Source organism: Siccirubricoccus soli (assembly GCF_024178315.1).
GTDB lineage: Bacteria > Pseudomonadota > Alphaproteobacteria > Acetobacterales > Acetobacteraceae > Siccirubricoccus > Siccirubricoccus soli.
This window is the reverse complement of the sequence record NZ_JAMZIK010000071.1, coordinates 56327-111428: the sequence shown is the minus strand read 5'-3', so window position 1 is coordinate 111428 and position 55102 is coordinate 56327. Positions and strand designations below refer to the sequence as shown.

The 55102-nt window shown below is 71.5% G+C and carries 52 protein-coding genes (2 of these 52 cut by a window edge); 27 read left to right on the top strand and 25 right to left on the bottom strand.

Features of this window, described 5'->3' with window-relative positions:
- Positions 1–422, top strand: the final stretch of a protein-coding gene (locus NJ376_RS12580; RefSeq protein ID WP_252953611.1) for a Bug family tripartite tricarboxylate transporter substrate binding protein. It extends 538 nt beyond the left edge of the window; only the last 422 of its 960 coding nucleotides appear in the window; its start codon lies beyond the left edge, outside the window; its stop codon occupies positions 420–422.
- Positions 423–461: 39 nt separating this feature from the next.
- Here NJ376_RS12580 and NJ376_RS12575 read toward each other — a convergent pair whose 3' ends face one another.
- Entirely contained in the window at positions 462–1238 is a 777-nt protein-coding gene (locus tag NJ376_RS12575; protein WP_252953610.1) for an enoyl-CoA hydratase, read from the bottom strand.
- Between the two features lie 59 nt (positions 1239–1297).
- On the opposite strand from NJ376_RS12575, the gene NJ376_RS12570 reads away from it, so the two are divergent.
- The 3 genes from NJ376_RS12570 (at position 1298) to NJ376_RS12560 (ending at position 4452) form a co-directional block, all read left to right on the top strand.
- Entirely contained in the window at positions 1298–2482 is a 1185-nt protein-coding gene (locus NJ376_RS12570; RefSeq protein WP_252953609.1) for a CaiB/BaiF CoA transferase family protein, read from the top strand.
- A 213-nt stretch (positions 2483–2695) separates the two neighbouring features.
- Complete coding sequence (locus NJ376_RS12565; protein WP_252953608.1) at positions 2696–3274, top strand: Uma2 family endonuclease; 579 nt, start codon at positions 2696–2698, stop codon at positions 3272–3274.
- Positions 3274–4452: a mandelate racemase/muconate lactonizing enzyme family protein gene (locus NJ376_RS12560; RefSeq protein WP_252953607.1), complete on the top strand. Its 1179-nt coding sequence runs from the start codon at positions 3274–3276 to the stop codon at positions 4450–4452. The genes NJ376_RS12565 and NJ376_RS12560 overlap by 1 nt, the downstream gene beginning before the upstream one ends.
- Before the next feature lie 24 nt (positions 4453–4476).
- Here NJ376_RS12560 and NJ376_RS12555 read toward each other — a convergent pair whose 3' ends face one another.
- The 3 genes from NJ376_RS12555 to NJ376_RS12545 are packed head-to-tail and all read right to left on the bottom strand — an operon-like array spanning position 4477 to position 6784.
- Positions 4477–5223 (bottom strand): FkbM family methyltransferase, encoded by a 747-nt coding sequence (locus tag NJ376_RS12555; protein ID WP_252953606.1) that lies wholly within the window; start codon positions 5221–5223, stop codon positions 4477–4479.
- Positions 5220–6125 (bottom strand): VOC family protein, encoded by a 906-nt coding sequence (locus NJ376_RS12550; RefSeq protein WP_252953605.1) that lies wholly within the window; start codon positions 6123–6125, stop codon positions 5220–5222. The genes NJ376_RS12555 and NJ376_RS12550 overlap by 4 nt, the downstream gene beginning before the upstream one ends.
- Positions 6122–6784 (bottom strand): glutathione S-transferase family protein, encoded by a 663-nt coding sequence (locus tag NJ376_RS12545; protein WP_252953604.1) that lies wholly within the window; start codon positions 6782–6784, stop codon positions 6122–6124. Before NJ376_RS12545 ends, NJ376_RS12550 begins: the two co-directional genes overlap by 4 nt.
- 117 nt (positions 6785–6901) lie before the next feature.
- Here NJ376_RS12545 and NJ376_RS12540 point away from each other — a divergent pair, with 117 nt between their 5' ends.
- Positions 6902–8230, top strand: coding sequence for an aspartate aminotransferase family protein (locus NJ376_RS12540; RefSeq protein ID WP_252953603.1), 1329 nt, complete (start codon positions 6902–6904; stop codon positions 8228–8230).
- 170 nt (positions 8231–8400) lie between these two features.
- On the opposite strand, the gene NJ376_RS12535 is transcribed toward NJ376_RS12540, so the two are convergent.
- Positions 8401–8835 (bottom strand): hypothetical protein, encoded by a 435-nt coding sequence (locus NJ376_RS12535; protein ID WP_252953602.1) that lies wholly within the window; start codon positions 8833–8835, stop codon positions 8401–8403.
- Positions 8836–9044: 209 nt separating this feature from the next.
- On the opposite strand from NJ376_RS12535, the gene NJ376_RS12530 reads away from it, so the two are divergent.
- Positions 9045–10019, top strand: coding sequence for a CobW family GTP-binding protein (locus tag NJ376_RS12530; RefSeq protein ID WP_252953601.1), 975 nt, complete (start codon positions 9045–9047; stop codon positions 10017–10019).
- A 25-nt stretch (positions 10020–10044) separates the two neighbouring features.
- On the opposite strand, the gene NJ376_RS12525 is transcribed toward NJ376_RS12530, so the two are convergent.
- Both NJ376_RS12525 and NJ376_RS12520 read right to left on the bottom strand, forming a co-directional pair.
- Positions 10045–11049, bottom strand: a complete 1005-nt coding sequence (locus NJ376_RS12525; protein ID WP_252953600.1) for a phosphatase PAP2 family protein — start codon at positions 11047–11049, stop codon at positions 10045–10047.
- A gap of 286 nt (positions 11050–11335) precedes the next feature.
- Entirely contained in the window at positions 11336–13111 is a 1776-nt protein-coding gene (locus tag NJ376_RS12520) for an adenylate/guanylate cyclase domain-containing protein (protein ID WP_252953599.1), read from the bottom strand.
- Between the two features lie 131 nt (positions 13112–13242).
- On the opposite strand from NJ376_RS12520, the gene NJ376_RS12515 reads away from it, so the two are divergent.
- From NJ376_RS12515 to NJ376_RS12500, 4 genes are all read left to right on the top strand, one after another.
- The gene (locus NJ376_RS12515) at positions 13243–14697 is read left to right on the top strand and encodes a S8 family serine peptidase (protein ID WP_252953598.1); all 1455 of its coding nucleotides are present in this window, start codon (positions 13243–13245) and stop codon (positions 14695–14697) included.
- Positions 14698–14710: 13 nt separating this feature from the next.
- Positions 14711–15751 carry a WD40 repeat domain-containing protein gene (locus tag NJ376_RS12510; protein ID WP_252953597.1) on the top strand — a complete coding sequence of 347 codons (1041 nt, stop codon included), beginning with the start codon at positions 14711–14713 and terminating at the stop codon, positions 15749–15751.
- Positions 15752–15842: 91 nt separating this feature from the next.
- A complete protein-coding gene (locus NJ376_RS12505; RefSeq protein WP_252953596.1) occupies positions 15843–17240 on the top strand; it encodes an aminotransferase in 1398 nt (465 codons plus the stop codon).
- Positions 17240–18073: an aldo/keto reductase gene (locus NJ376_RS12500; RefSeq protein ID WP_252953595.1), complete on the top strand. Its 834-nt coding sequence runs from the start codon at positions 17240–17242 to the stop codon at positions 18071–18073. The genes NJ376_RS12505 and NJ376_RS12500 overlap by 1 nt, the downstream gene beginning before the upstream one ends.
- 96 nt (positions 18074–18169) lie before the next feature.
- Here NJ376_RS12500 and NJ376_RS12495 read toward each other — a convergent pair whose 3' ends face one another.
- The gene (locus NJ376_RS12495) at positions 18170–19147 is read right to left on the bottom strand and encodes a Bug family tripartite tricarboxylate transporter substrate binding protein (protein ID WP_252953594.1); all 978 of its coding nucleotides are present in this window, start codon (positions 19145–19147) and stop codon (positions 18170–18172) included.
- A gap of 72 nt (positions 19148–19219) precedes the next feature.
- Here NJ376_RS12495 and NJ376_RS12490 point away from each other — a divergent pair, with 72 nt between their 5' ends.
- The gene (locus NJ376_RS12490; RefSeq protein WP_252953593.1) at positions 19220–19612 is read left to right on the top strand and encodes a hypothetical protein; all 393 of its coding nucleotides are present in this window, start codon (positions 19220–19222) and stop codon (positions 19610–19612) included.
- A gap of 3 nt (positions 19613–19615) precedes the next feature.
- Here NJ376_RS12490 and NJ376_RS12485 read toward each other — a convergent pair whose 3' ends face one another.
- Together NJ376_RS12485 and NJ376_RS12480 are read right to left on the bottom strand one after the other, a co-directional pair.
- On the bottom strand, positions 19616–21013 hold the full coding sequence (locus tag NJ376_RS12485; protein WP_252953592.1) for a hypothetical protein: 1398 nt from the start codon (positions 21011–21013) through the stop codon (positions 19616–19618).
- 12 nt (positions 21014–21025) lie between these two features.
- On the bottom strand, positions 21026–22690 hold the full coding sequence (locus NJ376_RS12480; protein WP_252953591.1) for an NAD(P)/FAD-dependent oxidoreductase: 1665 nt from the start codon (positions 22688–22690) through the stop codon (positions 21026–21028).
- A 66-nt stretch (positions 22691–22756) separates the two neighbouring features.
- Here NJ376_RS12480 and NJ376_RS12475 point away from each other — a divergent pair, with 66 nt between their 5' ends.
- Positions 22757–23722: an aldo/keto reductase gene (locus NJ376_RS12475; protein WP_252953590.1), complete on the top strand. Its 966-nt coding sequence runs from the start codon at positions 22757–22759 to the stop codon at positions 23720–23722.
- On the top strand, positions 23719–24597 hold the full coding sequence (locus NJ376_RS12470; protein WP_252953589.1) for a DMT family transporter: 879 nt from the start codon (positions 23719–23721) through the stop codon (positions 24595–24597). The genes NJ376_RS12475 and NJ376_RS12470 overlap by 4 nt, the downstream gene beginning before the upstream one ends.
- A 367-nt stretch (positions 24598–24964) precedes the next feature.
- On the opposite strand, the gene NJ376_RS12465 is transcribed toward NJ376_RS12470, so the two are convergent.
- Entirely contained in the window at positions 24965–26071 is a 1107-nt protein-coding gene (locus NJ376_RS12465) for a Bug family tripartite tricarboxylate transporter substrate binding protein (protein WP_252953588.1), read from the bottom strand.
- Positions 26072–26218: 147 nt separating this feature from the next.
- Between NJ376_RS12465 and NJ376_RS12460 the strand changes: the two genes are divergently transcribed.
- Positions 26219–26839, top strand: coding sequence for a glutathione S-transferase family protein (locus NJ376_RS12460; RefSeq protein ID WP_252953587.1), 621 nt, complete (start codon positions 26219–26221; stop codon positions 26837–26839).
- Between the two features lie 64 nt (positions 26840–26903).
- On the opposite strand, the gene NJ376_RS12455 is transcribed toward NJ376_RS12460, so the two are convergent.
- The 5 genes from NJ376_RS12455 to NJ376_RS12435 all read right to left on the bottom strand — a co-directional run bounded on the left by NJ376_RS12455 (position 26904) and on the right by NJ376_RS12435 (position 32651).
- Positions 26904–27269, bottom strand: a complete 366-nt coding sequence (locus NJ376_RS12455; protein WP_252953586.1) for a nuclear transport factor 2 family protein — start codon at positions 27267–27269, stop codon at positions 26904–26906.
- Positions 27270–27359: 90 nt separating this feature from the next.
- Positions 27360–28868, bottom strand: a complete 1509-nt coding sequence (locus NJ376_RS12450) for an amidohydrolase family protein (protein WP_252953585.1) — start codon at positions 28866–28868, stop codon at positions 27360–27362.
- Between the two features lie 181 nt (positions 28869–29049).
- Positions 29050–29274 carry a hypothetical protein gene (locus NJ376_RS12445; RefSeq protein ID WP_252953584.1) on the bottom strand — a complete coding sequence of 75 codons (225 nt, stop codon included), beginning with the start codon at positions 29272–29274 and terminating at the stop codon, positions 29050–29052.
- Positions 29275–29608: 334 nt separating this feature from the next.
- Positions 29609–32191, bottom strand: a complete 2583-nt coding sequence (secD, locus tag NJ376_RS12440; protein ID WP_252953583.1) for a protein translocase subunit SecD — start codon at positions 32189–32191, stop codon at positions 29609–29611.
- A 250-nt stretch (positions 32192–32441) separates the two neighbouring features.
- Positions 32442–32651, bottom strand: a complete 210-nt coding sequence (locus NJ376_RS12435) for a hypothetical protein (RefSeq protein ID WP_252953582.1) — start codon at positions 32649–32651, stop codon at positions 32442–32444.
- Between the two features lie 148 nt (positions 32652–32799).
- Between NJ376_RS12435 and NJ376_RS12430 the strand changes: the two genes are divergently transcribed.
- The 3 genes from NJ376_RS12430 (at position 32800) to NJ376_RS12420 (ending at position 35453) form a co-directional block, all read left to right on the top strand.
- On the top strand, positions 32800–33732 hold the full coding sequence (locus NJ376_RS12430) for a Gfo/Idh/MocA family protein (protein WP_252953581.1): 933 nt from the start codon (positions 32800–32802) through the stop codon (positions 33730–33732).
- 448 nt (positions 33733–34180) lie between these two features.
- Positions 34181–34651: a MarR family winged helix-turn-helix transcriptional regulator gene (locus NJ376_RS12425; protein ID WP_252953580.1), complete on the top strand. Its 471-nt coding sequence runs from the start codon at positions 34181–34183 to the stop codon at positions 34649–34651.
- Positions 34644–35453, top strand: coding sequence for an SDR family NAD(P)-dependent oxidoreductase (locus NJ376_RS12420; protein ID WP_252953579.1), 810 nt, complete (start codon positions 34644–34646; stop codon positions 35451–35453). Before NJ376_RS12425 ends, NJ376_RS12420 begins: the two co-directional genes overlap by 8 nt.
- A 314-nt stretch (positions 35454–35767) precedes the next feature.
- On the opposite strand, the gene lpxB is transcribed toward NJ376_RS12420, so the two are convergent.
- The 6 genes from lpxB to NJ376_RS28985 all read right to left on the bottom strand — a co-directional run bounded on the left by lpxB (position 35768) and on the right by NJ376_RS28985 (position 41940).
- Positions 35768–36874, bottom strand: coding sequence for a lipid-A-disaccharide synthase (gene lpxB, locus NJ376_RS12415; RefSeq protein ID WP_252953617.1), 1107 nt, complete (start codon positions 36872–36874; stop codon positions 35768–35770).
- Between the two features lie 229 nt (positions 36875–37103).
- Complete coding sequence (locus NJ376_RS12410; protein ID WP_252953578.1) at positions 37104–37982, bottom strand: carbon-nitrogen hydrolase family protein; 879 nt, start codon at positions 37980–37982, stop codon at positions 37104–37106.
- On the bottom strand, positions 37979–38578 hold the full coding sequence (locus tag NJ376_RS12405; protein WP_252953577.1) for a GNAT family N-acetyltransferase: 600 nt from the start codon (positions 38576–38578) through the stop codon (positions 37979–37981). The genes NJ376_RS12410 and NJ376_RS12405 overlap by 4 nt, the downstream gene beginning before the upstream one ends.
- A 376-nt stretch (positions 38579–38954) precedes the next feature.
- On the bottom strand, positions 38955–39773 hold the full coding sequence (locus tag NJ376_RS12400; RefSeq protein ID WP_252953576.1) for an MBL fold metallo-hydrolase: 819 nt from the start codon (positions 39771–39773) through the stop codon (positions 38955–38957).
- Positions 39773–40513 (bottom strand): DsbA family protein, encoded by a 741-nt coding sequence (locus NJ376_RS12395; RefSeq protein WP_252953575.1) that lies wholly within the window; start codon positions 40511–40513, stop codon positions 39773–39775. The genes NJ376_RS12400 and NJ376_RS12395 overlap by 1 nt, the downstream gene beginning before the upstream one ends.
- Positions 40510–41940, bottom strand: a complete 1431-nt coding sequence (locus tag NJ376_RS28985; RefSeq protein ID WP_305879979.1) for a M48 family metalloprotease — start codon at positions 41938–41940, stop codon at positions 40510–40512. The genes NJ376_RS12395 and NJ376_RS28985 overlap by 4 nt, the downstream gene beginning before the upstream one ends.
- Here NJ376_RS28985 and NJ376_RS12380 point away from each other — a divergent pair.
- From NJ376_RS12380 to NJ376_RS12370, 3 genes are all read left to right on the top strand, one after another.
- Positions 41939–43399 carry a gamma-glutamyltransferase gene (locus NJ376_RS12380; RefSeq protein ID WP_252953574.1) on the top strand — a complete coding sequence of 487 codons (1461 nt, stop codon included), beginning with the start codon at positions 41939–41941 and terminating at the stop codon, positions 43397–43399. The two genes, NJ376_RS28985 and NJ376_RS12380, sit on opposite strands and share 2 nt — an antisense overlap.
- Before the next feature lie 1276 nt (positions 43400–44675).
- Positions 44676–45842: a pyridoxal phosphate-dependent aminotransferase gene (locus NJ376_RS12375; protein ID WP_252953573.1), complete on the top strand. Its 1167-nt coding sequence runs from the start codon at positions 44676–44678 to the stop codon at positions 45840–45842.
- A 270-nt stretch (positions 45843–46112) separates the two neighbouring features.
- Entirely contained in the window at positions 46113–46988 is an 876-nt protein-coding gene (locus tag NJ376_RS12370) for a phosphonopyruvate hydrolase (RefSeq protein WP_252953572.1), read from the top strand.
- Positions 46989–47004: 16 nt separating this feature from the next.
- Here the strand turns inward: NJ376_RS12370 and NJ376_RS12365 are convergent, their stop codons facing one another.
- On the bottom strand, positions 47005–47364 hold the full coding sequence (locus NJ376_RS12365) for an antibiotic biosynthesis monooxygenase family protein (RefSeq protein WP_370288214.1): 360 nt from the start codon (positions 47362–47364) through the stop codon (positions 47005–47007).
- A gap of 142 nt (positions 47365–47506) precedes the next feature.
- Between NJ376_RS12365 and NJ376_RS12360 the strand changes: the two genes are divergently transcribed.
- Together NJ376_RS12360 and NJ376_RS12355 are read left to right on the top strand one after the other, a co-directional pair.
- Positions 47507–48214, top strand: coding sequence for an ArsR/SmtB family transcription factor (locus tag NJ376_RS12360; protein WP_252953571.1), 708 nt, complete (start codon positions 47507–47509; stop codon positions 48212–48214).
- Positions 48211–49458, top strand: coding sequence for an MFS transporter (locus NJ376_RS12355; RefSeq protein ID WP_252953570.1), 1248 nt, complete (start codon positions 48211–48213; stop codon positions 49456–49458). Before NJ376_RS12360 ends, NJ376_RS12355 begins: the two co-directional genes overlap by 4 nt.
- A gap of 96 nt (positions 49459–49554) precedes the next feature.
- On the opposite strand, the gene NJ376_RS12350 is transcribed toward NJ376_RS12355, so the two are convergent.
- Entirely contained in the window at positions 49555–49962 is a 408-nt protein-coding gene (locus NJ376_RS12350; RefSeq protein ID WP_252953569.1) for a cupin domain-containing protein, read from the bottom strand.
- A gap of 118 nt (positions 49963–50080) precedes the next feature.
- Between NJ376_RS12350 and NJ376_RS12345 the strand changes: the two genes are divergently transcribed.
- From NJ376_RS12345 to NJ376_RS12325, 5 genes are all read left to right on the top strand, one after another.
- The gene (locus NJ376_RS12345; protein WP_252953568.1) at positions 50081–50293 is read left to right on the top strand and encodes a hypothetical protein; all 213 of its coding nucleotides are present in this window, start codon (positions 50081–50083) and stop codon (positions 50291–50293) included.
- A 72-nt stretch (positions 50294–50365) separates the two neighbouring features.
- The gene (gene otsB, locus NJ376_RS12340; protein ID WP_370288212.1) at positions 50366–51148 is read left to right on the top strand and encodes a trehalose-phosphatase; all 783 of its coding nucleotides are present in this window, start codon (positions 50366–50368) and stop codon (positions 51146–51148) included.
- Positions 51145–52503 (top strand): alpha,alpha-trehalose-phosphate synthase (UDP-forming), encoded by a 1359-nt coding sequence (locus NJ376_RS12335; protein ID WP_252953566.1) that lies wholly within the window; start codon positions 51145–51147, stop codon positions 52501–52503. The genes otsB and NJ376_RS12335 overlap by 4 nt, the downstream gene beginning before the upstream one ends.
- A 176-nt stretch (positions 52504–52679) precedes the next feature.
- Complete coding sequence (locus tag NJ376_RS12330; RefSeq protein WP_252953565.1) at positions 52680–52910, top strand: hypothetical protein; 231 nt, start codon at positions 52680–52682, stop codon at positions 52908–52910.
- 216 nt (positions 52911–53126) lie between these two features.
- The gene (locus NJ376_RS12325; RefSeq protein WP_252953564.1) at positions 53127–53891 is read left to right on the top strand and encodes a hypothetical protein; all 765 of its coding nucleotides are present in this window, start codon (positions 53127–53129) and stop codon (positions 53889–53891) included.
- Positions 53892–54016: 125 nt separating this feature from the next.
- Here the strand turns inward: NJ376_RS12325 and NJ376_RS12320 are convergent, their stop codons facing one another.
- Positions 54017–55102: the 3' portion of a CaiB/BaiF CoA transferase family protein gene (locus NJ376_RS12320; RefSeq protein WP_252953563.1), read on the bottom strand. Its footprint extends 54 nt past the window's final position; 1086 of the gene's 1140 nt are visible here — the last part of the coding sequence; its start codon lies beyond the right edge, outside the window — the gene reads right to left on this strand; its stop codon occupies positions 54017–54019.

Sequence of the window (55102 nt, the reverse complement as noted above, 5' to 3'; positions counted from 1 at the left end):
AGTATCGCGGCGGCACGCCGGCGCTGCTCGACATCATCTCCGGCAATGCGGACCTGTATTTCAGCCTGCTGCCGGAATCCCTGCCGCATATCCGGGAGGGGCGGCTGCGGGCCATCGCCTTCACCACGGAGGAGCGGAACCCGGCCCTGCCGGCGGTGCCGACGGCGCAGGAGACGCTGCCGGGCTTCACCGGCGATGTCGGCTACGGGGTGGTGATGGCCGCCGGCACCTCCCCCGCCTGGGTCGCCTTCTGGAATGCCGAGATCAACAAGGTGATGCATCGGCCGGAGCTGCGGGCCTGGATGGAGGGGCTGCACTGGATCCTGGTGAATGGCTCGCCCGAGGCCTACCGCGAGGCGCTGATGGAGGAGCGGCGGATCTGGGGCGCCGTCATCGCCGCCGCCCGGATCAGCGGAAGCTGACTCGCTGCGAGGCGGCGCCGTGCGCCGCCTCCAGGCGCATCAGGTCCCCGTCCACGCCATCGGCTGCTTCGCCAGGAAGCGCTCGACGGCCATGCGGAAATCGTTGCTGGTGAAGCACATGGTCACCAGATCGTCGCCCTCCACCTGGCGGGCGGCCAGTCGCAGGCGGCGCATCGCCTCCTTCGTCGCGCGCATGGTCAAGGGCGCATGGCCGGCAATGGTCTTCGCCAGCTCCGCCGCCCGCGCCTGCAGCGCCGCAGGGTCCGGCAGGATCTCGGAGACCAGGCCCATCGCCTTCGCCTCCTCCGCCTCCACCAGCCGCGCGGTATAGACCAGGTCCAGCACCCTGGCCGGGCCGATCAGCGCCGCCAGCCGCCCGTAATTCGCCATGGAAAGGCAGTTGCCCAGCGTCTTGGCGATCGGGAAGCCGAAACGGGCATTCGCGGCGCAGATCCGCAGGTCGCACACCGCGGCGATCGCCGCACCGCCGCCGGTCGCGGCGCCGGCGATGGCGGCGATGGTCGGCTTCGGGCATTCCTCCAGCGCCACCAGGACGCGGTCGATCCGCTCCTCATAGGCCAGCGCATCCTCCGGCGTCCGGAACTCGCGGAACTGGGAGATGTCGGTGCCGGCGGCGAAGGCCTTCTCCCCCGCCCCGGTGATGACGAGGACCTTCAGCGCCTTGTCCTCCCCGGCGCCAAGCGCGATTTCCCGCAGCCTTTCATACATCGGGAAGGTCAGGGCGTTGCGGGCCTGCGGGCGGTTCAGGGTGATCGTCCCGATCCCGTCCCGGATCTCGTACAGCAGCTCGTCCACTCTCTTGCCCTCCCGGCCATCCGCGGGGAAGTTAGCTGGTGAAGGAAAGGGCTCCAACCATGCCGAATTCTGGCCTCCCCCTCGCGCGCTTCACCGTCCTCGACCTCACCCGGGTCCGGTCTGGCCCAACCTGCGTGCGGCAGCTCGCCGATTGGGGCGCCAATGTCATCAAGATCGAGGCGCCGGCGGAGGTGGAGGTCGGCAGCGGCATGGGCGGCGACCGGCACGGGCCGGATTTCCAGCACGTGCACCGCAACAAGCGCGGCATCACCCTGAACCTGAAGAATCCGGACGGCCTCGCCCTGTTCAAGCGCATGGTCGCCAAGGCCGATGTGGTGGTGGAGAATTACCGCCCCGACGTGAAGGACCGGCTGGGTATCAATTTCGAGGCGCTGTCGGCCATCAACCCGCGCATCATCCTCGGCTCCATCAGCGGCTTCGGCCAGACCGGCCCCTATGCCCGCCGCCCGGGCTTCGACCAGATCGCCCAGGGGATGGGCGGGCTGATGAGCGTGACCGGCCTGCCCGGTCAGGGCCCGGTGCGGGTCGGCATCCCGGTCGCGGACCTCACCGCCGGGCTCTACACCGCCATCGGCATCCTGGTGGCGCTGCTGGAGCGGGAGCAGACCGGCCGCGGCCGCTGGGTGCATACCAGCCTGCTGGAGGCCATGGTGGCGATGATGGACTTCCAGGCCACCCGCTGGACCATGAAGCACGAGGTGCCGAAGCAGGCCGGCAACGACCACCCGACGACGGTGCCGACCGGGCTGTTCCGTACCAAGGACGGCATCATGAACCTGGCCGGCGGCGGGCAGGATATGTGGAACCGCATCGTCGCCACGCTTGGCATCGAGGAGCAGGCCAAGGATCCGGCCTTCGCCACGGACAAGTCCCGCGCCCAGAACCGCGAGAAGACCAACGCCCTGCTGCAATCGGTGCTGGAGACCGACACCACGGCGAACTGGATCGAGAAGCTGAACAAGGCCGGCGTGCCGAGCGGCCCCATCTATGCGATGGACGAGGTCTTCGCCGACCCGCAGGTGCAGCATCTGGGCCTGGAATGGGCGGTGCCGCATCCGATGTTCGGCGAGGTGAAGCTGGTGCGGGCGCCGATGAACATCGAGGGTGTGGCCTCACCCCGCCGCCCGACGCCGGAGCGCGGCGAGCACACCGCCGAGGTGCTGGCGGAATTCGGCATCTCGGCCGAGGAGCTGGCGGCGCTGAAGGCGAAGGGAGCCGTCTGAGTTCCCCATGACGTTGCTGCGCAACGCCATGGGGACCCCGGATGTCGCTCGAAGCCTGCGGCTTCGCACAGCCTGGCGCGGCAAAGCCGCGCCAGGGCATCAGGCGGCGCGGGTTGGACTGGGGCGCGCCCGGCTCGGCGGTGGTCGGGCGGCCGGGGGCGGCGACAGGCAGGCCCCTGAACTGCTAGCATAGGGCCCGCGACGGAGGCGGCGATGGACGGTCTCTTGGAACGGGCCCCCTGGGTGAAGCGGCACAAGCTGGATGTCCGTGACTACCACCGCATGGGCGAGGCCGGCATCTTCGCCGAGGGCACGCGGGTCGAGCTGATCGAGGGGGAGATTGTCGACATGGCCCCGATCGGCAGCGAACACACCGGCACCGTCACCAGCCTGACCGAGGCGATCTACGCGACAATCGCAGGACGCGCCACGGTTGCGGTGCAGTCGCCGTTGCGCCTTTCCGAATTCAGCGAGCCGGAGCCCGACCTGCTCCTGCTGAAGCCCCGCGCGGATCGCTACCGCAGCGAGCACCCCACCGCCGCCGACGTCCTCCTCCTCATCGAGGTCGCCAATACCAGCCTGCGCTATGACCGCGATGTGAAGCTGCCGCTCTATGCGAAGCACGGCGTCCCGGAAGTCTGGATCGTCAACCTCACCGAGGGCCTGATCGAAGTGTATCGCGACCCGAAGGACGAAGCCTGGCTCACCACCCGCCGCGTCATGCCGGGCGAGACCGTGGAGCCCGCGGCCCTGCCGGGCCTCCGCCTCGCCGTCGATGCGGTGCTGGGCTGATGCGCATCCTCTCTGTCCGCGATGGCGTCGTCCCGATCGCCTCCGACATCGCCAATGCCTATATCGATTTCTCCAAGATGACCGCCTCGGTCGTCGCGGTGACGGTGGCGGATGGCGCCGGCCGGGAGGTGACGGGCTATGGCTTCAACTCCAATGGCCGCTACGCCCAGCCCGGCCTGCTGAAGGAACGCTTCATCCCCCGCCTGCTGGAGACCCCGCCCGCCGCGCTGGAACATGCGGATGGCGGGCTGGAGCCGGCCGGCGCCTGGGCGGCGATGATGCGGAACGAGAAGCCCGGCGGCCATGGCGAGCGCAGCGTCGCCGTCGGCGTGCTGGACATGGCGCTGTGGGATGCCGCGGCGAAGCTGGCGGGCAAGCCGCTCTGGAAGCTGCTGGCGGATCGCTACCGCGGCGGCGAGGCGGATGAGACCGCCTGGATCTATGCCGCCGGCGGCTACTACTACCCCGGCAAGGGCAATGCCGCGCTGGTCGAGGAAATGCAGCGCTACCTCGATCTCGGCTACAGCGTGGTGAAGATGAAGATCGGCGGCGCGCCCGGCACGCCGCTGCGCGAGGCGCTGAAGGAGGACGTCTCGCGCATCGAGGCGGTGCTGAAGCTGCTCGGCGGCAACGGCTCGCGGCTCTGCGTCGATGTCAATGGCCGCTTCGGCCTGCATGCGGCGCTGGCCTATGGGGCGGCGCTCGAGCCCTACCGGTTGCGCTGGTACGAGGAGCCGCTGGACCCGCTGGACTACGCGACGCATGCGACGCTGGCCGAGCACTACCCTGGCCCGCTGGCGACGGGCGAGAACCTCTTCTCCATGCAGGATGCGCGCAACCTCATCCGCCATGGCGGGTTGCGGCCGGACCGCGACATCCTGCAATTCGACCCCGCCCTCTCCTATGGGCTGGTCGAATACCTGCGCACCCTTTCGATGCTGGAGCAGCATGGCTGGTCGGCCCGCCGTTGCGTGCCGCATGGCGGGCACCAATTCGCGCTCAACATCGCGGTCGGCCTCGGCCTTGGCGGCAATGAGAGCTATCCGGAAGTCTTCGCCCCCTTCGGCGGCTTCGCGGATGCCACCCCGGTGCAGGACAGCCGCATCCGCCTGCCGGATGTCCCGGGCATCGGCTTCGAGGCGAAGGCCAATCTCTGGGCGGTGCTGAAGGATCTCTGATCCGCAGCGACGCAGGGCAGGGGATCACGCCGTCAGCCGTGCCGGCTCCAGGCTCGCATAGAGGTCGCCGCTATTGGCCTCTACCGGCAGGGCGGCGAGCCAGGCCGCCATGGCCTCGGCGCCGGTCGGCGCGGCATGGACGAAGGACATGCTCTCACCGAGGCAGGCATTGAAGGCGCGGTAGCCCAGGGCCTGGAGGCGCGCCAGGCAGTCCCGCGCCATGCCGCGCTGGATGGTGGTGAACTCAGCCGAAAGCGTGCGGGGCGGCCGGCCCAGCCCGACAAGCGCCTCCGCCTCATAGCCCTCGACATCCAGCTTGATGAAATCCGGCGCGCCATGCGCGGCGGCCAGCGCGTCCAGCGTCGTCACAGGCAGGCGCAATTCCCTGTCCCAGCGCTGGCCTTCCCAGCCCGGCGCGCCATCGGCGGCGGCAATGAAGGCCTCGCTCGCCGTCGCCACGGTGGGGTTGGCGGTGTTGAGGCGCAGCATCGCCTCCCCCGGCGCTGCGCCGACCAGCGCCGCGACCAGCGCCACGCCCGGGTCGCGGTGGAACAGCAGCCGCAGCAGCCGGGCCAGGCGCGGCTGCGGCTCTACCGCCACGGCTCGCGCACCCAGGCGGCGGAAGCTCGCCGTCCGGTCCCCGACATGAGCGCCGATGTCGAAGCCCAGCTCCCCGGGCCCGAGGAAGCGGGCGTGGAAGGCGTCCAGCGCCGCCGCCCGGCCGGGGGCGTAGTAGATGCGCAGGCTGCGGCCGAGTGCCGCCGCGCTCATGCGGCGAAGACCAGCGCCGCTCCGCCGGCGTGCTCGGGCGGCACCATCAGCCCTTCGCCCCACAACCCGGAGGCCGGCACCGCCGGGATCCCCTCCGCCGCCAGCAGGGCCCGCACCGCAGCATTGCCGTCGTCCGTGCGCACCACGAAGCCGGCGATGCAGGGCAGGGCAGGGGGGGCGACGCCCGGCAGCACCTGTGGCAGCGCTGCCGGTTCCAGCACCCGCAGCGTCGTCTCCAGCACCGGCGCCTGCGGCCCCGCCGCCCCGGCCGCGCCGGGCAGGCGCAGCAGGAAGCCGCCCGCCGGGTCCGGCGCCAGCGGCAGCCCGGCAAGACGGGAGAGCCGCGCCGCCGTCTCCGCCGCCGGGTCATGCGCCAGGATCACGCTCTCCAGCGCCACCGCGCCGTTGCGGTGGCCCATCCAGCGCGCATCCCAGACCAGCTCGGCCGTCACGTGGCGGATGAGCTGCAGCCGCCCCTCCGGCGCATCCGGCAGGGGCAGCCGGGCGAAGCGGGCGGTCGGCCCCCCCGCCTCCACCGGCCGCTCGAGATAGGCGATGCCCGGAATCGCCACCCCGCCGCGGCGCAGGCGCTCCAGGTTCCCCGCCTCATCCTGCATGGCCAGCGCGATGATATGCGCCCCGGCATAGCGCGCGACGAAGCCATCCACCCCATTGGCGAAGCGCGTCGGGTCCAGGATGGCGATCAGCTCGATATAGCCGTGCTTCAGGAAGGCGCAGCGATTGCCGCTGCCGAACAGCTCCACCTCGCCGCCCGGGTGCCGCCTGCCGCTCTGCTGCGCCATGGGGGAGAGAGCGAAGCCGAGCCGCTCATAGGCCGCCACCAGCGGTCCGAGATCGCGCGCCGCGACTCCCACATGGTCCAGGGCGACGGCGTGGCTCATGCCGGGGTCTCGTAATGCGGGATCAGCCAGGCATCCGGCTCCTGCAGCGCCGCCTCATACCATGCCACCATCAGCGGGTGTGCCCGCACCGCCGCGACATAGTCCAGGCTGTCCTCCGCCAGCTCCGGCTGCCAGGTGAGGAAGCGCGTCGCCACCGGGGCGTACATCGCATCCACCAGGCCGAATTCGGCGCCGCCCAGGAAGGGGCCGCCGGATTTCGCCCGCGCCTCCCGCCAGATCGCCTCGATCCGGGCGATATCGGCCAGCGCCTCCGGCGTCCGCCCCTGGCCCGGGAAGCGCCTGCCGAGGTTCATCGGCATGGCCTGGCGCAGCCCGCGGAAGCCCGCATGCATCTCCGCCGCGATGGCGCGGCAATGGGCCCGGAGCGCCCGGTCGGCCGGCCAGAGCCCCGGCGCCAGCTCGGCGCAGTATTCGCCGATGGCGAGGCTGTCCCACACCTTCGCCCCGCGATGCTCCAGATAGGGCAGGAGGCCAGAGGGGCTGGCCGCGGCGACGGCCGGGGTGGAACCCGGGCCCTTGCCAGCGATCGGGATCACCACCTCCTCCACCTCCAGCCCGGCCAGCCGCACCGCCAGCCAGCCGCGCAGGCTCCAGGAGGAGTAGCGCTTGTTGCCGATATAGAGGGTGCCTTCGGCCATGGTCCTGTCCCCTGTCCTGGCCCGGTATTTGCCATGCCCGGCGCCCCCAAGGAACCACCGAGGCTTGCTTGCCGCCCGGCCTTGGGCTTGTGTGCCTCAGCCCTGGAGACCGCTGTGATGAACGAAAGCAGCCTGCCCCGCCCGAACAACCTCGACGCCTTCTGGATGCCCTTCTCGGACAACCGGTATTTCAAGGCCAATCCGCGCATGATCGGCCGGGCCGAGGGCATGTCCTACTACACGCCGGAGGGGCGCGAGATCCTGGACGGCACGGCGGGTCTCTGGTGCTGCAATGCCGGCCATGGCCGGCGGGAGATCAAGGAGGCGATCCAGAAGCAGGCTGCCATCCTGGACTACGCGCCCACCTTCCAGCTCGGCCATCCCATCGCCTTCGAGGCCGCCGCGCGCATCGCCGAGATGACGCCGGAGGGGATGGACAAGGTCTTCTTCACCAATAGCGGCTCCGAAAGCGCCGACACCGCGCTGAAGATCGCGCTCGCCTACCACAAGGCCCGTGGCGAGAGCAGCCGGGTGCGGCTGATCGGGCGGGAGCGGGGCTATCACGGCGTCGGCTTCGGCGGCATGTCGGTGGGCGGCATCGGCGGCAACCGCAAGCAATTCGGCGCCCTGCTGCCCTATGTGGACCACCTGCCCCACACCCATGGCCTGAAGGAGAACCTCTTCGCCAAGGGCCAGCCGGAGCAGGGCGCGCATCTGGCCGATGCGCTGGAGAACCTGGTGGCGCTGCATGGCGCCGAGACCATCGCGGCGGTGATGGTGGAGCCGGTGGCGGGCTCCACCGGCGTGCTGGTGCCGCCGAAGGGCTACCTGCAGCGCCTGCGCGAGATCTGCGACAAATACGGCATCCTGCTGATCTTCGACGAGGTCATCACCGGCTTCGGTCGCCTCGGCACCAATTTCGGCGCCGAGCGGCTGGGCGTGGTGCCGGACATCATGACCATGGCGAAGGGCCTGACCAACGCCGCGGTGCCGATGGGCGCCGTCGCGGTGAAGAACGGCGTCTTCGATGCCATCGTGAATGGCGCGCCGGCGGGGATCGAGCTGTTCCACGGCTACACCTATTCCGGCCACCCGCTGGCGGCCGCCGCCGCCATCGCCACGCTGGAGCTGCACCGGGCCGAGGACCTGCCCGGCCGCGCCCGGGCGCTGGAGCCCTACTGGCAGGAGGCGGCGCACAGCCTGCGCGCCGCGCCCCACGTGGTGGACATCCGCGATTGCGGCCTGATCGCCGGCATCGAGCTCGTCTCCCGCCCCGGCGCCGCCGGGGCGCGGGCGATGGAGGTGTTCCGCCGCTGCTTCGATGACGGCGTGCTGATCCGGGTGACGGGCGACATCATCGCCCTCTCCCCGCCGCTGATCTGCGAGAAGCCCCATGTGGACCGGATCATGGGCACGATCGACAAGGCGATCCGGGCGGCGGCCTGAGGTCGGCCCGGCGGAATCCGACCCGGCCAGGAATCGGCCCGGCCCGCGCGCGGCCCCATCAGGCACCGTGCGCAGGCCGGCCATGATCGGGCCGGGGCGCCGGGCAAGCCCATCCAGGCGCTGCCCGAACGCCCCGGGCGGCGGCCTTGGCGCCGCCCCGCGGCTCGACCTTAGCTGGCGTGCAGGCGCTTGCTGGCCGCCATCGCCTGCTGCTCCGCCGCCGGCACATGGCCCTGGCGCAGATCGGCGCGGGCGGTGCCGATCTCCTTCACCACCTCGTCCAGCCTGGCGACGCGCTGCGCATCGGCCGGCGCCGCATCCGGCTTGCCCTGGAGGAAGGCGCGCTCGTTCAGCACGGAGGTCTCGGCCCGCTCCAGCCAGGAATTCGCCGCCAGCTGGCGGTCATGGCTCAGGTCCCGCTCGGCGGCGCGCAGCGCGAAGCCGGGGCTGCGGCCGAAATGGCGGGGCGAGGCGGGCTGGGTGGCCCCAGGCTGCGGTACGGTGGTCCCCTCGGGGGTGGCCGCATGGGCCAGGCCGGTCATCGCGGGCAGGCCGACGGCCAGGGTCAGGGCCAGAACCGCGCCGGTGCGACGAAGCATGCTCATGGTCTGCATCCTTGCTTTCCGCCGGGCGTCGGGGGCGTCCCCAGCGGCAAGGGCGAGGTTCGGCCCGCCAGGCTGCCCCGGCCTTGGCCCCAGCCTTACCGTTTCGTATGCCTGCCCATTCCCCCCCGCCCCCCGGCCCTTTGCCCCAGGCGCCCACTCGCCCCATATTCCGGGCCAACCGAATCCCGCCTGAAGCGGAGCCAATCCCGATGAGCGAAACCGCCCAGATCCCCGTCACCGTCCTCACCGGCTATCTCGGTGCCGGCAAGACCACCCTGCTGAACCGCATCCTCAGCGAGAACCACGGCAAGAAATTCGCCGTCGTCATCAATGAGTTCGGCGAGCTCGGCGTGGACAACGACCTCGTCGTCGATGCCGACGAGGAAGTGTTCGAAATGAACAATGGCTGCATCTGCTGCACGGTGCGGGGCGACCTGATCCGCATCATCGGCGGGCTGATGAAGCGCCGCGGGAAATTCGACGGCATCATCGTCGAGACCACGGGCCTCGCCGACCCCGCCCCGGTCGCCCAGACCTTCTTCGCCGATGAGGATGTGAAGCGCGCCACGCGGCTCGACGCCATCGTCACGGTGGTGGACGCCAAGAACCTCCCCGCCCGGCTGGAGGACAGCAAGGAGGCCGCGGAGCAGATCGCCTTCGCCGACATCATCCTGCTGAACAAGATGGATCTGGTGACGGAGGCGGAGGCCGCCGAGGTCGAGCGCCGCATCCGCGCCATCAACCCCTATGCCGAGATCCGCCGCAGCACGAAGTCCGAGGTGCCGATCGACGCGGTGATCGGCCGCGAGGCCTTCGACCTGAAGCGCATCCTGGAGCGGGAGCCGGAATTCCTCTCCGGCGAGGATGACCACGAGCATGACAGCGACGTGAACAGCGTCTCCTTCGAGGTCTCCCGCCTGATCGACCCCGAGCGCTTCAATGCCTGGATCAGCCAGCTCCTCGCCCAGAAGGGGCAGGACCTGCTGCGCACCAAGGGCATCCTCTACTACGCCAATGACGACCGCCGCTTCGCCTTCCAGGCGGTGCACATGATCGCCGATGGCGATTTCATCGGGCCGGTGAAGGAGGGCGACCCGCGCCGCTCCAAGATCGTCTTCATCGGCCGCGACCTGAACCGCCCGGCGCTGCGCCGCGGCTTCGAAGCCTGCCAGGTGGACGCCTGAGCGAGGCGGCAGGCGTTGGGCCTGCTCAGGCCCATTCGCTCTGCGCCACCGGCACCAATTGATTGACGATCGGGCAGGCTCGGAAGATCGGAAAGGCTCTCGTCGCAAGGCGCAGGCCTGCTGCGCTGTCGCTCGGGTAGTGGAGCCCGGCGATCTCCCGGTTCCTGGCAATGCGCCGGGCGAGCCGCCGCAGCGGCCCGTTCGCTTCCTGCCCGGCAGGCACGGCGGCCGGCATCAGCTGCTCCAGCAGGAAGGCGATGAGATAGGCTTCCGTGGCATGGCCGCTGGGATAGGCCGGGTGTCCCGGATGGTCGAACGGCAGCATGAGCGAGGGCGACAGCCGGGACGGCCGCGGCCGGTTGAACAGATGCTTGTAATGCATGACGAGGAAGCTGCCGACATAGAGGGCCGCGACGCAGAGATAGGTGGTCGCCGGATGCGATGACCGGGTGAAGCTGAGCACGCCGCGGAAATAGGTGACGATGCCGGTCTGCTGCGCCAGGATCTCGGCCATGACGGCGGGCCGGTATTCCACCAGCGCCTCCAGTTCGGCGAGTTCGGCAGCCACGTTCGCCGTGTTGTAGTGATCGGGTCCCGCCGGCGCGGGGTCGAGCAGCGTGGTCCACGCAGGTGGCGGCAGGTTCGCAACCGCTGCCGCTGGCCACGGATTCAAGGCGGGCACACCTGCCACCGCCGGCATGGACGAGGCGAATTCCGCAAGCACGACCTGGGCGAAGAACCGCGGCGCCCAGCCGCCGTAGCGGAACGCTTGCAGGGCGGCGGGATGCGCGAAGGGGGTGGCGGCGGGGGCGGGGGCCCAGACCACGCCCGCCAAGGGTGGCGGCCATTGTTCGCCGTCCCAGATCGGCGGCGCGCCTGGCGGCAATCCGGGAACGGTGTTCAGGGCCGGCGATACGCCTATCGGCCGGCGTGTGGACCGGGCGGGACCGGCTGCGGCATAGGCCGTGCCATCGGTGCCGTCCGTGCCATCGGTCCCATCGGTGCCGTCCGTTCCATCGAAGCCGCTCATTGCTTGCCTCCCTTGTGCCCGGCGGACCGGTATCGGCCTGGCCGCATTCAGTAAGGACACGGCTCCGGCCTCGTATGGGCCAACGATGCCTTCCCCATCGCGCGCCCACCGGGGCACCTACGCGCGGGGCAACCGCGGGCCGGAGCAATCCCCGATCGGGGGACCCGCCCGACCGGGGATTGCTCTCGCGCGCGGTCGGTTGAGGTCGGATCGACCGAAACCGTGAGTCACGCGACCAGTCAGTGCGCCAGAGCGGGATGGTGAGCGAAGCTCGGCCGATCCCGCCCTAGAGTGGTCCGCCGGCGTCCCGCAGATCGCGTTCGAAGCGGGCTCGCAAAGCCGGCTCCCGCATAGGCATGCGGTGCTTCACATAGTTCGCCAGCCGGAATCCCGGTTCCAACTCCAGCAAGCGGGCCATCGCCTCCCTGGCCTCCACGGCCCGGCCGAGCGCCGCCAGGACGGCCGCCAGGACTCGCCAGCTCGACGCATGCGCAGGATTCGAGCCGATGCAGAGCCGTGCCCAGCGCTCCGCCTCCGGCAGGTTCTCGCAGGTGTAATGGGCGATGGAGATGAAATGCTGCTGCGAAAAGCGCAGCGGATCATAGGGCGACAGCCGCATGCCCCGTGTGGCGTGGAGGACCGCGTCCCGCCCTCGGCCGACATAGCTCAGGGTGCCGGCGGAAAGGGTCCAGGCTAGCGCGCTGTTCGGGCAGGCTGCCAGCGCCCGCTCGAAGCAATCCATGGCGGTGTCGCTGTCGTGCAGGAGATAGGCGGTAAGATGTCCATAGGTCGCCAGCGCCATTGCGTTCGTGCCGTCCAACGCAATGGCGCGCTGCGCCAAGGACATGGCCGCCCGGTTGTCGTCCTCGGGGTTGGTGGACCAGCCATACCCGATATTCAGGCTGTGCCATCTTGCCGCCCAGGCCACGGGAAGGGCGAAGCCGGGATCCTCCGCGATGGCTTTCCTGAAGAAGCGGAGAGCGCGGCGAAAGCCTTCGGCGTTGTTTTCGCCCATGGCATGCATGCCGCGCAATGTCAGGTCATAGGCCGTCAGGTTCTCGGGGCGCTTGCGCATGGCGTCGCGCAACGTGGCGGTTCGCAGCTTCGGGACGATTCCGGCCACGATGCCGGTGACGACCTGGTCCTGGACATCGAGGATTTCGTGCGACGCGATGTCGAACCGCTCGCCCCAGATGCTCGCGCCGACTTCGGTATCCACCAGGTCGACCGCGACGCGCAGACCTTGGCCCACCCGCAGCAGCCGTCCCGTGGCGACGAACCGCACGCCCATGACGCGGCCGACGCGCAGTGGATCCAGCCGCTGGGATCGGAACATCCGCACCGAATCCTGGGCGATGACAAAGACCTCGTGCAATCCGGCGAGCGACGCGATGACGTCGGCGCAGATGCCTTCGGCCAGGTAGTCGTCATCCGCCTCTCCCGTCACGTTCGCCAGCGGCAATACGGCGATGGAGGGGAGCCGTGCCGGGGGCGGCGGCAGCGGCACCGGGACGGCGCCTCCCACCGGATCGAAGGAGAAGGCGCGAACGGCCCGCGACATGTTGCGCATCGGCAGTTCGCCCAGGTCCCGCGCTGCGCCGCCCTGTTCCGGGCCCAGCAGCGCCACGGCGTCGGCCGACAGTATCGTCCCGCCGGCGGCGCCGAATTCCTGCAGCCTGGCGGCGAGGTTCACCGCGTCGCCGAACAGGCCATCCTTGCCCGTGAGCGCCCGGCCGAAATGGATGGCGATCCTGAACGCGAGTGGCGCGGATGTCGGCTCCGCCTCCTGTGCTGCCGCCGATGCGGCGTGCAACCCCCTGGCCCAGGAGAGGGCTGCGTGCGGGTCTGGAAACTCGGCCAGGACGCCGTCGCCGCGCAACTCGGCGACACGCCCGCCATGGCGCACGGCCTCCGGCTCGACCACCCTGCGGTAGAGGGACATCCAACGCCGGTGCGTTCCCTCCTCATCGGCGGAGGTGAGAATCGAATAGCCGACGACATCGGCAAAAGCGATCGCGACTTCGCGGCGCACCGGGGCCTGTGCGTCGCAGCCGTCAAACAATCCCGCCTCCCGGGGCTCGCCTGCGAACGGCCCTGCGCATCCGTCTCGTCCTGAAAATGGTGCGATAAATTGATCAAATAATGGTCTTGGTGGGTGCAAGCTCATCTAAGCTTAACACTGTCGTGCCTCGGGTGGAGGACGAAATGCAGGATACCGGACAGATCCGGCTGATTCTGGAACTGCCTGCCGATCCAGCCTTGTTGCAAGCCTATCGCAGCGCCCTCGATGAGAGGCGCGAGAGGCTGGATGCGACGCTCGACCGGCTGAAGCAGCGGGTGAATGAGCGGCTGCAGCAGGGGGGCATCAGCTACGAATTCGGCGATCTGCCTTCCCTCGACTTCACCTTCAGGCCCGGACCCGATTTTCCGGGCGCTGACCTGCCGCCGGTGCTGCCGGAACGCCTGGTCTTCGGAATCATCGTCGATGGACGAGAGAAGGCGGCGGCGTTCATCGCTTCGGCCAGGCGATTGAGCGGCGTTGCGGTGGGCACGGACGTGGCCATCCTCGGCTTCAATTCCTGGTGTCCGGGCCGCGTTTCACCCTCGTTCTTCGGTACGCGAGGCCAGGCCGATCGCCTGATCGAGGCCTCGGTTCTCATGGCGACCTCGCCGCCGATGCAGGGCCAGGGCGTGAACCTGATTGTCGTGGACGAGGGCTTTTCGGAGGGGCGGCTCCGGCTGCGGCATCCCGGTTTCGCCTTCGGCGGCGGCTGGCTGGTGAAGCAGCCAGGGCATCCACTGCGGCTTCCAGGCGCTCCGGCCGACCCGGACAGCCACGGCACAATGGTCGCCCGGAACATCCTTGCCGTCGCGCCCCGCGTCCGCCTGTTCGACTTCCCGCTGCTGCCGGACCGCATCACGGATGTCCTGCAGTACATGCTCTGGGCGCAAGCTCAGTTGAACATCGTCCTGGCCAGCATCGCAGCCTGGCGGGCACTGCATCTGGTCCGGGGGCCTTGGGTGCTGTGCAACGCCTGGGGCATCTACGACCGGCGGCTGGAATTCGTGCCGGGCGATTACACCGACAACGCTAAGCACCCCTACAATTTGAGAGTCACCGATGCGGATGCCAAAAGCATCGACCAGGTCTATGCCGCCGGCAATTGCGGCCAGTTCTGTCCGAATATGCGTTGCGGGCCGGCGGATCACGGGCCGGGGCAGAGCATCTTCGGGGCGAACTCCCACCCGCGGGTGCTGACGGTGGGGGCGGTGCGGGCGGATGGGCTCTGGCTCGGCTACTCCTCGCAGGGGCCCGGCCAGGCGGATTTTCTCTCGCTCGCGCCGGCCGGGGCCAGCGCCGTCGAGAAGCCGGATCTGTGCGCGCCAAGCCATTTCGTGGAGGACGGCGACGCGCATTTCGTCAGCACCGGAACCTCCGCGGCCTGCGGCATCGCCGCCGGAACCGTCGCTGCGCTACGCACCAGCGCCGCCGTCAACGGTGCCGCCGCGACGCCGGCGGCGCTGCGCGCGGCCCTGCGGGCGGGCGCGCGCATGCCGCCCACCGCCCCCGGCCCCTGGAATTTCCGGCATGGGTATGGGATCCTTGACCTGCGACGGACTCTGACGAACATCCTGGGCGTACCCTGAGCTGAAGGCCAACGTGACAACGGACAGCACTGCCGCAGACTTCCTGCTCGACGCCCGCGGCGCCTCGCGCCAATTGGGCGCCTGGGTTGTCGGCACCGCCTTTACGCGCGACGGCACCGCTTGCGCCTTCGCACTCGGGGACGGCACCCTCCGCATCGCCCGCCCACACGAGCTGCGCGATGAGTGGGCCAGCGTGCCTGCCCATGACGGCGCCGTTCTCTCCTTCTGCGTCGATGCCCGCGACGGTTTCCTCTCGGGCGGCGATGACGGCCGGCTGGTCCAGGTCTCCCCCGATGGCGCGGTGACGGAAGTGGCGAAGCTCGGCGCCATGAAATGGGTGGAGCATGTGGCGGCGCATGAAAGCGGGTTGCGCGCTGCCGCCGTCGGCAAGCAGCTCCACCTCTTCGACGGCAAGGGAAAGAAGCTGAAGACGCTGACGACGCCCTCCGCCGTCGCCGGCATCGCCTTCGACGCCAAGGGCAAGCGCGTGGCGGCCAGCCACTACAACGGGGCGTCGCTCTGGTTTGTCGCGGCGAAGGAGGACAAGGCGCGGCTGCTGGAATGGAAAGGCAGCCACACCACCATCGCCATCAGCCCGGACGGCACCCATGTGGTGACGGCGATGCAGGAGAATGCCCTGCATGGCTGGCGGCTTTCGGACAGCCAGCACATGCGCATGTCCGGCTACCCGTCGAAGACCAAATTCCTCTCCTTCACCGCCCGCGGCAAATGGCTGGCGACCAGCGGGGCGGACAGCATCGTCATCTGGCCCTTCTTTGGCGGCGGCCCGATGGGCAAGGCGCCCACCGAGCTGGCGGGCGGCGACGGGGTGCTGTGCAGCGCCGTGGCCTGCCACCCGCAGCATGAGATCGTGGCAGCGGGCTTCGCTGATGGCCTGGTGCTGCTGGCGGAGATCGCCTCCGGCCGGGTGGTGCCGGTGGCGGCGCCGGGGCATGGGCCGGTCTCGGCGCTCGCCTGGAACGCCTCCGGCAGCCATCTCGCCTTCGGCACGGAAACCGGCTTTGCCGGAATTGTGGATCTCTCGAAGCGATAATCGTCACCGAGGGAGTGCTGGGGCCGTGACAGCCCCGGCCATTCCGCTCTAGCCTCTGCCTCGGTTCATCCCTGCCAGCCGAGGCGCCCGCATGTCCGTGACCAACCAGCCCGATTCCGAAGCCCGCGCGCGCGTGGTGGCGCAGGACCTGCAGAACGTGATGCACCCCATCGTGCAGCACCGGGCGCTGGAGAAGTCCCAAATGGTGGTGACCGGGGCCCAGGGCTCCACCATCGTCGATGCCGATGGCACCACCTATCTGGACGCCATGGCCGGCCTCTGGTGCGTCAATATCGGCTATGGCCGGGCGGAGCTGGCGCAGATCGCCGCCGAGCAGATGCAGGCCATGGCCTACTACCCGCACACCGCCATGAACCTGCCCGCTGCCCAGCTCGGCGAGCAGATCAACACCCTGATGGGCGGCGACTACCACACCTACTTCGTCAATTCGGGCTCCGAGGCGAATGAGGCGGGCTTCAAGATCGCCCGGCAATACGCCAAGCACGAATTCCCCGGCGAATTCCGCTACAAGACCATCAGCCGCTATTTCTCCTACCACGGCACCACGCTCGGCACCCTGGCCGCTGGCGGCATGGGCGAGCGGAAGACGAAGTTCGAGCCCTATGACGGCTCCTTCGTCCATGTCCCGGCGCCCACCTGCTACCGCTGCCCGCTCGGCCTGGAATCCGGCAAATGCGGCATGGCCTGCGCCAAGCTGATCGAGACGACGATCCAGGGCGAGGGGCCGCAGACGGTGGCCGAGGTGATCGTCGAGCCCATCATGTCCGCCGTCGGCGTCGCCGTGCCGCCCGATGGCTATCTGGAGACGGTGCAGGAGATCTGCCGGAAATACGACGTGCTGCTGCATGTCGATGAGGTGATCAACGGCTTCGGCCGCACCGGCAAGATGTTCGCCCATCAGCACTGGAACATCAGCCCGGACATCATGGCGGTGGCCAAAGGCATCGTCTCCGCCTACCTGCCCATCGCCGCCACGGTGGTGAAGAACAAGGTGTTCGAGAGCTTCCTCGGCGAGGTCGCCGAGGCCCGCCAGGTGATGCAGGTGAACACCTATGGCGGCCATCCGGCCGCCGCCGCCGTCGCGGTGCGCAACATCGAGATCATGCTGGAGGAGAAGCTGCCGGAGCGCGCCGCCACCATGGGCGCCTATCTGATGGACGGGCTGAAGGACCGGCTCTTCCGCCACGGCATCACCGGCGACATCCGCGGCAAGGGGCTGCTCATCGGCATCGAGCTGGTGACGGACCGCGAGAGCAAGGTGCAGCTCGACGGCAAGCTGGTGCAGGGCGTGGTGGAGTTCTGCAAGGCGAATGGCGTCATCGTCGGCCGCTCCGGCGGCGGCGCGCGGCATTCCAACACCATCGTCCTCTCCCCGCCGCTGGTCATCACCCGCGGCGAATGCGACACGCTGATCGAGGTGCTGGACAAGGCGCTGGCCGAGGCCGCCGCCAAGGCGAAGCCGGTCTGATGCCGATGCAGGTGCCGCTCTTCCGCAGCGCGCGGACGGTGATGCCGCGCCTCGGCTTCGGCACCTGGCCGATGCAGGGGGCGGAGTGCCAGGCGGCGGTGGAGAGCGCCATCGGCCTCGGCTACCGCCATATCGACACGGCGGAGATGTATGGCAACGAGGCGGCGGTCGGCGCCGGCCTCAGGGCCAGCGGCGTGGCGCGGGAGGCGCTGTACCTCACCACCAAGGTCTGGTGGGACAAGCCCGATGGCGCCAGCTTCCGCGCCGCCTTCGAAGCCTGCCTGGCGCGGCTGGCGACGCCCTATGTGGATCTGCTGCTGGTCCATTGGCCGAGCCCGCAGCTTCGGCTCGAATCGGTGCTGGAGGCGCAAGCGAAGATCCTGGCGGAGGGGCTGGCCAAGGCGGTGGGGGTGGCGAATTTCCCGCTGGCGCTGCTCAGGCGGGCGGTGGAGGCGAAGATCGCGCCCATCGCCTGCCTGCAGGTGGAGCATCATGTCTTCCTCGGCCAGCAGAAGCTGCTCGCCTACTGCCAGGCGCAGGATCTGGTGCTGACCAGCTACACGCCTGTGGCCAAGGGCGCGGTGCTGCAGGATGCGACCGTCACCCGCATCGCGGCGAAGCATGGTGCGACGCCGGGTCAGGTGGCGCTCGCCTGGCTGCTGGGCATGGCGAACGTCGCCGCCATCCCGAAGGCCGCCTCGCCCGCGCGGCAGGCGGAGAACCTGAAATCCGTCGAGCTGACCCTGGACGAGGAGGACAGGGCGGCGCTGGCGGCGCTACCGAAGAACCGGCGGATGGTGAACCCCGGCTTCGCGCCGCAATGGGATGGTTGAGAGCGGCGCCGCGGTTCGTCCGTCGCGCCTGAACTCAAGGTTTCCAAAGGCCCTTCGGCCTTTGGCAGGGGGAGTTTGAGGGGGACAGCGTCCCCCTCAATCCGACCGCACCCCCGCCGCCTTGGCGATATCCCGCCAAACGACGCTTTCCTCCTGCACCAGCGCCGCAAATTCCTGCCGGCTGGTCCATGCCGCCTGCGCCCCCTGTGCCAGCAGCGCCTCCCGCAACTGGGCATTCTCGCTGGCCCGGCGCATGGCGGCGGAGAGCTTTTCCGTGATCGGCGCCGGCAGGGCGGGCGGCGCCACCATGCAGTACCAATTCTCCGCCAGCAGCTTCGGGTAGCCATACTCGGCCGTGGTCGCCAGCTCGGGGAGCGACGGGCTGCGCTCCCGCGCCGCCAGGGCCAGCGGGACGATCGCCTTGGCCTGCAGATGCGGCAGCAGCGGCGGCAGGTCCGCGAACAGCAGCTGCACCTGGCCGGCGACCAGATCCGTGATGGCCGGCGCCGCACCGCGATAGGGCACCACCTCCACCTCGGCCCCGGTCAGCGCCTTGAACAGCACGGCGGCGAGGTGGGAGATGCCGGCCGCCCCGGCCGTGCCGATGTTCAGCTTGCCCGGCTGGCGCTTGGCCAGGTCCAGCAGCTCCGGCAGCGTCTTCACCTTCAGGCTGGGATGCGCCACCAGCGCTTCCGGCACCTTGGCCACCACCGTGACCAGCCCCACCTCCTCCGGCACCTTGTAGGGCATGATGGATTGGGTGTGCGGCACGATGACCAGCGACCCGCCATCGCAGATCGCCACCGTGTAGCCGTCCGCCGCGGATTTCAGCGCGTAATCCGTGCCGATCACGCCGGAGCCGCCGGCGCGGTTCTCCACCACCACCTGCTGGCCGACGATCGGCGTCAGCGCCTGGGCGTAAAGCCGGGCGATGATGTCATTCGGCCCGCCGGGCGGGAAGGGTACGACGATCCGTACCGGCTTGTTCGGCCATCCCCCGGCCGGGGCGTTTCCCTGCGCCTGAGCCAGGCCGGGAAGCAGGCCGGCAGCCGCCAATAGTGCGCGACGTTGCATGTTGCATTTCCTCCAGTCGGGCGGAAGCTAGCGTCCCGCCCGGCTTGCCGCCAGCCTTCCCCGGAGTCCGCCATGCAACTCAACCACTGCGCCAATCGCCTGGCGCCCGAGCATTTCGAGACGGTCGTGGAGATGCTGCGCAGCCAGCTTGGCTTCGTGCTGCTGCGGCGGACCGAGCGCGCGGTGTGGCTGCGCCAGCCCGGCGCCAATGTGGACCTGCAATTCAGCCGCAGCCCCACCAGGACGCGGGATGCGGACAAGCTCCGCTCCCAGGTCGCCTTCCTCAGCGAGACGCCGCAGGCGGCGCTGGAGTCGCTCGCCGCCTGGTGCAAGGCGCATGGGCTGCCGGCCGAGGTCGGCGCCTATTCCGACCGGGAATTCTACCTGGATGCGCCGGACGCCTTCGTCGACTTCGTCATCGAGGCGATGCGGCCGGAGCTGGCGGAATACGGGGCGGAGATGTAGGCCTCAGCGCCCCGGCGGCGTCTCCACCAGCTCCACCAGCTCGCCCAGCGACTCGACGGCCTCCGGCGGCAGCGCCGCCAGGTCGAAGTCGCGGCTGTCGAGGAACCTGCCCTCCTTCGTGTAGAGGGCAAGGGTAAGACGCGCCGTGTCGCGTGCGGCGATATGGCCGACGATCGGGGCGCCACCCGCCTCCTGCTCCGCCATCAGGACGAAATCCGCCAGCTCGGCCAGGCTTTCGGGAATCTCCGCCGCTGCCTCCCCGCCCGGCGGGCCGAAATACATCTCCAGCACCTCCTCCAGCTCCGAAGCACCGACAAGGTTCAGCGGGGCGCAGCCCTGGAAGCGGTCGGCGATCTCCTCGGCCCAGGCCTCGAAGGCGGCGTCCAGCGCGTCATCCGCCGCCGCATGCTCCTCCGCCTGCGGATCCGGGGCGGCGCCGCCCTCCGCCAGCGCCGCGAGGTCGGGGGCGGGGCTGCGGTCGATCTGCGCCCATTCCGGCACATCCCAGGCGAGGTTTACCCCGAGCAGCAGGCCGACCCCTTCCTCCGCCAGCTCCGCCTCGGTGGCGGGCGGCAGGGCGGCGGGCTCGCGCCCCGCCAGCATCTCCTCCAGCGCCCGGCGCAGCCCCACCGGGTCCAGCGCCAGCAGCGGGCCCGGTGCGCGCCATGCCGGCAGCAGCCGCAGCTCGGACAGCTCCCCGGCCACCCCGGCGGCGAGGAAGCTTTCGGCGATATAGGCGGCTTCCGGCGCCGGCCCGTCTTCCGGCAGCACCACGGGCAGGACGACGAAGACCGCCCGGCCGGTGGGCGGCACCGCCTTCGCCTCCGCTGTCAGGAAGAGCAGGTTCTCCAGATGCGCGACGGACTCCTCCTCGTAGCGCTCCGCCGCGCGGCGCACCGCCTGGTCCAGCACGCCCTGGCGGCCGGCCTGCAGCAGCTCCTCGGCCAGCGCCTCGAAACCGGGCGGGTCCGGGGCGAAGGCAGCCTGCACCAGCCGCTCCGCCGGGCTGCCCAGGCTGCGGCGCGGCTTCGGCCGCGCCACCTCGCGCAGGTCCAGGCCGAGCGCGGCGAGCGCGGCATCGCCCATCAGCCGCGGCGCGCGGCGGCGCCAGGCCATGGGCGTGCGCGGCTGCTCCGCCGGGCTGTCCAGCCAGGCGCGGAACTCGGCGGCATCGGCCACCTGCACCAGCACCTTGCTGCCGGCGGCGAGGGCGGCCCGGGCCACGGCGCGGTTGATCTCCGCCACCACCGCCAGCGGCGGCGCCTCCGGCCGCAGCGCGTCGAGCGTCGCCTGGTCGGGGAAATGGGTCAGCAGGATGGCGGGCAGCAGCGGCGCCCAGGCGGCGGCATGCGCGGCGGCCTCCTCCGGCGTGCGGGAGGGGGGCTTGCTGGCCTCGGTCATCGCATGTCGTCCTCAGCCATAGGTCATGGTCACTTCGGCGCCGCGGCTCATCTCCCGCGGGATGGGCTGGCTGGTGGCGGAGAGCGCCACCGCCTCCGCCACCCGGATGCCGTCCACCCCGGCGGAGAGGATGCCGCCGGCATAGCCCGCGCCCTCGCCCGCCGGATAGAGGCCGCGCGTGTTCACGCTCTGGAAGTCGAAGCCGCGCCGGATGCGGAGGGGGCTGCTGGTGCGGGTCTCGACGCCGGTCATCACCGCATCGGCGCGGGCGAAGCCGGGAATCTGCTGCGCGAAGGCCGGCAGCGCCTCCCGCATCGCCGCCACGGCGAAATCCGGCAGGCAGCGCGCCAGGTCGGTCGGCGTGACGCCCGGCTTGTAGCTGGGCTCGACATCGCCGAGCGCGGTGCTCGGGCGGCCGGCGAGGAAATCGCCGACGAGCTGCGCCGGCGCGCGGTAGCCGCCGCCGCCCGCCGCATAGGCGAGGCTCTCCCAGCGCCGCTGGAACTCCACGCCGGCCAGCACATCGCCGGGATAATCCTCCGGCGAGATGCCGACGACCATGCCGGCATTGGCGTTGAACTCGGCGCGGCTGTACTGGCTCATGCCGTTGGTCACCACGCGCCCGGCCTCGCTGGTGGCGGCCACCACGCGGCCGCCGGGGCACATGCAGAAGCTGTAGACGCTGCGGCCATTGCTGCAATGGTGCACCAGCTTGTAGTCCGCCGCGCCCAGCGCCTTGTTCCCGGCATTGGGGCCGAATCGGACGCGGTCGATCAGCGATTGCGGATGCTCGATGCGGACGCCGAGGGAGAAGGGCTTCGGCTCGAGGAACACGCCGCGGTCGCGCAGCATGGCGAAGCTGTCCCGCGCGCTGTGGCCGATGGCGAGCACCACCTGATCGGCCTCCAGCACCTCGCCCCCGGCCAGCACCACGCCGCGGACATGGCGCGTGCCCTCGGCATCGGTCTCGATCAGCAGATCCTCGACCCGCGCGCCGAAGCGGTATTCGCCGCCGAGGGATTCGATCTGCTCCCTGATGCTCTCCACCATGGAGACCAGGCGGAAGGTGCCGATATGCGGCTTGGAGAGGTAGAGGATCTCCTCCGGCGCCCCGGCCTTCACGAACTCGGTCAGCACCTTGCGGCCGTAGAAGCGGGGATCCTTGATGCCGGAATAGAGCTTGCCGTCGGAGAAGGTGCCGGCGCCGCCCTCCCCGAACTGCACATTGCTCTCCTCCGTCAGCACGCCGCGGCGCCAGAGCGCCCAGGTATCCTTCGTGCGCTCCCGCACCACCTTGCCGCGTTCCAGGATGAGCGGGCGGAAGCCCATCTGCGCCAGCACCAGGGCAGCGAGCAGCCCGCAGGGGCCGGCGCCGATGACGATGGGGCGGCGGACACCCTCCGGCGCGCGGGCGACGAAGCGGTAGCGCGTATCCGGCGCCGGGCCGATGCGCGGATCCTCCCGGTGGCGCGCCAGCAGCGCGGCTTCCTCCGCCACCTCCAGATCCAGCGTATAGACCAGCATGATGGCGCGCGGGTTCCGCGCGTCGTAGCCGCGGCGGAACACCTGAACCTCGCGCAGCGCCGCATCCGGCACGCCCAGCCGCGCCAGCACGGCGGCGCGCAGCGCCTCCGGCGGGTGGTCGAGGGGCAGGCGCAGCTCGGTCAGGCGGATCATGGGCTTTCGGGACGGGTGGGATAGGATGCAGCGATAGGCCGAAGCGGCGGGGGAGGGAACAGGCAGATGCAGCAACGCAGTCTCGGGCGAACGGGTCTCAAGGTCTCCGCCCTCGGCTATGGCGCCGGGGCGGTCGGCGGGCTGATGGTCCGCGGCAGCGAGGCAGAGCAGGAAGCCTCGCTCGCCCGCGCCTTCGCCGCCGGCATCACCTATGTGGATACCGCCCCGGCCTATGGCGATGGGGAGAGCGAGCGGGTGCTGGGCCGGCTGCTCAAGCGGCTGGCGGCGAAGCCGGTGCTGGGTACCAAGGTGCGGCTGCCCGCGGCGGCGCGGGCCGACATCCCGGGCGCCATCGCCGCCTCGCTGGAGGCGAGCCTGTCCCGCCTCGGGCGGGAGCAGGTGGATCTGTTCCAGCTGCACGACCCGATCGGTTCCCCCGGCGGCTACACCCTGTCGCAGGTGCTGGAGGAGGCGATCCCCGCCATGCAGAAGCTGCGGGAGCAGGGGAAGTGCCGCGTCCTCGGCATCACCGCGCTGGGGGATACGGCGACGCTGGCGGAGCTGCTGGGCAAGGGGCTGATCGATACGGCGCAGATCCCCTTCAATGCCCTGAACCCAAGCTGGCTGGCGCCGAAGCCCGCCCGGCTGCCGGGGCAGGATTTCGCCGGCATCGGCCGCCAGGCGGCGGCGCAGGGGGTGGGGCTGATCGGCATCCGCATCCTGGCGGCGGGCGCCCTTTCGGGGGAAGAGGCGCGGCATCCGGTGGCCATGCCGAAGGTGGCGCCCATCGCCTCCGGCGCCGATTACGCGGCGGATCTGGCCGAGGCGCGGCGGCTGCTGCCGCTGGTGGCGGAGGGGCATGCCGCGAGCCTCGCCGAGCTTGCCATCCGCTACGCCCTGACGCCGCCCGAGATCGGCACCGCGCTGATCGGCACCGCTTCGGTCGAGCAGCTCGAGGTGGCGATCGCGGCGGCGGGGAAAGGCCCGCTGCCGGCCGAGACCCTGGCCCGGATCGGTGCCCTGCTGGCGTGATTTCCGCGCGTTCGCAGGGCTATGCCCTGGTGCTGGTCACCGCCTTCGCCTGGGGCGGCAATTGGCCGGTCATGAAGCTGCTGATGCTGGACTGGCCGCCCTTCGCCTTCCGGGTGCTCTCCGCCGCCTGCTCGGTGACGGTGCTGTCCGCGGTGGCGCTGGCGCAGGGGGAATCGCTGCTGCCGCGGCAATGGGGGCGGCTCGGCATCTCCGCCCTGCTGAACGTGACGAGCTGGGGGGCGCTGGCGCCGCTCTCCATCTTCTGGCTGGAGGCGTCCGAGGCGGCGATCATCGCCTATACCATGCCGGTCTGGGCCACCATGCTGGCCTGGCCCTTCCTGGGGGAGCGGCCAGGCTGGCAGCGACTTGCCGGGCTGGGGATGGGGCTGGCCGGCGTGACGCTGCTGATGGCAGGGCAGCTTGCGGTGGCGCCGGCGGCGGAACTGGTGGGGAAGCTGCCGGGCGTCGCGGCGATCCTCGGCACGGCGATATGCTTCGCCGGCGGGGTGGTCTTCACCAAGCGCTTTCCGGTGGCGATGGCGCCGGTGCCGCTGGTGGCGTGGCAGCTCATCATCGGCATGGCGCCGGTCCTGGTCATCAGCCTGGCCTTCGAGCATCTCTCCTTCGGCGGCGTCACGGTGCGGGGCTGGCTGTGCCTGGCCTATGGGTCGCTGGCGGGGCAGGTGCTGGCCTATCTCGCCTGGTTCCGCGCCATCAAGCTGCTGCCGGCGGGGAATGCGGCGCTGGGCGCGCTGCTGGTGCCGGTGGTGGGGGTGGTGAGCAGCGGGCTGCTGCTGGGGGAGCCGCTGGGCGTGCGGCACGCCATGGCGCTGGTGCTGACCCTGGGCGGTGTGGCACTGGCCTCGCGGGGGTAAGGGCGGCCCGCTTCGGCCGTTCCGGCGGGCGCGCTTCGTGCGCGCTCGACCTTGTCGAGCGCTTCCCGAGCCTGAGTCATGGGGCCGTTTCCGAGTCAAGGACGTAGCCGCGCGAAGCGCGGTGCCGCTGCGCGGCAACCTTGACCCGGAAACGGCCCCATGACCCCAGGCAATGGTCGCCTTCGACGGTGCCGGAGGCGCCGGAAAGCGCCTTCGCAGGCGAGGGAGGCGGCCGAATCTTCGCCCCTTGGTCCCCTCGTTTTCGACCGTGCCACTGGTTGCCCTGACGCGGCCCTGCCGTGGCAGGCTGTGCAAGGCCCCGGGCAGGAAAGCCCGTCCGGGGCCCCGCGGGGCCGCTTCCTGGGGATCAGTCCGCCTTGATCCCCGCGCTCTGGATCACCTCGCGCCAGCGCGTCAGCTCGCCCTGGATCATCGCCGTGTAGGCCGCCGGGTCCATCCGCCCCGGCACCACGCCGATATTGGCGAAGCGTTCCTGCAGCTTCGGGTCCTGCAGCGCCGCGGCGATCACCGCCTGCCAGCGCTCGATGACCGGCGCCGGCACGCCGGCGGCGGTGGAGAAGCCGAACCAATTCGTGCTCTGCACCGCGGGCAGCCCGGCCTCGGCGAAGCTCGGCACCTCCGGCAGCGCCGCGGCGATCACCGCCTGCCAGCGCTCGATGACCGGCCCCGGCACGCCGGCGGCGGTGGAGACGCCGAACCAATTCGTGCTCTGCCCCGCGGGCAGCCCGGCCGCGGCGAAGCTCGGCACCTCCGGCAGCGCCGCGTCGCGCGCTGCCTCGCTGGTTGCCAGCGCCTTCAGCCGCCCGGCCCGGAGATGCGGCAGGGCGATCGGCAGGCTCTCCATCACCGCCGGGATCTGCCCGCCCATCGCATCCGTCAGCGCCGCGGCGGAGCCACGATAGGGCACATGCGTCAGCTCCACCCCCGCTGCCCGCGCCAGCACCTGGCCGATCAGGTGGTTCATCGTGCCGTTGCCGCCGGTGCCATAGGCAAGGCCCCCCGGCCGGCTCTTCGCCAGCGTCAGGAATTCCCGCAGATTCGCCGCCGGCACGCCAGAGCCGACCACCAGCACGCTGGCGAAGGTGCCCACCAGCCCGATATGGATGAAATCCGCCATCGGGTCATAGGGCATGCTCGGGTAGAGCACCGGCCCGATGCCATGCGAGGCAGCGCTGGACATCAGGACGATATGCGCATCGCCGCGCGCCTTGGCCACCAGATCGGCCCCCACCAGCCCGCCGGCGCCCGGCCGGTTCTCGATGACGATGGGCTGGCCGAGCTTGTTGCCGATGCTCTCGCCAAGGGCGCGGGAGAGCGTGTCCGCCGCCCCGCCCGGCGGGAAGTTGACGATCCAGCGGATGGGGCGTTCCGGCCAAGTGCCCTGGGCCTGGGCAAACCGGCCCAGCAGAAGGGCAGGGGAGGCGAGGAGCAGGGCACGGCGTGACGGCAACATCTCAAGGTCCCGGAGTGAGGCCGCTTGCCTAGCCAGCGCCGTGCCACCGGGCGGCCTTGCCGGCGGAGGAACGCTCTCTTCCACCCTGCCACGCTACAAGCCGCCAGGCGCGCACCCTAGCCTTCCGTCGCCTCGATGGAGACGACCATGACCGCCCCGAGCATCACCCTGCACGGCACCCCCTATTCCGGCCATGTGCATCGCGTTGCCCTGCTGCTGCGCATGCTCGGCCTGGAGTACCGCTTCGTGGAGGCGCCGGGGCCGGTGCGGCAGAGCGCGGCATTCCGCGCGCTGAACCCGCTCGGCCAGATCCCGGTGCTGGAGATCGACGGGGCAGTGCTGGCGGATTCCAACGCCATCCTGGTCTATCTGGCGAAGCACTTCGATGCTGGCGGCACCTGGCTGCCGGAGACGCCGGAAGGCGCGGCCGCGGTGCAGCGCTTCCTCTCCCTCGCGGCCGGAGAGCTGGCCTTCGGCCCCGCCATCGCCCGCGCCGTGGCGCAATGGCAGATGGCCGGCGTGCCGGCGGAGGCGCGGCGGGTGGCGGACAAGCTCCTCGCCTTCCTGGAGCCGCATCTGGCGGGGCGGGAATTCCTCGCCGCCCCGCACCCGACCATCGCCGACCTCGCCTGCTACTCCTACCTGGCGCATGCGCCGGAGGGCGGCATTTCCCTGGACCCCTACCCGGCGCTGCGCGCCTGGCTGGCGCGGATGGAGGCGCTGCCGGGCTTCTTCCCGATGCCGCGCCTGCCCCTGCCAGCAGCCTAAAGCATTCGCTTGCAGAGCAGATTCACGCCTGCGGGCGATGCCGCCCTGCGGCGATCTGCTCCGGTCAGCCCATGTGGAAGAGGAAGCGCTCCTCCACGATCTTCCCGTCCCTGACGGTGTAGAGGCCGATCTCCTCCACCTGCATGCGCTGGCCGCTGGCCTTGGCCGTGAGGTCCATCAGGAAGCGCACGGCGAATTGGTCGCCATTCACATAGGGGCCATGCGCTTCGGTGGCATGGATGGTGTGGTTCGCATACCACCATTCGCCCTTGGCCTTCACCGCGGCCCGGCCATGCAGCACGGCCATCTCGCCCTCCATGGGCTCGACGCTGACAATGTCGTCGGACCAGAAGCGCTCCCCGGCAGCGTCGAATTCGCCCTGCTGGCAGAGCTTCACGAATTCCGCGGCAATTTCGGCAGTGGCTTGCATGGCAGCATCTCCTACGGCGCGGCGGGCGCCGTGGAGAACGTATAAAGAACCTTTACCGGCTTCAAGCCGGTGTTTCGTGACGTTCCCGCGTCAGGCCGGCGCGTCGCAGAGGTAGCGCTTCAGGTGATAGGGCTGCGCTGCGATGGCGGGGCAGAAGCTGCCGACGATCGGCTCCAGCTTCCGGTAGAGGTCGCGCCATTCGGCATTCAGCGCCTCCAGCCTTGCCCGCGCCGCCTCCGCCTCCCGCGCCAGCTTCGCCAGGTCGATCATGGTGTGGCGGCCATCCCTGAAGACGAAGGTCCCACCCGTCATCACATGGCGCACGCCATTGCCGTCCTCGGTATGGACGATCTGGTTGGTGGACCAGTGATGCGGGATCCAGTTGATGCTGCCGAGGTCGAGGAAGACGATATCCGCCTTGTAGCCTGGCGCCAGCAGGCCAAGGTCCTTGAAACCCAGCGCCTTGGCCGAACCCAGCGTTGCCGCGCGATAGACCTCGTCGCTGGTCGCCCAGCAGCGCGGATCGGGCGTCTGCACCTTGGAGAGCATGGAGGCGTAGCGCATCGCCTCATACATGTTCTGGTTGTCGGCGCAGGTGGCGCCATCCGTGCCGATGCCCACATTGCAGCCGGCATCCAGCGCCTGGCGCAGCCGGAACATGCCATTGCCGAGGCGCATGTTGGAGCCCGGGTTGTGCGCCATGGAGGCGCCATGGTCGGCCATGCGCCTGAAGTCGTCATCGTCCAGCCAGACGGCATGGGCGGCGGTGAAATTCGGGCCGAGCAGGCCGAGCCCGTCCATATGCGCGATCAGCGTCTTGCCGTATGTCTTGCGGCCGACCACCGCCTGCACCTTGCTCTCGCCGACATGGGAATGCAGGCCGATGCCATGCTCCTTCGCCAGCCGGGCGCAGCCGCACATGAACGCATCGGCGCAATGCAGCGGGATGGTGGGCGCGACGGCGGGCAGGATGTCCTCCCCCGCCCAGCGCCAGTTCTTCAAGATGGCCTCGATGGCCGCAAGCGTCTGCTGCCAGGGCAGCAGCTTCAGCCGGTCCACGGGCTTCTGCAGCGCCTCGGGCAGCGCCTCGTAAAGGCCGGGGATCGCCTCGTAGAAGCTGCGGTCCGCGACCATCGGCGCGATCACTGCGCGCATCCCCGCCTCGGCATAGGCTTCCGCCGCGGCGGCGAAGCCCTCCTGCGTCGGCAGGGGAAATTCGTAGTAGAGATCGTAGGCCGCGGTGCAGCCCTTGGCGATCATCTCCGCGGCGCAGATCAGGGTGGAGAGCTTCTTGTCCTCCGTGGTGCGGCTGCCGCCGATCCAGGGGGCGGTGGCCAGCAGCAGCTCCAGCGTCACCTTGTCGAGCTGCCCCTTGCCGAGGCCGGTATGGCCATGGGTGTGGGCGTTGATCAGGCCGGGATGCAGCAGCATGCCGCTCGCATCCACCTCCGTGGTGCCCTCCGGCGCCTCCAGGTTCGGGCCGACGGCGCGGATGATGCCATCCTCGATCAGGATATCGGCCGGCGTGCCGCGGCGGGCGGCGGTTTCGGCGAGCAGCCCACCCGTGATGTGGGTGAAGCCCTTGGCGGCTTTGGCCATGTTCGTCTCCTCAGAGGGCGGGGTTGGGCGTCTCGACGCCGCTGGACCGGGGAAAGAGCAGGCGCTCGGCGAGTGAGACCGCCCGGAACACCAGGATGCCCATCGGCACCGACGAATTCCGCCACCGCCGCCTTCGGCCCGGTGAAGACGAAGGGGATGGCGAAGGGCAGGCGGATCCGGGTCAACTCCCCGCGGCGACCGGCGCGTCCTGCCGCGACCGCGCCGCAAGCATCGTGCCGAGATCGGCGACGCTGAATTGCGGGACATCGACGACATAGGCCGTGTGCTCGCCGGTGGGGATCCAGTCGAGCTGGACCAGGGCACGGTCAGGTGCAGGCCCTTCGGCCCGGGCGGCAAGGGCGAGCGCGAGGGCGCAGACACCGGCCGCGATGGTCCTGAAACCCATCGACGTCTCCAATCCGTTGTCCGGTGCCAGCGGCCTTCCCGGTGCGGATGGAACGCGAAATGCCGGCGCGGCGCAAGGCCGGGCGCGGGCCGCGAGTCTTCGATCTTCAGGACACGACACCGGCAGCGTCACCGAATGCTGCGTCTGGCGCGCCCCCTGCGCGCCCAGGCGGTGTCGAAGGCGCTTCAGGACGCCTTCGCGGCAGGGGGGACGGCAGGCTGAACCGGACCGCCCATGCCCGCCGTGCCTTTGCCGGGGCGGGCTGTGCGCAGCCTCCGGCGAACAGCGCCACCGGGGGGGGGCCATGGCGTCGCGCAGCAACGCCATGGGGAAATCAAACGCCCGCCGGCGCCCCCACCTTGCCGCTGGCCGCCCGCCCGGCCTCGCCCCGCCGCAGCCGCCCCTCGCCGCTGTACAGCACGATGGGCGCCGCGATGAAAACGGAGGAGGAGGCGCTGACCACGATGCCGAACAGCATGACCCAGGCGAACCCCGCCAGCGTGTCCCCGCCGAAGATCGCCAGCGGCAGGGCCGAGAGCAGCAGCGTCATCGACGTGCCGAGCGAGCGGTTCAGCGTCTCGTTGATCGATTGATCGACGAGCTGCCGCAGCGGCATCTGCTTGTACTTCCGCAGGTTCTCCCGCATCCGGTCGAACACCACCACCTTGTCGTTGGCCGAGAAGCCGACGACCGTCAGGATGGCGGCCACGGTGGTCAGGTTGAACTCCACCCCGAACAGCACCATGAAGCCGACGGTCTTGGTGGTGTCGAGGATCAGCGTCACGATCGCCGCGATGGCGAACTGCCACTCGAACCGGAACCAAATATAGACCAGCATCGCCAGCAGGCTGATGCCGAGCGCGATCATGCCGCCGATGAACAGCTCGTCGGAGACGCGGTTGCCCACCGCCTCCACCCGCAGCAGCCGCGTGCCCGGCGCCACCTGCTCCAGCGCCCCGCGCACCGCGTTCACCGCCTGCTGAGTGCCTGCCTCGTCGCCCTGCACCGGCAGCCGCACCAGCACCGTGTCCGGGCTGCCGAATTCCTGCACGCCGACATCGCCGAGGTTGAGGCCGGAGACGGTGCTGCGGATCTGCGCCAGGTTGGCCGCCTCCGGCGTCCGCACCTCCATCACGATGCCGCCCTTGAAGTCGATGCCCTTGTCCAGCCCCGGATAGAAGGCGCCGATGAGGGAGGCGGTGGAGAGCAGCGCCGAGACCATCAGCCCCGCCCGCGCGCCCTTCATGAAGGGGATCTTCGTCACATCCGGCACCAGCCGGAACATCGGCCGCGCCAGCCGGCCCAGCAGCCCGCGGCCGCGGCCCAGCACCGGCAGCTCCTTCGGCCGCTTCGCCCGGTACCACCAGGAGACCATGAGGCGCACGAGGGTCGTCGCCGTCCACATCTGCACCACGGTACCGATCGCGACCGTCACGGCGAAGCCCTTCACCGGCCCGCTGCCGAAGGCATAGAGGCAGCCCATGGCGATCAGGTTCGTCAGGTTCGAATCCATGATGGTGCCGGAGGCCTTGGTGAAGCCGGCCTCCAGCGCACTCAGCGCCGGGCGGCCGTTCTTCACCTCCTCCCGGATGCGCTCATTGATCAGGATGTTCGCATCCAGCGCGGTGCCGAGGGTCAGCACGATGCCGGCGATGCCCGGCAGGGTCAGCGTTGCCTCCAGCAGGGAGAGCGCCGCGATCATCATGATGATGTTGAAGACCAGGGCGATATCGGCCAGCCAGCCGAACAGCCCATAGGCCAGGCCCATATAGAGGAAGACGAAAAGGGCGCCGGCCGCCAGGGACAGCACGCCGGCGCGGATGGCATCCGCCCCCAGCTCCGGCCCCACCGTCCGCTCCTCCACCACCGTCAGCGGCGCCGGCAGGGCGCCGGCGCGCAGCAGCACGGCCAGCTCGTTCGCCGTGCGGGCGGTGAAGCTGCCGCTGATCTGGCCGCGGCCGCCGGTGATCGGCTCCCGGATATTGGGCGCGGTGATCACCTTCTCATCCAGCACGATGGCGAAGGGGCGGCCGACATTCTGCCGCGTCACCTCGGCGAAGCGGCGGGTGCCGACGGAATCGAAGGTGAAATTCACCACCCATTCACCGTTGCGGCTGTCCTGCCCGGCGCGGGCATCGGTCAGGTTGGCGCCGTCCACCTCGACGCGCCGGCGCACCGCGAAGCGCTCCGGCTGCCCCGGCACCGGGCGTTCCGCCGGCAGGAACATCACCCCGGGCGGCGGGGTGGGGCTCAGCGGGTTCGCGCTCTCATCCAGCAGGTGGAAGGTCATGCGGGCGGTCTTGCCCAGCAGGTCCTTGATCCGGCCGGGATCCTCGACGCCCGGGAGCTGCACCAGGATGCGGCTCTGCCCCTGGCGGGCGATCAGCGCCTCGGCGACGCCGGTCTCGTCGATCCGCCGCCGGACGATCTCGATGGACTGCTCCACCGCGCCGCTTGCCTTGGCGCGCAGCCCGGCCTCGGTCAGGGTCGCCGTCACCGTGCCGTCGGGCGCGGTTGTCACCTCGATATCCGGAACGCTGGTGCCGGTGCTGGCGGTGATCTGGTTCGCCTGCTCCGGCATCACCCCGGCGGCGGCGGCGGCCTGCCCCGCCTCCCGCACCCGGAAGCTGACGCGACGGTTGGCCGGGTCGGCCGCCAGGTTCACATAGCCGATATTCTGCTGCCGCAGCCTTGTGCGGGCGGCATCGGCCAGGCTTTCCAGCCTTTCCCGCACCACCGCGTTCAGATCGACCTCGAGCAGCAGGTAGGAGCCGCCGCGGAGGTCGAGGCCGAGGGAGAATTGCCGGGCCCAGCCCGGCAGCTCGGCGCGGGGGAAGAAATTCGGCACGCAGAGCAGGCTGCTGACCAGCAGCACCGCCAGGATGGCGAGGGTCTTCCAACGCGAAAAGAACATCATGAGGGCGGGCTTCACCTTTCCGGGTGCGGCACCGGGTGGCGGCACCCTGGCCGCCCGGTTAGCGGTGGGGGGGCAGGGATGCAAGCTTTGGCCCCGGCCGGCGGGCCTGCGGCGAGGGGGCCGGGAAACCCCTGGCCCTGCCGCCCCGCATTTCGTCCGGGTCAGCCCCGGTGGAGCGGCGGCCTCGCCGGCCGGCTGAGCCCCGGCCATGGCGATGCGGAACGCCCGGGCTCCGCGCCTTCCGGCTGTGTCAGCCCGCCGCCTCGGCCGGTTCCGCCGCCGCGGCCGGGACGGAGGGCGGGCCCCAGGCGCCGCCCCCGGTCAGCCAATGGTAGAAGCCGGCATACTGCTCCGGCACGGCCTGGGGCGGCGCCGCTCCGGTCCGGGGCTGCTCGGCGGCTCTGATGTCGCGCAGGCGGGCGGCGATGGCGGCGAAATCCTCGGCAATGGGCAGGGTCACGACTCAATCCCTGGGGTTGTGTGGAAACGAAACCATATCCTCTTGCAGGATCATTCCCCATTCCTTGCCGGGCGGCGCCGCGTGCCGGGCGGATGACGCGCCGCCCCCGCTGGTCTAGAGGCCCCTGCGGTTTCGCAGGATGCTCTCCATGGCACTTCGTATCGGCGTCATCGGCACCGGGCATTTCGGGCGCTTCCATGCCCAGAAGCTGGCGGCCCGCGGCTGCCTGATCGGCCTGCATGACGAGAATGCCGCCCGCGCCGCGCGGATCGCGGAGGAGGTGGGGACCACCGCCATGGACCCCACCGCCCTGATCGATGCCGCGGATGCGGTGGTGGTGGCCGTGCCCACCGCCTGGCACTATCAGCACGCCATCGCCGCCATCGCCGCCGGCCGCCACGTCTTCATCGAGAAGCCGATCGCCGCCAGCCTGACGGAGGCCCAGGACCTGGTCGATGCCGCCGCCGCCCGCGGCGTCGTCCTTCAGGTTGGGCATATCGAGCGCTATTCGGCCGCCATCCGCACGCTCCACGCCAGCGGGGCGGGGGAGGGGGCGCTGGCCTTCGAGGCGACCCGCGTCGCCCCCTTCCGGCCGCGCAGCCTCGATGTCTCCGTGGTGCTGGACCTGATGATCCATGACCTGGACCTGGTGCTGTCCCTGGCCGCCTCGCCCCTGGCGGAGGTGCGGGCGGTGGGCCGCCGGGTGATGTCGCCGCATCCGGATTTCGCCGTCGCCCAGCTGCGGTTCGAGAGCGGCGCGGCGGCGACGGTGACCGCCAGCCGCATCAGCGTGGGGCTGGAGCGGCGGCTGCGGGTGCTGGGGCCGGTCGGGGAGACGCGGGTGGACTTCCTCGCCCGCAGCCTGGAGCGGCTGCGGCCCGGCGGGGCGGAGCCGGTGCCGACCATGCCCGGCTGGGGCATCGATCGCGCCACCTGGGAGGAGCATGACAGTCTGGAGGCGGAGCACGCCGCCTTCCTCGCCAGCATCGAGACCGGCGCGCCGGTGGAGGCGAATGGCGAGGTGGCCATCGCCGCCCTGCATGCCGCGTTGCGGGTGGAAGCGGCGATGCGCCAAGGCTGAGGGGGGGCTCGCTCTCCGTTTTGCGGAGGAGGGGCGCCCTGCCCAGGGCGGTGCCGCCCGGCCGCGCTCCTGGCGCGGGACTGGCCGGGCTTCGCGCACCCTCTCGTTCCAATTAGGTGTTGATCGCGTGATCGACGGTTCGGTCGATCCGCCTCGACCGGTCATGCTCCAGGTCTTGCGGGAGAGAGAAGGGGATGGGGCGGCCTGCCCTTGGCTCGGGGGCTGCCCGGTCCCTGGGTATCGGCCGTTACCCCGGTTCCGCCGAGGGGCTCAACCTGCTCGCCCTCCGGACCGCCGGCGCTGCACGGCGTCGGCCGCTTGCCGCTGTAACCGGCATCGGCGGGCGCCCCTCCGTATGGCTTGCCGCCGGCGACCCGGCCCTGCGCCGCCGCTTGCAAACTTGGCTTTCTGCTCATAAAGTTGTACCATACAACCATATTCCCGCTCTATGCCCGAGGCCCTGCCGCCCGACCCCCGCATCCCGCCTATCCGCGACGCCTCCCGCCGGCTGGTGCGGGAGCTGGGCTTCCTGCGGCCCACCCTGGCGGGCACGGAGCTTCCCGCCTCCGCCGTGCATGCGCTGGTGGAGATCGGCCGCGCCGGTCCCCTCCGCGCCGCCGAGCTGGCGGAGCGCCTGGTGCTGGAGAAATCCAGCATCAGCCGGATGCTGGCCAAGCTGGTCGCTTCCGGGGAGCTGGCGGAGACGCCGAGCCCCGAGGATGGCCGCGCCAAGCTGCTCTCCCTGACGCAACGGGGCCGGGCGACCCTCGCCCGCATCGACGCCTTCGCCGAGGCGCAGGTGGCCGCCGCGCTCCGCCGCATGCCGCCGGCCGCCGCCGCAAGCCTCGCCGAAGGGCTGGCCGCCTATGCCGCGGCGCTCGCCGCCTGCCGCCGGGAGAGGGAGAAAGAGGATGGATGAGGCCGAGCTGATCGCCCTGGCCGGGCCGCGCCCCGCCCTGCCGCCCGCCGGCCGGCTGCGCGGGAAGGTCTGCCTCGTCACCGGCGCCACCAGCGGCATCGGCCGCGCCACCGCGCTGCGCATGGCAGGGGAGGGCGCCCGGGCCGTGGTGCTGGGCGGCCGCCGCCAGGCGCTGGGCGAGGCCGTGGCCGCCGAGATCGCCGCCCTCAGCGCCGAGCCCCTCTTCCTCGCCGGCGACGTGACGCGGGAGGCGGATGCGGCGGCGCTGGTCGCTGCCACCCTCGGGCGGTTCGGCCGGCTGGACTGCGCCTTCAACAATGCCGGCTTCCAGGAACGCCGCGCCCCGGTCGCGGCGCAGAGCGACGCCACCTATGCCCAGGTCTTCGACGCCAATGTGCGCTCGCTCTGCCACGCGCTGCGGCACCAGGTGCCGGCGCTGCTGGCAGGGGGCGGCGGGGCCATGGTGGTGAACACCAGCGTCAGCGGGCTGCGCAACCCGAATCCCGGGCTGGCGCTCTATGCCGCCTCCAAGGCCGCCGCCATTGCCCTGATGCGCGCGGCGGCGATGGAGAATGCGCCGCAGGGGCTGCGCATCAACGCCGTGGCGCCGGGGCGGGTGGTGACGGAGATGATGCTGGCCTCCGGCATCGCCGATATGCGCCAGGTGGCGGCCGGGCTGCCGCTGCGCCGCATGGGCCATCCGGAGGAGGTGGCCGCCGCCGTCTGCTGGCTGCTCTCGGCCGAGGCCAGCTTCGTGGTCGGCCATGTGCTGTGTACGGATGGCGGCTTCCTGGCCGGCTGAGAGCCCGTCCAGACGGATCTGCGGCGCGGCTTGGCCGGACTTGCTCCCTGAGGGTATCGGCTGCGTTGCCGCGGCCAGGGTGCCGAATCCCGTACCAGCCCGACGACCTCGTTAAGACAGGCTCCAGCTCTGGCTCAGTCGGCCGATGGCGCGGCCTTACGCCTTCGCCGCCCGGGGGGGGGAAGGGTTTCTCGCCGCATGACCGGCGCGGTATGGCGCCGCCAGTGGCTCATACCGGCCGTGCTGACGGCATGTCCTTGAGTCTGGCGCGCAGCCGCCACACCAACCCTGCGCGCGATCCCCTGTTCGGAACGTCAGGATTTCCCGAGCCGGGCATCAATCCCTCCGAGCGCCGCCACCACCGCCGCCGCGGCCGCCTCGCTGGGCAGCCCCTCCGGCGGCCGCAGCTTTGCCACCACCTCGGCGAAGCCCTCGTGCTGCGCCGCCACTGCCGCCGGGTCCCGCAGCAGGGGCAGCAGGGCGGCGGCCAGGGCCTCCGGCGTGCACCCCTCCTGCAGCTTCTCCGGCACCACCTCCCGCTCCGCCAGCAGGTTCACCAGGGAGGCGAAGCGTACCTTGATCAGCCGCCGGACGATGGCGGCCGTCACCGGGTTCACCCGGTAGCCGATCACATGCGGCACGCCGGCCACCGCCATCTCCAGGCTGGAGGTGCCCGATTTGATCAGCCCCGCCGCCGCCGCCGCATAGGCATCCTGCTTCGCCGCCTGGCTCCGCACCAGGATGGGGCGCACGGGCCAGGATGCGGTGCCCTGCCGCACCGCCTCCTCCACCGGGCCGGCGAGGGCCACCACCGGCCGCAGCCCGGGCTCCGCCGCCAGCAGGCGCTGCACCGCCGCGCCGAAGACGGGCAGCAGCCGCGCCACCTCGCCGCGGCGGCTGCCGGGCATCACCAGCAGCACCTGCTCCGCCGGGCCGAGCCCATGCGCCGCCCGGAAGCGCGCCGCGTCGCCCCGGTCGGCGCCGCTTTCCAGCACCGGATGGCCGACGAAGCTCACCTTGATCCCGGCGGCCTCGAAGAAGGGCGGCTCGAAGGGCAGCAGGGCCAGCAGCCGGTCCACCCGCTGGGCGATCTTCTTCACTCGCCCCGGCCGCCAGGCCCAGAGCTGCGGCGCCACGTAATGCACCACCCGGATGCCGCGGGGCCGCAGGCGGGCGGCGATGCGGAGGGTGAAGCTCGGCGCGTCGATGGTGACCAGCACGGCAGGCTGCCGGGCGAGGATATCCGCCTCCACCTCATCCAGCCGGCGAAGCAGCCGCCGCAGATTGGGCACCACCTCGATGAGCCCCATCAGGGAGAGCTCCCGCATGGGGAAGAGGCTCGTGAGCCCCTCGGCCGCCATGCGCTCCCCGCCGATGCCGGCGAAGGTGACGCCGGGGAGGCGGCGCTTCAGCGCGGCCATGAGGCGGCCGCCGAGGAGGTCGCCGGAGGCTTCGCCGGCGAGGAGGTAGACTAACAACGCGGTGTCGAGGGAGGGCGCTGCCCTCCCCCGAACCCCCACCTGCCAAGGGCCGAAAGGCCCTTGGAACCCTTGAGTCGGCAGGTTGAACCGACGCGCCCAAACTCATGGTTTCCAAAGGCCCTTCGGCCTTTGGCGGAGGGAGCTCGAGGGAGGCAGAGCCTCCCTCGACTCATTGGAACACCCCCAGACCCGGCGCCGCCACCGGCGCCTGCGGCCAGTCCCGGTGGTTCAGCACCGCCCCGTCCCGCCGCACCGCCTCGATCTTGGCCGGGTCCAGCGTGGCGTACACCCAGCCCGGCATGTCCAGCGCCCCGCGCGCCAGCACCCCGTCCTCCGGGAACCCCCGGTCGATCGGCCCGAATACCGCGGCGAAGCCGCGATTGGCATCCAGCGCCGCCGACCACGGGGCATCGCCCACCGTCGGCGCCACGGCGACGAAGCACTGGTTCTCCAGCGCCCGCGCCTGCGCCGCGAAGCGCACGCGGTTGAAGCCATGCATGGTGTCGGTGCAACTCGGCACCAGCACGAGCCAGGCGCCGGCTTCCACCTGCGCCCGCACATGCTTCGGGAATTCCGCGTCGTAGCAGATGGAGATCCCGATCCGGCCCCAGGGCGTCTCGAACACCGCCGGCCCCGCGCCGGCGGAGACCCCCCAGCGCTCCCGCTCGAAGCGCGTCATCGCCATCTTGTCCTGGAAGGCCAGCCGCCCGTCGGGCGCGATCAGCGGCGCCCGGTTCACCACGAGCTCGCCCGCCGCCATGGGCAGGCTGCCCGGCAGCAGCCACACGCCATGCCGCCGCGCGACGCCGCGCATCGCTTCCAGCAGCGCCGGCGCCACCGCCACCATGGCGCGCAGCTCCGCCGCCTCATCCGCCACTTGGCCGGAGAGCTCGGTGCCCAGCTCCACGCAGGCATATTCCGGCATCAGCAGCAGATCGGCCCGCGGCGCCGCCTCCGCCACCAGCGCGTCGAGCTTCGCCGCAAAGGCCGCGACATCCCGCGTGCGCTCCACCCGCCAGGCGAGGCTGGCCAGCCGCAGCGCGCTCATGCCAGGTCCTTCACCCAGAAGCCGAGGCTGTGCGGCGTCTCCCGGTCATCCCCCGGCTCCTTCCAGTGGAAGATGCAGGAGATGTCCGGCCGCGGCGTATAGCCGCGCTTCCGCCAGAACCCGTCCAGCGGCACGTAGCCGGCGGGCTTGCGCGGGTCGTTCCCGTTGCGCACCACGGCGCAGAAGCAGGTGGCGGGCAGGCCCAGCGAGCGCGCATGTGCTTCCCGCGCCGCGAAGAAGCCGACGCCAGCCCCGCGGCCGCGATACTCCGGCAGCAGCACGCTCTCGCCGAAATAGCAGTAGCGCGCCGGGTCCAGCCCGCGCCGCAGGAAGGCGTCGCGCACCTCCGCATGGGTCTCCGCCATGGGCTGGCAGGTGGCCATGCCGACCGGCCGCTCGCCATCGAAGGCGATCACCGCCGCGGCGCCATCCCCCTTGGCATAGGAGGAAAGGTAGTCCTCCTCCGAGGCCGCGTCGCCGGCATAGAGGTAGGGCCATTCCGCGAAAACCGCGATGCGCAGCCCGGCCAGCGCCGGGAAGAGCGGCCGCAGGGCAGGGCCGGAGAGGGTTTCGAGGCGGAGCGGCGGGGCGGGCATGGGCCAGGGATAGGGGCGCGCCCCGCCCGGCGCAACGGCGGCCTCTGCCGCGGCCCCGATGGCCGTTGCCGGTGGTCCCGGCCCGCTCACAGCGCCGCGATGCAGCCGGGGATCGGGGAGGGCCCTTCGCCGCCAGGAATGCCTGCCGCACAGGCTGAGGGGCATCTCTCCCCGCCCCGTGGAGGGCGTCAGGGCTGGAGGTGCGGTGGAGCGGAGCGAAGCCGCATCGGCGCGATGGGTCGGTGGGCGGCATTGCGCGAAGGAAGCCGCGCAAAGGAAAATGGTGTCCCGCTCCTTGGCGGACCGCCGGGCATCGCCCGCGACGCCCGGCACCCACCGCCAGCCCGCCCCTCCCCATCAGCCGGGGAGCGACGGATCAGGGTTCCACCATCCCGCTCACCCAAGCGCAGTACCGCGCCGCACTCTTCGCCAGCGCCGCCTTCGCCCCTGCCACGATCTCCCGCTCCTGGAAGGCACCGTAGATCGCGTCGAATCCCAGCCCCTCGCAATAGGCTGCCATGCGCTGCACCTCCGCGGGCGGCAGCGGGATCAGGCAGGGGTAGCTGCGCATGAAGCCCAGATGCTTGCGGTCCGGCATCACCTGCAGGATGTCGCCGGAGAGCAGCGCCCCGCGCCCGCCCGCCCCAGCCTCCCAATGCGCGATCGTGCCCCCGGCGAAATGCCCGCCGAGGCGGTGCAGGGTCAGCCCCGGCAGTACCGGCTGGCGGTCGCCCTCCCAGAAGCGCAGGCAGGGATCCGGCCGCATCACATGCTGCCGGTCCGCCGCATGCAGCCAGACCGGCACGCCGAATTCCCGGCCCCACTCCACCATGGCGGAATAGTAGTGCGGATGGCTGATCGCCACGCCCGTCAGCCCGCCCAGCGCCCGGACCAGCGTGATCGTCGCCTCGTCCAGCAGGGCGATGCAGTCCCAGAGGAGATTCCCCTGCTGCGTCCGCACCAGCAGCGCCCGCTGATCGATGCCGACCGCCGGCACGCTGCGGATCGCCAGCAGCTCCGGCTCCAGCGCCCGCCAGGTATTCGCATGCCCGCCGCGCAGCCGTTCCAGCGTCGTCCATTGCTGGCCGCGCGCCGGGACATATTGCCGCTCATCCTCGCAGATCGGGCAGGCGGGCTGCGGCGCCGCGCTCTCGGCGAACTGGGTGGAACAGGTCTGGCAGAGGAAGAGCGGCATCAGCGGCGCGCCCGCGCCTCGTCCACCAGCCGCTCCAGCGTGGCGAGATCGACCGCCCCCGGCACCAGCCGCTCCCCGATCACCAGGGCCGGCGTGCCCTCGATGCGCAGCGCCATGGCGAGGCGGCCATTCCCTTCCAGCCGGCGCTGGATCTCGGGGTCTTCCATGTCCCGCCGGATCCGCGCCCAGTCGGCGCCCACCCGCTCCGCCTCCCGCCGCAGCACCGCCTCGGTCGGCTCCTCGCGCAGCCGCATCAGCGCATCCTGCAGCGCGGCGTACTTGCCCTGGGCCTGGGCGGCCAGCAGCGCCCGGCTGGCGCTGCGGCTGTTGGGGCCGAGGATCGGCAGATCCTTCAGCACCAGCCGCACATCCGGCTGGCGGCGCAGCAGCTCCTCCATCACCGGGTGGAGCTGCTTGCAGTAGCCGCAGCGGGCGTCGAAGAACTCCACCAGGGTGACGCTGCCCTGGGGGTTGCCCAGCACCGGGTCCCGCGGGTCCCGGAACAGCGCCGCGGCATTGGCCCGGACGGCGTTGCGCGCGGCGCCGTCCCGCGCCTCGTTCTCGGCCGCCTCCAGCGCGCCCAGCGCATCGCGCAGGATGCTCGGGTCGCGCCGCAGCGCCTCCCGCATGATGTCGACGATGGCGGCGCGCTGCTCGGGCGTGAAGGGCTGCGCGGTGGCCGGCCATGTGATGGCAAGGGGTGGGCAGGCCAGCATGGCCGCCAGCATCAGGCGTTTCATCGCGGCCTCCGGCGCATGGCGTCGTCCTGGTCTCGCTGTTCGCGGGTCAGGTTGTCGCGTTGCGCGGCGAAGCGCAAATCCTGGGCGCGCAACTTCAGGGCACCTGCGGGCAGCGCCTCCTCCGCCCGGCGGGCGAGGAAGCGGGCCCGGGGGTAATCCCCGTTCAGCATCGCCTCCTCCGCCAGCGCCAAGTCGGCCTCCGCGATCTGCCCCAGCCGGCCATGGGCGATGCCGAGCTGCCGCCAGGTGAAGGCGCTGTCCCGCTCGGCCCTGAGGCTCCACTCGAAGGCCGTCACCGCCTCGCGCAGCCGGGCCGGCCCGCCCGCCTCCAGCAACGCCCGGCCATAGAGGGTGCGCAGCAGCGGCTCGTTCGGCGCCAGCCGGACCGCCTCCCGTAGCGGCGGGATCGCCGCCTCCACCCGCCCGGCCTCGAACAGGATCTGCCCCTCCAGCTCGCGCAGCCAGGGGTTGCCCGGCTGCTCCTTGAGCAGCGGCGCCAGCAATTCCAGCGCATTATCCGCCCGGCCGGAACGGTACTGGGCGATCGCCCGGGCATAGCGGGCGGGGGCGGAGGCGTCGCTCTCGGGATAGCGCCGCCAGGTGGTCAGCGGCGGGTCGATGAAGCCGTCGAGCTTGGCGCGCACCATGCGGAAGGCCGGCTCGAATTCCGGCGGGAAGCCGGGACCGCTGGCCCCGGGGCGCCGGGCGACGACGGTGGCGACGAATTCCATCCGGTCGCGGGAGAGCGGGTGGGTGCGGAGATAGGGGTCCTGCCGCGCCACCGCCAGCGCCTCCTGCTCCCGCAGCCGGCCGAGCAGCTTCAGCATCCCCTCCGCCGGCCAGCCCAGCCGGGCGAGGTAGGTGGTGCCGGCCTGGTCGGCCGCCTGTTCCTGCGCCCGGGTGAAGGCGAAGAGTTCCTGCTGCGCCAGGGCCTGGCCGCCCAGGATGGCGGCGCCCGGGTTGCCGCCGACATTCCGGCCCCCGGCCACCGCGGCCGCCCCGCCCAGCAGCATGCCGGCGATGGAGCGGATCAGGGCGTTCCGCATCTCCTCCGGCAGCCGGGCGACATGGCCGCCGGCGATATGCCCGGTCTCATGCGCCAGCACTCCGACCAGCTCCCCCACCTCCCCGGATTGCTGGATCAGCCCGGTATGGACGAAGAGCCGGTTGCCAGTGGTGACGAAGGCGTTTATCGCCCGCGCCTGGATCAATGAGATCCGTACCAGGGCAGGATCGACGCCGGCGGTGCGGAACAGGGGGGTGGTCAGGGTGCGGAGCAGCTTCTCGACCTCCGCATCCCGGATCAGCACCGTATTCTCCGCCTGGGCGCCGGCGCGCCCCGGCAGCAGCCAGGGGGCCAGGAACGCCAGCATGAGGATCAGCGCCGAAGTCCAGCGTGCGGCGAAAGGGGAAAGCGCATTCCGCATGGCCGGCTATCTAGCGCGGGGGCTTCGGCGGCTGCCAGCGCTGCCGCTGCTGGGGGCGCTGCTCGCCCTGCCGGGTTGCGGGACGATCGGCAATCTCGGCCGGGACATCTTCGGCGGCGGCCCGGCGGAGGGCAGCCCGGGCTTCGTCCGCGGCTTCCTCGGCGGGGTGGCGGCGGAGGACCCGGCGGCGGCGCTGGCTGCGCGGCAGGTGCTCTCGGCCGGCGGCTCCGCCACGGATGCGGCGGTGGCGGCCGGCTTCACCATGGCGGTCACCCTGCCATCGCGCGTCGGCCTCGGCGGCGGCGGCGCCTGCCTGGTGTTCGACCCGCAGAAGGGCAGCACCGATGCCGTGATGTTCCTGCCCGGCGCCCGCCCGGCCTCGCCCCAGGCGGACCGCCCGGCGGCGGTGCCGCTGCTGGCCCGCGGCCTCTTCGCCCTGCACACCCGCAAGCCGGTCCGGCCCTTCGAGGAGCTGATGGCGGCGGCGGAGCAGACCGCCCGCTTCGGCACGGAGGTGAGCCGCGGCCTCGCCGCCGACCTCGCCGCCGTCTCCGGCCCCCTCTTCGCCGACCCCGGCGCCCGGGCGGTCTTCGCCCGGCCGGATGGGCGGCCGAAGGGCCAGGGCGAAGCGCTGCTGCAGCCGGAGCTGGCGGCAAGCCTCGGCCAGCTCCGCATCGCCGGCGTTGGCGACCTGCACCAGGGCGCGCTGGCGCGGCGGCTGGAGCAGGTCTCCGCCTCGGCCGGGGCCGGGCTGACCTATGAGATGCTGCGGGCGGCGCTGCCCGACCTGCTGCGGCCCTTCGAGCGGGAGAGCCGCGGCGGCGACCGCATCGCCTTCCTGCCGCCGCCGGCCGATGGCGGCGTGGCCGCAGCCGTGGCCTTCGAGGCGCTGCGCAACGGCGCCTCCTATGAGGCGGCGGCGGCCCAGGCCCTGGCGGTGGCCGGCACGCTGCGCCAGCAGGGCGGCGACCCGGCGGCGCTGGTGACGGCCCAGGGCTTGGCCCCCTGGCGCCCGGCGGCGCTGCCCGCCTCGGCCGGGCTGGTGGTGTTCGACCGCACCGGCACGGCGGTGACCTGCGCCTTCACCCTGAACAACCTGTTCGGCACCGGCCGCATGGCGCCGGGCATGGGCTTCCTGCTGGCCGCCGCGCCGGGGCTCGGCCAGGTGCAGCCGCCGCTGCTCTCGGCCGCCATCGCCTACAACCCGAATCTGCGGGCCTTCCGCATGGGCCTCGCGGGCTCCGGCCAGGAGGCGGCGCCGATGGCGGTGGGGGCCGTGGCGGCGCAGCACCTGCTGAACCGGATGCTGCCGGCGGCGGCGCTGGAGGCGATGCCGGCCGGGCCCGGCCGCACCCAGCTCGGGGCCTGCCTGAACTACCTGCCGGGCTATCCGGATCGCTGCGTGGCGCTGACGGATCCGCGCGGCAGCGGCGTGGCGCTGGGGGCGATCGACGACTGAACCGCTCCGCGGGAGGGCGGTCAGGGGGTGTCGCCGGGCCTGCCTCGACGACTGGGGCGGGGTGGCCGCGGCTGCCCTGTCCAGGGTGAGCGGTGCCGGACCCGCCTGCCGCCTCCGGCAGGCCAAGCGATGGCGTGATGGGCTCCGCCCGTTGGCGGCCGCCTCGCCACCTTGACGGGAGCGGCGGCCGGACCTGTTCCGCCTTCCGCCTTCCGCCTTCCGCCTTCCGCCTTCCGCCTTCCGCCTTCCGCCTTCCGCCTTCCGCCTTCCGCCTTCCGCCTTCCGCCTTCCGCCTTCCGCCTTCCGCCTTCCGCCTTCCGCCTTCCGCCTTCCGCCTTCCGCCTTCCGCCTTCCGCCTTCCGCCTTCCGCCTTCCGCCTTCCGCCTTCCGCCTTCCGCCTTCCGCCTTCCGCCTTCCGCCTTCCGCCTTCCGCCTTCCGCCTTCCGCCTTCCGCCTTCCGCCTTCCGCCTTCCGCCTTCCGCCTTCCGCCTTCCGCCTTCCGCCTTCCGCCTTCCGCCTTCCGCCTTCCGCCTTCCGCCTTCCGCCTTCCGCCTTCCGCCTTCCGCCTTCCGCCTTCCGCCTTCCGCCTTCCGCCTTCCGCCTTCCGCCTTCCGCCTTCCGCCTTCCGCCTTCCGCCTTCCGCCTTCCGCCTTCCGCCTTCCGCCTTCCGCCTTCCGCCTTCCGCCTTCCGCCTTCCGCCTTCCGCCTTCCGCCTTCCGCCTTCCGCCTTCCGCCTTCCGCCTTCCGCCTTCCGCCTTCCGCCTTCCGCCTTCCGCCTTCCGCCTTCCGCCTTCCGCCTTCCGCCTTCCGCCTTCCGCCTTCCGCCTTCCGCCTTCCGCCTTCCGCCTTCCGCCTTCCGCCTTCCGCCTTCCGCCTTCCGCCTTCCGCCTTCCGCCTTCCGCCTTCCGCCTTCCGCCTTCCGCCTTCCGCCTTCCGCCTTCCGCCTTTCGGGTCCGGCAGGCCGGGGAGGGGGTGACGGCGGGATCGGCGCCTCCGCCTGCCGGCGGCGTCAGATGGCCGGCCGGGCCTGCCGGCCCCCCACCTGTCGGCGCCGCCGGCCGGCGCATGTCCGGGGCCTCCGCGCTGGCCGGGGACGCCCTAGAGCAGATCGCGTTCAGGTGGAATCATCTGAACGCGTGAAGATGCTCGCAAACAACGGCCTGGAGCATGCTGCGTGCGCGCAAGCGAACGCAGCATGCTCTAGGTCTTTGTTCGCAGGGCAGAGTCGCGTTTCCGGACCATGCCGCCCCGGCGCGATCTGCTCTAGGATGGCCCCATGCTGAAGACCGGCCGCGGGGCCGAAGCCCCGCCCTTCCTCGTCATGGACGTGATCGCCGCGGCCAATGCCCGCGCCGCCGCCCTGCCGCCGGGCGCGCCCGGCATCCTGCGCATGGAGGTGGGCCAGCCCGGCACCGGCGCCCCGCGCGGCGCCGCCCAGGCGGTGGCCCGCGCGCTCGAGGCCGGGGACCCCATGGGCTACACCGAGGCCTTCGGCCTCCGCAGCCTGCGGGAACGCCTCGCCCGCCACTATGCCGAGCGCTACGGCGCCGCGGTGCCGGTGGAGCGGATCGCGGTGACGCTCGGCGCCTCCGGCGCCTTCCCGCTGGCCTTCCTTGCGGCCTTCGACCCGGGCGACGCCGTTGCCATGGCGGCGCCCTTCTACCCGCCCTATGCGAACATCCTCACCGCCCTCGGCATGCGGCCGCAGCTGCTGGAATGCGGGCCGGAGACGCGCTGGCAGCCGAGCCTCGCCATGCTGGAGGCGCTGGACCCGCGGCCGGAAGGGCTGATCCTCGCCAGCCCCTGCAACCCCGCCGGCACCATGCTGCCGCCCGAGGAATTCGCCGCCATCGCCCGCTGGTGCCACGCCAACGGGGTGCGGCTGGTCTCGGACGAGATCTATCACGGCCTGACCTACGGCACGGTGGCGGAGACCACCGCGGCCGGGCTGACGCCGAGCGCCGTGGTGGTGAACAGCTTCTCCAAATACTTCTCGATGACCGGCTGGCGGATCGGCTGGCTGGTGCTGCCGGAGGATCTGGTCCGGCCGGTGGAATGCCTGGCGCAGAACCTGTTCATCTCGGCGCCGCATGTCTCCCAGGTGGCGGCGGAGACGGCCTTCGACTGCCGGGCGGAGCTGGAGGAGAACCTGGCCCGCTACCGCCGCAGCCGCGCCCTGCTGCTGCGGGAGCTGCCGCGGGCCGGGCTGGACCGGATCGCGGCGGCGGATGGCGCCTTCTATCTCTGGGCCGATATCGGCCACCTGACCAATGACAGCGTGGAATTCTGCCGCCGCCTGCTGGCCGAGGCCGATGTCGCGGCGACCCCGGGGGTGGATTTCGACCCGGCGCGGGGCGCGCGGTTCATGCGCCTGTCCTATTGCGGGCCGGAGGCGGACATGGCCGCGGCGCCGGGGCGGATCGCCCGCTTCCTCGGGCGGTAGAGCGGTCGCCGGCCTGGCGGATCACGGCGTGAGCCTCGGGCGGAAGACCCGATCGGGTGGTCCTGCCCGAGCGGATGTTGCCCTGGCGCGACCGGCTGCGGCCGAAGCCGCGATCCGGCACCGGGCCGGAGCGTGATCGGGTGAGCGAAGCTCGATGAGCCACGCGCCAGGGCGGCGTGCCTTGGACCATGCCGCCACCTGTCCGCTCGACAGCCCCCCGGCCCGGGGCACAGGCTGGCCCCACAACGCCGGTGCCTGAAGGAGACGCCCTTGGCCGCGAAGAGCCCTGTTGCCGCCGCCCTGCTCGCCAAGCTCGATGTCGGCCGTCCGGCGGTCGCGATGGCGGCGCACACGCCGCTCGCGGCGAAGCTGGCGGCCGAGGCCGGATTCAATGCCATCTGGGGCAGCGGCTTCGAGCTTTCCGCCGCCTATGCCGTGCCGGATGCCAGCATCCTGCCCATGGGGACGCATCTGGAGATGATGCGGGCGATGGGGGAGGTCCAGCCGGCGCCGGTCATTGCCGATATCGACACCGGCTTCGGCAACGCCGTCAACGTCGCCTATGCCATCCCGCGCTATGCCGCGGCAGGGGTCGCGGCGGTGGTGATGGAGGATAAGAGCTTCCCGAAGGACAGCAGCCTGCGCCCGGGCGGGCGGCAGGAGCTGGTGTCCATCGCGGAATTCCAGGGCAAGGTCGAGGCGGCCCAGGCCACGGGCGACATGCTCGTCATCGCCCGCACCGAGGCGCTGATCGCCGGCCTCGGGCAGGAGGAGGCGCTGCGGCGCGGCGCGGCCTATGCGGAGGCCGGGGCGGATGCCGTGCTGATCCACAGCAAGCAGAAGACGCCGGAGGAGGTCCTGGCCTTCTGCCGCGCCTGGCCGGGGCAGGTGCCGCTGGTGCTGGTGCCGACCAGCTATCCGCAGCTCTCCTTCGCCGAGGTGGCAGCGCTCGGCAAGGTGGGGCTGATCATCTGCGGCAACCACGCGATCCGCGCCGCGGTCGGCGCCATGCGGCGGGTGTTCCGCCGCATCCTGGAGGATGGCGGCATCGGCACGGTCGAGGCCGAGATCGCCTCGGTCGCCGAGGTCTTTGCGCTGCAGGACGATGCGCGCATGCGGGACCTCGAGCGGCGCTACCTCAGGTAGAGGGAGGCGGGGCAGGTTAGCCCAGGAAGGCTAGGTTGCTGTCCGCCGGCGCCTGTTCCCGCCTCTCCTCCAGCGCGTAGTCCCGCAGCACGGCAGCCACGCGCAGCCGGTAGCCGGCGAAGATTCCCGCGCGCCCGGCCGCCTGGCTGGCACGGTGGTCCGCCTGGTTGCGCCAGCGCGCGACCGCCGCCTCGTCCTCCCAGAAGGAGAGGCTGAGCAGCTTCGCCGGGTTGGTCAGGCTGCGGAACCGCTCCACCGAGATGAAGCCCGGGATCCGGGCCAGTTCGGCCTTGAGCCGCCCCGCATGTTCCAGATAGGCGTCGAACTGCCCCTCCGCCGGCTCCACCTCGAAGATCACCGCAATCATCGGACCCATCCCGGACTCATGGTTCCCAAAGGCCTTTCGGCCTATGGCGGGAGGGAGTTTGAGGGAGGGCAGCGCCCTCCCTCAACCCCAGCCATGATCCCTTCGCCCAGGGCCGAAGCGTCGCGGGCCCGCCGCTGCTACTCTCCGCGTCATGACGAGTCCCGCCGCCTTCGCCGGTCTGGCTGCCCTGATGGGCGACCCCGCCCGCGCCGCCATGCTGCAGGCCCTGCTCTCCGGCGAGGCCCTGACTGCCGGCGAGCTGGCCCGCGCCGCCGGCATCGGCGCCCCTGCCGCCAGCGCCCATCTCGCGCGGCTGGTGGAGGGCGGCCTGGTCCTCGTCCATCCCCAGGGCCGCCACCGCTACCACCGCCTGGCCGGGGAGGAGGTGGCCGCGGCCATCGAGATGCTGGGCGGCCTCGCCACCGCCGTCACCCCCGCCCGACGCTGGCCGCATGGCGAGGAATTCCGCCAGGCCCGCCTCTGCTACGACCATCTCGCCGGGCGCCTGGGCGTGGCGCTGTATGGCGCGCTGACCGGACGCGACTGGATCGCCCCCGCCGCCGGCGGCTGGCAGGCGACCGAGGTGGGGGAGTCGGGCCTCGCCGCCCTCGGCGTCGATCTCGCCGCCGCCCGCCGCGCCCGCCGCTTCGCCTGCGACTGCATGGACTGGTCCGAGCGCCGCGCCCATCTGGCCGGCGGGCTGGGGCGGGAGATCGCCGCCTGCTGCCTGCGCCGCCACTGGCTGCGCCGCCTGCCGCCTTTGCGCGAGGGCGATCCGCTCGCCCGCCGCCGCCTGGCCCTGACGCCGGAAGGCGCCCGGCAGCTCGACGCTGCGCTCGGGGTGAGGCTGGTGGCGTGAGGGATGGCGAGCTGCCCCCGGGCGGGGGAGGGACCGACCATGGCGCGAGGCGGCGCCTGTTCTGTGCCCTGGCGCTGATGACCGGGGCCAGCCAGTTCCACCGCTCCGCCCTCGGCGTGGTGGGGCCGGAGCTGGCGGCGGATCTCGGCGCCGGGCCGGGGCTGCTGGGGGCGGCGAATGGCGCCTTTTTCCTGGCCCTCCTGCTGCTGCAGGTGCCGGTCGGCCTGGCGCTGGACCGGCTCGGGCCGCGGTTCACCGTCGCCGCCCTGTCCCTGCCGGCGGCGCTGGGGGCGCTGGGCCAGGGGCTGGCGCCGGAGGGAGACTGGTTCCTGCTCGCCCGCTTCCTCCTCGGCATCGGCTGCGCCGCCTCCTTCATGGGGGCGGTGGTGCTGGCGGCGCGCTGGCATGGCGGGCCGGCGCTGACCACGGCGCTCGCCCGCATCTTCGCCAGCAGCCAGCTCGGCGTGCTGCTGGCCGGGGCGCCCTTCGCCTGGGCATCGGGGCTGCTGGGCTGGCGCGGCGCCTATGCGCTCTCCGGCCTGCTCACCCTCGGCCTCGCCTGGCTCTGGTGGCGCTGGGCGCAGGATGACCCGCCGGACCGCCCCCGCCCCGACCGCCCGGCCGAGGGGCTGGTGGAGGCGCTGCGCGGCCAGCTCACCGTCTGGCGCACCCCCGGCCTGCTGCCGGTGCTGGCCATGCATCTGGTGGGCTATGCCGCCATGGCGACGGTGCTGGCGGTCTGGGCCGGGCCCTATCTTGCGGCGGAATATGGCCTCGCCCCCGGGCCGCGCGGCGCGGTGCTGGGGGCCATGGGGGCTGTGCTGGTGCTCGGCCTGCTCGGCATCGGCCCGCTGGAGCGCTGGCTGAACACCCGCAAATGGCTCGTTGCCGCCTGCTGCCTGGGGGCGGCCCTGTCGCTCGGCCTGCTGGCCGCCTGGCCGGCGCCGCCCCTGGCCGTGGCGGTGGCGCTGCTGGTGCTGCTCTGCCTGTTCAGCTGCTTCCCGGTGGTGGTCGTGGCGCATGGCCGCAGCCTGTTCCCGGACCATCTGGTCGGGCGCGGCGCCACCACGGTGAACCTGGCGCAGACCCTGGGCAGCGCCGCCCTGCCGGCGCTGACGGGCTGGGCGGTGGCGGTGGCACCGGCAGCGGAGGCCTGGCCGATCGCCTTCGGCACGCTCTCCGCCTGCCTGCTGCTCGGCCTCGCCGGCTACCTCACCGGCCGGGACGCACCGCCGCGCCCCTGATGCCCATCCCACCATGCGGCGGGCAAGGCGGCCAGCGTGAACCGCGCCGCCCGCTGCCCTGCCGCAGCAGACCGAGCTGGGCGATGCCGCCGGGCGTCAGGGCCCTTCCACCAGCTTCGTCTCGAACTCGCCCGGGGAGGTGATCTCCACCAGCTCCAGATCGTCGGAATGTTCCAGCTCCCGGTGGGCGATGCCCGGCGCCTGCAGCACACTGTCCCCGGCCTCCAGCCGCACCTCGCCGATATCGGCGTATTCGAACCGGACCCAGCCGCGCAGGACGAAGACGAGCTGGAAGTCCAGCGTATGGGTATGCCAGACGGGATTGGCATGGGTGCCCGGAACGGCCCGGATCACATTCGCCCCGTAGCTTCCCCCGGTGGCGCGGGCGATGCCGAGATCCCGGTAGGCGAAAAAGGGACGCAGCCCGCTGTCGTACTGCGCGCTGGCGGCGTGGGTGACGGTGGTGCGGACCTTCGGGGCCGCGATCGGGGCATCGTCTGGCATGGGCGTCCTCCGCTTTTCGTGTGCAATGCGTCGCGAAGTCGTGTAAAGGCTATTGGATGCCATCGGCGGCGCCTTCCGGGGTGCTGCCAGGCCCGATCCAACCTAAGGCAAGGGACGCATGCAGACACCCCCGAAGGCAGGGGCGGCGACGGAAATCCGTACTCTGGCCGTCGCCATCGCCTGGATGCTGTTGGTTCAGTTCGGCTGCGTCCTGTTGTGGGAATGGGGCATTCTTGCCCGTCAGGCGGCGCTGCTGCACTGGCTGGTGGTAGGCGTCCTACCGCCCGCCCTGGCGCTCTGGAGCACCGGGAACCGTTCGGAATCCGTCTGAGCCGGAGCGGGTGCGGAAAATTCCTCCTGCGGGGAGGCAACCTAAGCGCCGCCGCTGACTTTCAGCCGCGGTATGCATGCGTCCTTTCTACTCCCTCCGCCCCCGTTGGTCCCGGCCTTGGGTCCGTTGGGCCGCGCCGCCCTCTTCCTCGACTTCGACGGAACCTTGGTCGAAATCGCTGAACGACCGGACGCGGTTCGCGTTCCCCCCACCCTGCCCGGCGTGCTGCAGCGCCTGGCGAAGGCGCTGGATGGCGCGCTGGCGATCGTCAGCGGCCGGCCGCTCGCCGATCTCGACCACTTCCTGCCGGTGAAGCTTGCCAAGGCCGGCGAGCATGGCGCGGCGCTGCGCCCCGACCCGGATGCCCCGCCGCTGCGGCCGGACCTGCCCCATCCGCCCGCCGCCTGGCGGCTTGAGGCGGATGCGCTGATCGCCCGGCATCCCGGCGCCTTCATCGAGCCCAAGGCGCATGGCTTCGTCCTGCACTACCGCCAGGCGCCCGAGGCGGGAGAGGAGGCGCACGCGCTGCTGGCCAGGCTGGTGGCCGAGGACCCGACCGGCTTCACCCTGCTGGAAGCCCGCATGGCCTGGGAGATCCGCCCGCGCGGCCCTTCCAAGGCCACCGCGGTGCGCGCCCTGATGGCCCACCCGCCCTTCGCCGGCCGCGTCCCGCTCTTCATCGGCGACGACGTGACGGATGAGGAAGGGATGCAGGCCTGCCGGGAGATGGGCGGGCATGGCTGGCGGCTGGACGAGGTGTTCGGCGCCCCCGGCGCGCTGCGGGACTGGCTGGCCCGCGCCCTTGCCCCCGACCAGCCGGACGAGATTCTGCCACCGCTGGAGGTCACGCCATGAGCCGCCTGGTCCTGGTCGCCAACCGGGTACCGAACCCGAACGATCGTGGCGCCACCGCCGGCGGCCTGGCCGTAGCGCTGAAGGATGCGGTCGCCCGGCGCGACGCCATGTGGTTCGGCTGGAGCGGCAGCACCGCCGAGGCCACCGCGACCACCCCGGAGATCGAGACCCGCGGCCGCCTGACCTATGCCACCCTCGACCTGGGGCGGGAGGATTACCGCCGCTACTACCAGGGCTTCGCCAATGGCTCGCTCTGGCCGACGCTGCACTACCGGCTCGGCCTCTCGCAGTTCGACCGCGCGGATTATGCCGGCTACCGCAAGGTGAACGCGGCCTTTGGCCAAGCCCTGGCGCCCCTGCTGCGGCGGGACGACCTGGTCTGGGTGCATGACTTCCACCTCTTTCCGCTGGGGGCGGAGCTGCGCCGGCTGGGGGTGGGGCAGCGTCTGGGCTTCTTCCTGCACGTGCCCTTCCCGCCCGCCGGCCTGTTCTGTGCCATGCCGCGCGGGGCGGAGCTGGTGGCGGACCTCGCCGCCTATGACGTGATCGGGGTGCAGACGGAGGAGGATGCCGTCAACCTCCGTGCCGCCCTGGTGGCGATCGGGCAGAAATCCGCTGCCGCCCGCGTCGCCGCCTTCCCGGTCGGCATCGACGCGGAAGGCTTCGCCCGCACCGCGGCCAAGGCGGCCTCGGGAATTGAGACGGCACGCTTCCGCCAGAGCCTGGTCGGCCGCACCCTGGTGCTGGGGGTGGACCGGCTGGACTACACCAAGGGGCTGCCGCAGCGTTTCTGCGGCTTCGCCCAGCTCCTCGCCCGCTTCCAGCAGCACCGGCAGCGGGTGACCTACCTGCAGGTGGCCCCCGTCTCCCGCGGCGATGTCGCCCAGTATCGCAGCCTGCGGCGGGAGCTGGACGAATGGGTGGGCCGCATCAACGGGCAGCATGCGGACCCGGACTGGATGCCGCTGCGCTACATGACGCGGGCGGTGGCGCGGCCGACCCTGGCGGGCTTCATGCGCCTTGCCCGGGTCGGGCTGGTGACGCCGCTGCGGGACGGGATGAACCTCGTCGCCAAGGAATATGTGGCGGCGCAGGATCCGGCCGACCCCGGCGTGCTCGTCCTCTCCCGCTTCGCCGGCGCGGTGGCGCAGCTGCCGGGCGCACTGCTGGTCAACCCGCTGGACCCGGACGAGATCGCCGAGGCGCTGGACACCGCGCTCGACATGGGGCGGGAGGAGCGGATCCTCCGCTGGCGCTCCATGGAGGCGGGGGTGCGGGAGCACAGCGCCCATGCCTGGTGCCAGGATTTCATGGCGGCGCTGGAGGGCGACGGGCCGACGGCCATCGCCGCCTAGAGCAGCCGCCGATCCGATGGATCACGCCGTGATCCATCGGATCGGAGATAAGCTGCTCTAGACGGTGACGCCGCCTCTTGTGATTCAGCACCGCGCGAGCGCGCGGGCTGGTGACGCTTCATGTACCAGAACGATGCGATGCTGGTGCGGTCGTCAGCGGGGCGGAGGGCAATGGCTTGGGCAAGCGGGTGATCGTGGCGCGGGGCGCCGACACGGTGCGGACCTGCTATTTCTTCCTGGGCTACCGGGACGACCTCGGCCGGTCCTTCCCGCGCTGGACCAAGGACCGCTACCGCGCCCGCTGGCTGGACGCGGATGAGGCCGAGGTGGAGGCGAAGCTGCTCGCCACGTTGTGCCAGCGCTACGACATCTGCGCCGAGCCGCTGAGCGCCCCGAGCCTGGACTGAGGACCCCGCAACGGCGCCGGGCAAGAGGGCGGAAGGCGCCGCCTTCCCCAGGCCCTCGCAGCCTGCCGCGGCGGGGCTGCGGCAAGCGGCCTTCCTTCTCCCTCCGATCTTGAGCGTTTGGTCATTCCCGCGGCGGCAGGATGGCCTGGACGGGGCTGGCCGCGGCCCCGGGCCTTGCCGATGAGGACCGCCAGGATGGCAGGACGACCGCATGTGATGATCGCGACCCCCTGCTACGGCGCGATGGTGCATCAGGGCTACATGCTCTCCGTGCTGCGGCTGTTGCAGGACGAGCTGGCGAGCGAGGTGGCGTTCACCCTCGAGATGCTCGGCCATGATTCGCTCATCACCCGCAGCCGCAACACCTTGCTCGCACGGTTCCTGCAGCGTCCGGACGCCACCCATATCCTCTTCGTCGATGCCGATATCAGCTTCGAGCCGGTGCAGCTCCGCCGCATGCTGCGGGCGGGGAAGGAGCTGGTCGCCGGCCTGTATCCCCTGAAGGTGCAGCGCTGGGACGCGGCGGCGCGGCGCCAGGCGATGCAGGGGGAAAGCCTGGCGACGGCGCCGCTGCTCTATGTCGGCCAGCCCTGCAGCGGGGCGGAGGCGGAGCGGGAGGGGGATTTCGTCACCGGCACCTATGCCGGCTCCGGCTTCATGCTGGCGCGGCGGGACATGGTGGAGCGGATGGCCGCCAGCTATCCCGAGACCGGCTACCGCCATGTCGATGCCGCCAACCCGGCGGTGCCGGACGGCACCGCCTGCCACGCCCTGTTCGACTGCGTGATCGACCCCGAGAGCGGCACCTATCTGAGCGAGGATTTCACCTTCTGCCGCCGCTGGCGGGCCATCGGCGGCAAGCTGTGGCTGGATACGCGGGGCCGGCTGACCCATACCGGCGCGCATGACTTCGCCGGCGACCCAACGCTGCGCTTCCTCGACATTCCCGCCCATCCGCTGCGGGAGAGGGCGGAAGCCTAGGATCTCCCCATGAAGCCGCGATGCGGCTTCATGGGGGGCGGAGGCGCCGGATCCCGAGGCTTCGCGCAGCCTGCCGGAGCAAGGCCGCGGAAAGCCAGCCGGCCCGTCAGGGTTTGGCGGGGGTGCTAGCCCTTCCGCCCCAGCACCTCCGCCGTGTGCTCGCCGAGCGTCGGCGCCGAGCGCTCCGACCAGGGGCGCTTGCGGTCGAAGCTGATCGGCAGGCCGAGCACCTTCACCCCGCTTCCCGGCAGGCTCTGCACCATCTCGACGGCGGCGAATTGCTCCGTCGCCACCACCTCGCCGATATCGTTCACCGGCGCGCAGGGCACGCCCACCGCTTCCAGCGCGGCGATCCAGTGGGCGCGGGACTTCGTCCGCAGGATCTCGGCGATCAGCGGCACCAGCACGGCGCGGTTCCGCACCCTTTCGCGGCTGCGGCCGAAGCGCGGATCCTCCGCCCATTCCGGATGGCCGAGCACCGCGGCGCAGCGCGCCCAGAGCCGGTCATTCCCGGCGGCGAGGCAGAGCGGGCGGTCCGCCGTCTCGAACACCTGGTAGGGCACGATGACGGCAGCGCCGGTGCCGTGGCGCTTCGGCACCTCGCCGGTCGCCAGGTGCTGGTTGATCTGCCCTTCCACCCAGAAGGCCGCCGTCTCGAACAGCGAGGTATCGACGATGCAGCCCCGCCCGGTGCGGTCCCGCTGCCGCAGCGCGGCCAGCGCGCCGATGGTGCAGAACAGGCCCGTCGCCTTGTCGTTGATCGAGGCGCCGCAGAAGGTGGGCGGGTCCTCCGGCCGGCCGGTCATGCTCATCATGCCGCCATAGGCCTGCAGCAGCGGGTCGAAGCCCGGCTTCAGGCGCAGCGGCCCCTGGTAGCCGAAGGCCCAGATGGAGCAGTAGACGAGGCGCGGATGGCGCTCCAGCATCGCCTCCGGCCCGATGCCGATCTCATCGACCACGCCGGGGCGGAGGTTCTGGATCAGCACATCCGCGGTCTCGCAGAGCCTGTGCAGCGCCTCGACATCCTCGGCCTTCTTCAGGTCCAGCACCACGCTGCGCTTGTTGCGGTTCTGGCTGTAGAAATAGAGGCTGGTCTCGCCATCCGGCCCGAAGGGCGGGCCCCAGATGCGGGCGTCGTCGCCGCCATCGGGCTTCTCGATCTTGATGACCTCGGCGCCCATGTCGGCCAGGAGCACGCCCGCCAGCGGCCC

Coding starts and splice junctions, on each gene's coding strand:
- NJ376_RS12455 (WP_252953586.1), bottom strand. CDS start 27,269: ATGCAAGCCACTGCCGAAATTGCCGCGGAATTCGTGAAGCTCTGCCAG.
- NJ376_RS12350 (WP_252953569.1), bottom strand. CDS start 49,962: ATGCCAGACGATGCCCCGATCGCGGCCCCGAAGGTCCGCACCACCGTC.
- NJ376_RS12335 (WP_252953566.1), top strand. CDS start 51,145: ATGAGCCGCCTGGTCCTGGTCGCCAACCGGGTACCGAACCCGAACGAT.
- NJ376_RS12445 (WP_252953584.1), bottom strand. CDS start 29,274: ATGGGTTTCAGGACCATCGCGGCCGGTGTCTGCGCCCTCGCGCTCGCC.
- NJ376_RS12375 (WP_252953573.1), top strand. CDS start 44,676: ATGCTGAAGACCGGCCGCGGGGCCGAAGCCCCGCCCTTCCTCGTCATG.
- NJ376_RS12550 (WP_252953605.1), bottom strand. CDS start 6,125: ATGAGCCACGCCGTCGCCCTGGACCATGTGGGAGTCGCGGCGCGCGAT.
- NJ376_RS12430 (WP_252953581.1), top strand. CDS start 32,800: ATGGCACTTCGTATCGGCGTCATCGGCACCGGGCATTTCGGGCGCTTC.
- NJ376_RS12505 (WP_252953596.1), top strand. CDS start 15,843: ATGTCCGTGACCAACCAGCCCGATTCCGAAGCCCGCGCGCGCGTGGTG.
- NJ376_RS12500 (WP_252953595.1), top strand. CDS start 17,240: ATGCCGATGCAGGTGCCGCTCTTCCGCAGCGCGCGGACGGTGATGCCG.
- NJ376_RS12400 (WP_252953576.1), bottom strand. CDS start 39,773: ATGCCGCTCTTCCTCTGCCAGACCTGTTCCACCCAGTTCGCCGAGAGC.
- NJ376_RS12395 (WP_252953575.1), bottom strand. CDS start 40,513: ATGAAACGCCTGATGCTGGCGGCCATGCTGGCCTGCCCACCCCTTGCC.
- otsB (WP_370288212.1), top strand. CDS start 50,366: ATGCATGCGTCCTTTCTACTCCCTCCGCCCCCGTTGGTCCCGGCCTTG.
- NJ376_RS12420 (WP_252953579.1), top strand. CDS start 34,644: ATGGATGAGGCCGAGCTGATCGCCCTGGCCGGGCCGCGCCCCGCCCTG.
- NJ376_RS12410 (WP_252953578.1), bottom strand. CDS start 37,982: ATGAGCGCGCTGCGGCTGGCCAGCCTCGCCTGGCGGGTGGAGCGCACG.
- secD (WP_252953583.1), bottom strand. CDS start 32,191: ATGATGTTCTTTTCGCGTTGGAAGACCCTCGCCATCCTGGCGGTGCTG.
- NJ376_RS12565 (WP_252953608.1), top strand. CDS start 2,696: ATGGACGGTCTCTTGGAACGGGCCCCCTGGGTGAAGCGGCACAAGCTG.
- lpxB (WP_252953617.1), bottom strand. CDS start 36,874: ATGGCCGCGCTGAAGCGCCGCCTCCCCGGCGTCACCTTCGCCGGCATC.
- NJ376_RS12545 (WP_252953604.1), bottom strand. CDS start 6,784: ATGGCCGAAGGCACCCTCTATATCGGCAACAAGCGCTACTCCTCCTGG.
- NJ376_RS12540 (WP_252953603.1), top strand. CDS start 6,902: ATGAACGAAAGCAGCCTGCCCCGCCCGAACAACCTCGACGCCTTCTGG.
- NJ376_RS12560 (WP_252953607.1), top strand. CDS start 3,274: ATGCGCATCCTCTCTGTCCGCGATGGCGTCGTCCCGATCGCCTCCGAC.
- NJ376_RS12405 (WP_252953577.1), bottom strand. CDS start 38,578: ATGCCCGCCCCGCCGCTCCGCCTCGAAACCCTCTCCGGCCCTGCCCTG.
- NJ376_RS12525 (WP_252953600.1), bottom strand. CDS start 11,049: ATGAGCGGCTTCGATGGAACGGACGGCACCGATGGGACCGATGGCACG.
- NJ376_RS12425 (WP_252953580.1), top strand. CDS start 34,181: ATGCCCGAGGCCCTGCCGCCCGACCCCCGCATCCCGCCTATCCGCGAC.
- NJ376_RS12485 (WP_252953592.1), bottom strand. CDS start 21,013: ATGACCGAGGCCAGCAAGCCCCCCTCCCGCACGCCGGAGGAGGCCGCC.
- NJ376_RS12450 (WP_252953585.1), bottom strand. CDS start 28,868: ATGGCCAAAGCCGCCAAGGGCTTCACCCACATCACGGGTGGGCTGCTC.
- NJ376_RS12380 (WP_252953574.1), top strand. CDS start 41,939: ATGGCCGGCTATCTAGCGCGGGGGCTTCGGCGGCTGCCAGCGCTGCCG.
- NJ376_RS28985 (WP_305879979.1), bottom strand. CDS start 41,940: ATGCGGAATGCGCTTTCCCCTTTCGCCGCACGCTGGACTTCGGCGCTG.
- NJ376_RS12360 (WP_252953571.1), top strand. CDS start 47,507: ATGACGAGTCCCGCCGCCTTCGCCGGTCTGGCTGCCCTGATGGGCGAC.
- NJ376_RS12480 (WP_252953591.1), bottom strand. CDS start 22,690: ATGATCCGCCTGACCGAGCTGCGCCTGCCCCTCGACCACCCGCCGGAG.
- NJ376_RS12475 (WP_252953590.1), top strand. CDS start 22,757: ATGCAGCAACGCAGTCTCGGGCGAACGGGTCTCAAGGTCTCCGCCCTC.
- NJ376_RS12365 (WP_370288214.1), bottom strand. CDS start 47,364: ATGGGTCCGATGATTGCGGTGATCTTCGAGGTGGAGCCGGCGGAGGGG.
- NJ376_RS12555 (WP_252953606.1), bottom strand. CDS start 5,223: ATGAGCGCGGCGGCACTCGGCCGCAGCCTGCGCATCTACTACGCCCCC.
- NJ376_RS12495 (WP_252953594.1), bottom strand. CDS start 19,147: ATGCAACGTCGCGCACTATTGGCGGCTGCCGGCCTGCTTCCCGGCCTG.
- NJ376_RS12530 (WP_252953601.1), top strand. CDS start 9,045: ATGAGCGAAACCGCCCAGATCCCCGTCACCGTCCTCACCGGCTATCTC.
- NJ376_RS12325 (WP_252953564.1), top strand. CDS start 53,127: ATGATCGCGACCCCCTGCTACGGCGCGATGGTGCATCAGGGCTACATG.
- NJ376_RS12465 (WP_252953588.1), bottom strand. CDS start 26,071: ATGTTGCCGTCACGCCGTGCCCTGCTCCTCGCCTCCCCTGCCCTTCTG.
- NJ376_RS12535 (WP_252953602.1), bottom strand. CDS start 8,835: ATGAGCATGCTTCGTCGCACCGGCGCGGTTCTGGCCCTGACCCTGGCC.
- NJ376_RS12570 (WP_252953609.1), top strand. CDS start 1,298: ATGCCGAATTCTGGCCTCCCCCTCGCGCGCTTCACCGTCCTCGACCTC.
- NJ376_RS12460 (WP_252953587.1), top strand. CDS start 26,219: ATGACCGCCCCGAGCATCACCCTGCACGGCACCCCCTATTCCGGCCAT.
- NJ376_RS12490 (WP_252953593.1), top strand. CDS start 19,220: ATGCAACTCAACCACTGCGCCAATCGCCTGGCGCCCGAGCATTTCGAG.
- NJ376_RS12345 (WP_252953568.1), top strand. CDS start 50,081: ATGCAGACACCCCCGAAGGCAGGGGCGGCGACGGAAATCCGTACTCTG.